The organism is Xanthomonas sp. WHRI 6106 (assembly GCF_040202405.1).
GTDB lineage: Bacteria > Pseudomonadota > Gammaproteobacteria > Xanthomonadales > Xanthomonadaceae > Xanthomonas > Xanthomonas cannabis.
Genome location: NZ_JBEGFC010000009.1, coordinates 80,299 through 137,969 on the forward strand (window position 1 = coordinate 80,299; position 57,671 = coordinate 137,969).

A 57,671-nucleotide genomic window follows, 5' to 3' on the forward strand; every position below is an offset into this window, starting at 1 on the left:
CATGGGGTTGACCTACGGCCCATGCGGCACCTTGCTGGCGGAGTTGTACCCCACCGAGGTGCGCTACACCGGCGCATCGTTGTCGTTCAATCTGGCCAGCATCCTGGGCGCGGCGCCGGCACCGTATGTCGCCACGCAGCTGGCCGCACGCTACGGCGTGCAGGCGGTAGGTCATTATCTGGGCGCCGCCGCGGTGCTGAGCCTGCTGGCGTTGATGGTCGCGCGGCGATCGCGTCGCGGGACGATGCAGCGCACGCCGTTCGCATAGGGCGTGCTGGTGCGCGCTGGAGTCCAGCGAGACCGTCTCGTCGCGCGCAGGCGCGCGCCGACGGAAGGATCGCTAGCGGAAGATCCGCTTCAGGGTACGTCCCAGCCAGCTGCCGTGCTGGTGGGTGCGCGCGAACTGGTTCAGATGGGCGATGACCTGCGGCGCGTACGCCTGGTCGTCGCCGCGGATGTGGTTGAACAACCAGCGCGAGAGCATGTTGCGGAGGTCTTCGCTGACGTCCTCGCCGGATTGAAAGCGCAGCCGATAGTCGCCGACGCGTTTGCCGAAGACCTGGTGCACGCGCGCGTGCGCCAGACTGAAGGGGTAGCCGGCCTCCTGCATCAATTCTTCTTCGAACGCGAAATGCGACAGGGTGTAGTCGATCAGCTCGTCGATGACCTCGGCCACGGCCAGGCGCTGCAGGCTGGTGTGCGCCATGTGCAACTGATTGATCATGTCCACGATGCGCCGGTGTTGGTGATCGATGACCTCGATCCCGGTGTTGAGGTCGTCCTGCCAGACCAGCAGTGCCATCGAAGTACCTTGCCCAATGCGATGGGCACAGGCTAGGCCGCGCGCGCCGACAGCGCGTTGATCTGGATCAAGGCGCTGGTGAAGCGCGTCATCTGCAGGCGCCGCCCGGGCCTGTGGTCAAGGCGGGATCAGCTCGCCAGGCGCACCTGGTTGCGGCCGCCGGCCTTGGCCAGATACAGATGCTTGTCGGCTTCGTTCAACAGGTGATGCAGTGACTGCTCGCCTTCGGTCGCAATGCATACGCCGATGCTCACCGTCATGCTCAGGGTGTCCTCGCCGATCCGCACGCGCAGCGCGCTGATGCGTTCGCGCAGGGTTTCGAAGTAGCTGGTGGCATTGGCCGCATCCAGCCCTGGCACCAGCAGGCAGAATTCTTCGCCGCCGAAGCGCGCCACCAGGTCCTGCGGGCGCGCATGTCCGGACACCGAGGCCGCCACCGCACGCAGCGCCTGGTCACCGGCTTCGTGGCCCCAGGTGTCGTTGATGTGCTTGAAGTGATCGATGTCGAGCATCGCCGCGGTCACCGACTGGTCCTGCGACAGCAGCTTGGGAATCACCCGCTGGCTCTGCTCCAGGAAGTAGCGCCGGTTCGGCAGGCCGGTGAGGAAGTCGCGCGTGGCCAGATCCTGCAGCGTGCCGATCAGTTCCAGCTGGTCCACGTTCTGCGAGACCCGGCAGAAGAATTCCTCGCGCGAAAAGGGCTTGCGCAAGAAGTCGTTGGCGCCGTTCTTCAGAAAGCGCGGGATCAGCGACGAGTCGCTGTTGCCGGAGATGCCGATCACCGCCACCTTGTCGCGCGAGCGGATCGCACGCAGCCGGCGGGTGAATTCCACGCCTTCCATGCCGGGCATTTCCTGGTCGACGATGGTCAGGCGGATGCCGGGATCGCGTTCGATCGCTTCCAGCCCGGCCGCGCCGTCGGCCGCCAGCACCACCCGGTAGCCGTACATCGACAGCAGCGCGGCGGCGTAGGTGCGTGCGGACAACGAATCGTCCACCACCAACGCACCGATGCGGCGATTGCGCTCCAGTCGCTGCACCAGCCAGGCCAGGTATTCGATGCTGCCGGGCGCGTTCTTGAGCACGTAATCGATGATCTGCTGCTGCAGCACGCGCTGGCGCAGGTCTTCGTCGTAGACGCCGCTGACCACCACGGTCGGCAGGTTGCGCGAGAGAAAGAATTCCACGACCTTGTCGCGGTCGCCGTCGACCAGCACCAGGCCGGTCAGGACCAGAAACCAGCCATCCTCTTCGTCGAGCACGCGCGCGGCTTCGGCCAGGGTCGAAACGACCGTGACCGGCAGTTCCACGCGTTGCTCGATGGCTTCGCGCAGCATGCTGGTGAACGTGCGCGAGTTCTCCACCAGCAACACGCGCTGCGGCAGGACTGCACTTTCACTGTTGCGATGGAGGGTACCTGGGGACATCGGCTGGCCGTATGGATCGAACCGTCAGATCAGCTAACGGCTCTGCTCGCCAAAACTTGAGCACTGTGTCGCTGCCCGTGCGGCGGCGTTGCAGGAACACTCACCACAGCGCGTCGCGCAGCCGGTACCAGCTCATCGCCGCGACCAGCAGCGGTGTGCGCAGCCGCTGCCCGCCGGGGAAGCGGCGATGCGGGATGCGCGCAAAGACATCCAGCCGCTGGCTGTGGCCGGCGATCGCCTCGGCGATGACCTGGCCGGCCAGGCCGGTGGCGGCCACCCCGTGGCCGGAGAAGCCTTGCGCAAAGTACAGATTGGGCGCGAGCCGGCCCCAGTGCGGCGCCCGGTTGCGCGAGATGTCCACATAGCCGCCCCATACCGTCTCCAGCGGCACGTCGCGCAGCTGCGGGAACACGGTGTGCATGCGCTGCGTCATCAGGTGCTGCAGGCCGCGCGGCGGGCGCGCGGAGTAGCTGGCACGCCCCCCGAACAGCAGGCGGTGGTCGGCGCTGAGCCGGTAGTAGTCCAGCGCCCAATTGGTGTCGGCCACCGCCATGTCGTTGGCGATCAGGCTGCGCGCGCGTGCCTGGCCCAACGGCGGCGTGGCCCCGACGTAGGTACCCACCGGCATGATGCGCTGCTCCAGGGCCGGCGCCAGGCCCTGCAGCAAGGCATTGCCGGCAATCACGCCGAATGCGGCGCTCACGCTGCCTTCGGCGCTGTGCAGGGTGACGCGGGCGCCCTGGTCCAGGCGGGTCACCGCCGAGTCTTCGTAGATCCGCACCCCGGCGGCGAGCGCTGCACGCGCCAGCCCGAACGCATAGGCCAGCGGGTGCAGGTGGCCGCTGGCGGGGTCGAACATCGCGCCCAGGTACAGCGGGCTGTCCAGTACCGCGCGCGTGCGTGCGCGGTCCCACCACTGCAGCGGGTAGTCGTAGCGCTCGGCCATGCGCACGATGCCGTGCTGCAAGGCGCGCGCCTGACGCGGCTTGAGCGGGACGTGGGCATGGCCGTCGCGCCAGTCGCAGGCGATGGCGTGGCGCTGGATGCGCTGGCGCAACAGGCGCATGCCCTCGCGCGAGAAATCGAACAGCAGGCGCGCATCGGCGTCGCCGACCAGCGCTTCCAGGGTGTCCTGCTCGCAGCCGTAACCGACGATGGCCTGGCCGCCGTTACGTCCGGAGGCGCCCCAGCCGATGCGCCGGGCCTCCAGCACGCTCACCTGGTAACCGGCCTCGGCCAGCGCCAGCGCCGCGGTCAGGCCGGTATAACCGGCGCCCAGGATGCACACGTCCGCGCGTTGGGCGCCACGCAGGCGCGGTTGCGCGGGCAGCGCCGGCGCGCTGCGCGCATACCAGCTGTCCGGATACCCGTCCGGCGTCCTGGTCTGCGGCACGGCGGCGTCCGGCCTGGCCATCACACGACGCGCAGGTACCGGGCGTAATCGATGTCCGGCACCAGCGCCTGGTAGTCGAGCAGCTCACGTTGCTTCTGCTGGCCGTACACGTGCTGGAACTGGCTGCCCAACTGCGCCTGGATGAACTCGCTGCCCAGGAACGCATCGACTGCGCCCTGCCAGGTGCGCGGCTGGAACACGCCCTGCGCATAGGCGTTGCCGATGACCGGGGGGGTAGGTTCGGCCGGTCGCTGCACGCCGTCCAGGATGCCGGCCAGCACCGCCGCTGCGGCCAGATACGGGTTGGCATCGGCGCCGGCGATGCGATGTTCGATGCGGGTGTTGGGCGCGTCGCTGTGCGGGATGCGCAGCGCCACGGTGCGGTTGTTGAAGCCCCAGCTGGCATCCAGCGGCACGAACGCATTGCTGACGAAGCGCCGGTAACTGTTGGCATGTGGGGCGAACAGCAGCAACGACGCCTGCGCATGCCGTTGCAACCCGGCGATGGCATGGCGCAGCGGCCCGGCAGGCATGTCGGCGGGGCCGGCGAGCAGGTTGTTGCCGTCCGCATCGAGCAGGCTCACATGCAGGTGCAGGCCGCTGCCGGCCTGGCCGGGGAAGGGCTTGGCCATGAAGCTGGCGAGCTTGCCCTGCTGCTGCGCGATGGCCTTGATGGTGCGCTTGAGCAACACGGCCTCGTCGCAGGCCGCCACCACATCGGCACGGTGCTGCAGGTTGATCTCGAACTGGCCCGGCGCATATTCGGCCACCGCGGTGTCGGCCGGGATGCCTTGCTGCCGGCAGGCGGCCGTCACCGCATCGGTGAAGCCGCGCTGCTCGTCCAGATCCTGCAGCGAATACACCTGGGTGCTGTCGCTGCGCGCGCCGGTGACCGGGTCGCGCGGGGTCTGCGGGCGCCCCTGGGCATCGGGCACCGTGTCGAACAGATAGAACTCCAGCTCCACCGCCACCACCGGCGTAAGGCCACGTGCGGCGAAGCCGGCCAGTACACGCTGCAGCACCGCGCGCGGAGCTACCTCGAACAGGCCGCCATCGGGGGTGTGCATGGCCAGCAGCAATTGCGCCATCGGCTGCGGCGCCCAGGGCACCGGACGCAGCGTTCCGGTAATCGGCCGGCAGATGCGGTCCGCATCGCCGATCGCGTAGCCAAGCCCGGTCTCTTCCACGGTGTTGCCGGTGATGTCGGTGGCGATCAGCGACATCGGCAGGCACACGCCATCGCGATAGACCTTGCCCAGTGCATCGGCGGTGACGCGCTTGCCACGCAGCACGCCGTTGGTGTCGGGCAACAACAGATCCACCGAGGTACAGCCGGTGATGCGCGCCAGGGTGGCGGCGTCGGCAGCGGGCAGGGACGCGACGGAGTTCTCGGAAGCCATGGGCACTACCTGCGAGGTCGCTGGCCAGCCTAGCAAAGCAGGCGTGAGCGGTCGCCGGCCGGCGAAGCAGCGGCCCTGGCAATGGCGGCGGTGGCGCGGTAAGTTCGAGCGCATCTGCCGTTCAACACACCGCATCGGGATGTCTGCATGGCTGTCGTTCCCCTGGTCGGGCTGCCGACCGACCGCGTCCTGCATGGGCCGCATCCGTTCCTGGCCGCTGGCGAAAAATACATCCGCGCCGTGGTGGACGCCGCCGGTGCCATGCCGGTGTTGCTGCCCAGCCTGCGGCCGAGCCTGGACGCCAGCGCCTGGCTGGACCGGCTGGATGGCCTGCTGCTCACCGGGGCGGTCAGCAACGTCGAGCCGCACCACTACAGCGATGAGGCCAGCTGGGAGGGCAATCCGCACGACCCGGCGCGCGATGCCACCAGCCTGGCGCTGATTTCGCAGGCGCTGGCACGCGGCCTGCCGCTGCTGGCGATCTGCCGCGGCCTGCAGGAAGTCAACGTCGCGCTCGGCGGGCGCCTGCATCAACGCGTGCATGCCGTGCCGGGGCTGGCCGATCACCGCGAAGACCGCAGCGCCGCGCTGGAGGCGCAATACGGCCCGGCCCATCCGGTGCAGTTGCAGCCGGGCGGTTGGCTGGCCGGCATGCATTCCGGGTCGGAGGTGCTGGTCAATTCGCTGCACGGGCAGGGCATTGCCACGCTCGCCGACGGACTGGTGGTCGAAGCGACCGCGCCGGATGGCCTGGTCGAAGCCTTTCGCGGTGCCGGGCCGGGGTTCCTGCTGGCCGTGCAGTGGCACCCGGAATGGCGTGTCACACAGCATCCGTTCTACCGTGCCATCTTTCAGGCCTTCGGCGAGGCCTGTCGCCGTTACGCCGCTCAACGCGGTCAGTGAGGTCGCATGTCCATCCGCACCCGTTCGCGCACCGCCACGCCCAAGCAGCCGGAGAGCGCGCTGCGGCGCTGGCTCAAGGAACGCCACATCACCGAGGTGGAATGCCTGGTGCCGGACATCACCGGCAATGCGCGCGGCAAGATCATTCCCGCCGACAAGTTCTCGCACGACTACGGCACGCGGCTGCCGGAGGGGATCTTCGCCACCACCGTCACCGGCGATTTTCCGGAGGATTACTACGCGCTGACCTCGCCGTCGGATTCGGACATGCACCTGCGCCCGGATGCCTCCACCGTGCGCATGGTGCCGTGGGCCGCCGACCCCACCGCGCAGGTGATCCACGACTGCTACACCAAGGACGGGCAGCCGCACGAACTGGCCCCGCGCAACGTGCTGCGCCGCGTGCTCGATGCCTATGCCCAGCGCAAGCTGCAACCGGTGGTGGCGCCGGAGCTGGAATTCTTCCTGGTGCAGAAGAACACCGACCCGGACTTCCCGCTGCTGCCGCCGGCCGGGCGCTCCGGCCGCCCCGAAACCGCGCGGCAGTCGTATTCGATCGACGCGGTCAACGAGTTCGACCCGATCCTGGACCTGATGTACGACTACTGCGATGCGATGGAGCTGGACGTGGACACCTTGATTCACGAGTCCGGGGCCGCGCAGCTGGAAGTCAATTTCACCCATGCCGATGCCCTGTCGCGCGCCGATCAGGTGTTCCTGTTCAAGCGCACCATGCGCGAAGCGGCGCTACGGCATGGCGTGTATGCGACGTTCCTGGCCAAGCCCATGGAGACCGAGCCGGGCAGCGCGATGCATATCCACCAGAGCCTGCTGCACGCCGGCACCGGCAAGAACGTGTTCAGCGGCAAGCGCGAGGGCGGCTTCAGCGACACCTTTGCGCATTATCTGGGTGGCTTGCAGAAATACATCCCGATGGCGATGGGGCTGCTGGCGCCCAACGTCAATTCGTACCGTCGGCTGATGTTCGGCGAGGTGTCGCCGAGCAATGTGCTGTGGGGCTTCGACAACCGCACCTGCGGGCTGCGCGTGCCGATCGATGCACCGCAGAACATGCGGGTGGAAAGCCGCTTCGCCGGTTCCGATGCCAACCCGTATCTGGCGATGGCGGCGACCCTGGCGTGCGGGTTGTTGGGGATTGCCGAGCAGCTCGAACCGACCGCGCCGATCAGCAGCAACGGCAAGGAGCAGGGCTACGATCTGCCGCGCTCGCTGGGTGAGGCGCTGGATGAGCTGGAAGGCTGCGATGCGTTGCAGGAGATATTGGGGCGACGCTTCGTGCGCGCCTATATCTCGGTGAAGCGCAAGGAATACGAAACGTTCTTTCGGGTGATCAGCTCGTGGGAGCGAGAGTTCCTGTTGTTGAATGTGTAAGGCGCTTCGCCTGCGCTGTTCCCTTCTCGCGCCGGGACATTGTTCCCCTATATGGGTGAGACCGTGCCCGAAGGGCGGATGAGGGTACGGCGTATGACGATGCCTGACGCCTCGCGCATTTGACATTGCGCGCGCCCGTCTGCGTGTTTCCTCGCCTGGAGTTTGGCGCGTGCAACGAAAGCACCTTTGGGTCCGGCCGATCGGCCATAGACTGCATGGACCCCGCAGCCGGAGTGGCCATGGATCCGCAGGCACTGAAGACCTTGCAACAGCTCGATGCCGCCCATCATCTGCATCCGTTCAACGACAACGCGGCATTGGCGCAGAAGGGCACGCGCATCCTGACGCGCGGTGAGGGCGTGTACGTGTGGGATGCCGATGGCAACCGACTGCTGGATGCATTCGGCGGCTTGTGGTGCGTCAATGTCGGCTATGGACGCACCGAACTGGCACAGGCGGCGGCGCGGCAGATGGAGCAGCTGGCGTACTACAACAGCTTCTTTCAGTGCACCACCGAACCCACCATCCAGTTGGCGTCCAAGCTGGCGGAGCTGGCACCCGGTGATCTGAATCACGCGTTCTTCGCCAACTCCGGGTCGGAGGCCAACGACACCATCCTGCGCCTGGTCCGGCATTTCTGGGCGGTGCAGGGGCAGCCGCAAAAACGCATCTTCATCGGCCGCCATGATGGCTATCACGGCACCACCATGGCCGGGGCCAGCCTGGGCGGCATGCAAGGCATGCACAAGCAGGGCGGCTTGCCGATTCCGGATATCCACCACATTACGCCGCCGTATCACTTCGGCGATGGCGGGGAGATGGACCCGGAAGACTACGGCTTAGTCGCTGCGCGTCGTCTGGAAGACACGATCCTGCAGCTCGGGCCGGATAACGTCGCCGCCTTTATCGGCGAGCCGATCATGGGCGCGATCGGCGTGTATATCCCGCCGCGCAGTTACTGGCCGGACATCGAGCGGATCTGCCGGCGCTACGACGTGCTGCTGGTGGCCGATGAAGTGATCTGCGGGTTCGGGCGCACCGGCGCCTGGTTCGGTGCGGACTATTTCGGATTTCAGCCCGATGTGATGACGCTGGCCAAAGGCATCACCTCCGGCTACATCCCGCTGGCGGCAGCCATGTTCAACGATCGCGTGGCCGGCGTGCTCAAGACGCAAGGCGGCGAGCTGGCGCACGGTGGCACGTATGCCGGGCATCCGGTGTGCGCGGCCGTGGCGCTGGAGAACCTGCGCCTGCTGCAGGACGACGGCATCGTGGACACCGCGCGCACGCAGATTGCGCCGTATCTTGCGCAGCGCTGGGCCGAGCTCGGCGAGCACCGTCTGGTGGGCGAGGCGCGCATCGCCGGGTTGATCGGGGCGCTGGAGCTGGTGCCGGACAAGCGGCAGCGTGGGGTGTATTTCGAAGGGCGTGGGCGCGTCGGTGCGCTCTGCCGTGACTTTGCGTTGCGCCGCGGCCTGATCCTGCGCGCCACCTACGACGCCATGCTGCTGTCGCCGCCGCTGATCATCACCTGCGAGCAGGTGGACGAGCTGTTCCACAAGGCCTGGGCGGCGCTGGATGACACCGCGCATGCGTTGGGCAGGTAAGCGATGGCGACCTGCCACCAACGCATCGGTGCGCCCCGACGCGCGTTGCCACGGCAATGTGGAGACCGGCATGTCGATCCGCCGTACGGCATCGCGGCCTCGGGCTCGCCGGCGGACGGCGAGCAATGACTCCCGCTGCCCGGCGCGAATGCCCGCCGCAGCCGCTGGGCAAACTCGGGCACGGTGGGTAGTCTGGCGCCAGACCGGCCCCGCGTCGGACCGCCCCACCGTGCCGGAGACCTCCCATGACGCTGCGACTGCTCGCCCTGACGCTGTCCCTCACCCTGCTGTCCGGTTGCGGCGGCGATGGCGCCGCGGGCAAGGCTGAGGCGCAGGCCAAGGTGCTCAACGTCTACAACTACTCCGACTACATCGCCGAAGACACCATTCCCGCGTTCGAAAAGAGCACCGGCATCAAGGTCACCTACGACGTGTTCGACAGCGACGAGATGGTGGAAACCAAGTTGCTCGCCGGCGGCAGCGATTACGACGTGGTGGTGCCCACGCTCAATTTCTTTGGCCGGCAGATCCAGGCGGGTGTGTTCCTGCCGCTGGACAAAAGCAAGATCCCCAACCTGGCCAATCTCGACCCGGACATCATGCGCCGCATCGCCGCGCAGGATCCGGGCAATGCCTATGGCGTGCCGTACATGATCGGCACCACTGGCATCGGCTACAACGTCGACAAGCTCAAGGCGATCTTCGGCAGCACCGATGTCGCCAACAGCTGGGATCTGGTGTTCAAGCCGGAGAATCTGTCCAGGCTCAAGGACTGCGGGGTGACCATCCTGGACACGCCCTCGGACATGATTCCGATCGCGCTCAATTACCTCGGGCTCGATCCGCACAGCACGGTGCCGGCCGAGATCGAGAAGGCCGCCGCGCTGATCAAGACCATCCGCCCGTACGTGCAGAACTTCCACTCCAGCCAGTACGTCACCTCGCTGGCCAACGGCAATACCTGCCTGGCGGTGGGCTGGTCGGGCGACATCATCCAGGCGCGCGATCGCGCCAGGGAAGCGGGCAACAACGTCAACGTGGCCTACGCCATTCCGAAGGAAGGCGCGCCGCAGTGGTTCGACATGCTGGCCATCCCCAAGGACGCCAAGCATCCTGAAAATGCGTACGCCTTCATCAATTACCTGCTCACGCCCGAGGTGGCCGCGGCCAACAGCAACTTCATCCACTACGCCAACCCGGTGCGCAGCGCCACGCCGCTGGTGGATGCGGCGATCCGCAACGACCCCACCATCTATCCGCCGCCGGAGGTGACCGCCCGGATGTTCACCTACGCGATCAACTCGCCGGAGGTGGACCGCCTGTACACACGGCTGTGGACCGAGATCAAGACCGGCCGGTGAGGCCAGCGCGCAGGTGCTGACGCGGCGTACGCCGCCGCGTCCTCATGACGGTCCAATGGTTGCCTGCAACACTGCAGACCTGGTCACGGGCGCGCCCCTCCGCCGCAGGCCGGCATGCCTGGCCGCTGCAACCGGGCGGCGCATGCACCCCGCGGGTCCATTGCCGCGCAGGCGGTCCAGACCAAGCGCAGCCTGACCAGCTCGTCACGCAATCTGTACCGGCGGGTTCAAATAATTGTATGGTTTCGCCGCGTTCGCCGGCGCCGCTGCCGCGGCATGCCGTCGCGCGCCTCGCCCACGACACACAGGACGCCTCCTTTGAGCAACCAAGACCAACAGCCCACTGACGGCCGCGCCCAGGCGGGCGATGCGCAAGGCGCCGAGACGCAGCAGGACCAGGAGCCGGCCAAGCCGTCGCCGCTGAAGAACCCCAAGGTCAAGTGGACGCTGATCCTGGTGGGCGTGCTGGTGCTGGTCCTGCTGGTGGTGTGGCTGGCCTACTACCTGATCAAGGGCCGCTACATGCAGGACACCAACAACGCCTACCTGCAGGCCGATTCGGTGGCCGTGGCGCCGCGTGTCAGCGGCTATGTGACGAAGGTGCTGGTGGGCGACAACCAGATCGTGGACGCCGGCCAGCCGTTGCTGCAGATCGACGACCGCACCTACCAGGCCACCCTGCAGCAGGCCGAAGCGGCGATTGCCGCACGCCAGGCCGACATCGTGGCCGCCACCGCCAATGTCGCCGGCCAGGAAGCGGCGCTGCTGCAGGCGCGGACCCAGGTGACCTCGGCCGCGGCCAGTCTCAAGTTCGCCCAGGCCGAGGTGAAGCGCTTCGCACCGCTGGCCGCCTCCGGCGCCGATACCCATGAGCACCAGGAAAGCCTGCAGCACGAACTGGCGCGCGCACGTGCCCAGTACGATGCGGCCCAGGCGCAGGCCACCGGTGCGCAGAGCCAGATCCAGGCCAGCCGCGCGCAGCTGGAGCAGGCCCTGGCCGGCCTGAAGCAGGCGACCGCGGATGCCGACCAGGCCCGCGTGGCCGTGGAAGACACCCGCCTGACCAGCCGCATCCATGGCCGCGTCGGCGACAAGACCGTGCAGGAGGGCCAGTTCCTGGCCGCCGGTACCCGCACCATGACCATCGTGCCGCAGGAATCGCTGTACCTGGTCGCCAACTTCAAGGAAACCCAGGTCGGCCTGATGCGCCCGGGTCAGCCGGCCGAGATCGAGGTCGATGCCCTGTCCGGGGTGAAGCTGCATGGCAAGGTCGAAAGCCTGTCCCCGGGCACCGGCTCGCAGTTCGCCTTGCTGCCGCCGGAAAACGCCACCGGCAACTTCACCAAGGTGGTGCAGCGCGTGCCGGTGCGCATCCGCGTGCTGGCCGGCGAGGAGGCACGCAAGGTGCTGGTGCCGGGCATGTCGGTGGAGGTCACCGTCGATACGCGCTCGGCCAAGGACGCCAAGGAACGCGCTGAAAAAGAATCCGACCGCGTGCAGGAGCAGGAGCGCGCGCAGTGAGTACAGCGGCCGCCACCGGCCAGGGTGCCGGCGGCAGTGCCAGCCGCGAGAAGGCCGAGCCCGGCGCCTGGTTGGCGGTGCTGGCCGGCACCATCGGCTCGTTCATGGCCACGCTGGACATCTCCATCGTCAATGCCGCGCTACCCACCATCCAGGGCGAGGTCGGCGCCAGCGGCACCGAGGGCACCTGGATCTCCACCGCGTATCTGGTCGCCGAGATCATCATGATCCCGCTGACCGGCTGGTTCGTGCGCACGCTGGGCCTGCGCAATTTCCTGCTGATCTGCGCGTTGATGTTCACGGCGTTCTCGGTGGTCTGCGGGTTGTCGACCTCGCTGACGATGATGATCATCGGCCGCGTGGGGCAGGGGCTGGCCGGCGGCGCGCTGATTCCCACCGCGCTGACCATCGTCGCCACACGCCTGCCGCCCAGCCAGCAGACCATGGGCACCGCACTGTTCGGCATGACCGTGATCATGGGCCCGGTGATCGGCCCGCTGCTGGGAGGCTGGCTCACCGAAAACGTCAGCTGGCACTACGCGTTCTTCATCAACGTGCCGATCTGCGCGGGCCTGGTGGCGCTGTTGCTGCTTGGCCTGAAGCACGAAAAGGCCGACTGGGCCGGCCTGCTCAACGCCGATTGGCTGGGCATCTACGGCCTCACTGCCGGCCTGGGCGGGCTCACCGTGGTGCTGGAAGAAGGCCAGCGCGAGCGCTGGTTCGAATCCAGCGAGATCAACATGCTGAGCCTGATCTCGTTGAGCGGGTTCATCGCGCTGGTGATCGGCCAGTTCCGCAGGCGCGCGCCGGTGATCCGGCTGTCGCTGCTGCTGCATCGCAGTTTCGGTGCGGTGTTCATCATGATCATGGCAGTGGGCATGATCCTGTTCGGTGTGATGTACATGATTCCGCAGTTTCTGGCGGTGATCTCCGGCTACAACACCGAGCAGGCCGGCTACGTGCTGCTGCTGTCCGGCCTGCCCACCGTGCTGCTGATGCCGATGATGCCCAAGCTGCTGGAGGTGGTGGACGTACGCATCCTGGTGATTGCGGGGCTGATCTGTTTCGCTGCCGCCTGCTTCGTCAATCTGGGGCTGACCGCCGACACGGTGGGCATGCATTTCGTGGCCGGGCAGTTGCTGCAGGGCTGCGGACTGGCGCTGGCGATGATGTCGCTCAACCAGGCGGCCATCTCCTCGGTGCCGCCGGAGCTGGCCGGCGATGCGTCGGGCCTGTTCAATGCCGGCCGCAACCTGGGCGGTTCGGTCGGCCTGGCGCTGATCTCCACCTTCCAGGAGCGCCGCATGACCTTCCATACCGAAACCATCGGCAGCGCGATCACCGCCAACGCACCGCGCGCGCAGGAATTTCTGGCCGGCGTGACCGCGCAGATGCAGGGCAGCGCCGGTGGCGAAGCGGCGATTCGTTCCGTCGCCCAATTCGCACGCGTGGTGCAACAGCAGGCGTTGGTGATGACCTACAGCGACCTGTTCTGGATCTTCGGTGTGATCGTGGTCTGCACGATTCCGCTGGCCTTTTTGCTCAAGCCGTTACCCAAGGGGACGCACCTTGCAATGCACTGATTCCCTGCGCGCGATGCGCCTCCCACTGGCTGCGGCGCTGAGTGCCGTGCTGCTCGGCGGCTGCATGCTCGGCCCCAACTACACCAAGGCACCGGCCGTGGCCGATGCGGCCATGCAGGCGCCCGCGCTGCATCGCGCCAGTGGCGCGCAGGTGGTTGCCGCCGCGCCGCTGAACCACTGGTGGGAGCAATTGAACGACCCGAAGCTGACCCAGTTGGTGACCCAGGCGCTGGCCGACAGCCCCAACCTGCGCGCGGCGCAGGCCAGGTTGCGCGCCAACCGCGCGCTAGCGCGCCAGCGCCGCGCCGAGCGTCTGCCCAAGCTCAACGCCAGCGCCGTGTACGCGTATGCCGAGCCGCCGCAGACCATCGTCGACACGCTGGGCGGGCTGCAGCAAGGCCAGCCCGGGCAGCCGGGACAGGGCGATCAGGCGCTGGATCTGGAAAAGACCCAGATCTACAGTGCCGGTTTCGATGCCAGCTGGGAGCTGGATCTCTTCGGCCGCCGCCGCCGCGCCGCCGAAGGCGCACTGGCCCAGGCGCAGGCCTCCGAAGCCGAGCTGGCCGATGCGCAGGTGCAATTGGCCGCCGAAGTGGGGCAGGTCTATCTCAACTACCGCGGGTTACAGGCGCGGCTGGCCATTGCCGATGCCAATCTGGACAAGATCCGGCAGTCGCTGCAGTTGGTGCAGCAGCGCCGTGACCAGGGCGCCGCCTCCGACCTGCAGGTCGAGCAGATCGCCACCCAGGTGCAGCAACAGGAGGCGCAGCGCCTGCCGCTGGAGATGCAATTGCAGGAAGCGCTGGACCAGTTGGCGCTGATGGTCGGGCGCGAACCCGGCGCACTGGATGCGCAGTTGCGCGCGCCGCAGCCGCTGCCGATGCTGCCCAGCGAAGTGCGCGTGGACGATGCGGGGGCGTTGATCCGCCGCCGCCCGGACGTACGCAAGGCCGAGCGCGAGCTGGCCGCGTCCAGCGCGCAGATCGGCGAAGCCTTGAACGGCTACTTCCCGCAGGTGACCTTGCTGGGTGGCCTGAGCTGGGTGGCCGGCTCGCCGAGCGATTTCAATTCCGACGCGTTGACCACCCTGGCGGTGCCGATGCTGCGCTGGTCCATCTTCGATTTCGGCAAGACCCGCGCACAGGTGGAGCAGGCCCGCGCGGGCAATGCCGGGCGCGAGGCGGCGTATGAAGGTGCGGTGCTGGCTGCGTTGCAGGATGCAAATTCGGCGTTGGCGCGCTTCGGTTCGGCACGCAAGCAGCTGGTGGTCGCGCGCCAGGCAGAGGCCTCGGCCACGCGCTCGGCCGGGCTGATGCAGCAACGTCGCGATGCCGGGGCCACCTCGTCGATCGATCTGCTGGACGTGCAGCGCCAGCAGCTGTCGGCGCAGGACGCCGCCGCGCAGGCGCAGGTGCAGTTGCTGGTCAACTACGTCGCGCTGCAGAAGAGCCTGGGCCTGGGCTGGAGCGAGGCACCGCCGGAAACGCGCTGACCGGCAGGGCGGTCGCCCTGCGGCCGCCGCAGCCAGGGCAGCATTGCCTGCCGCAGGTCGCAGGCAGTGCCGCCATTGCGCCTGGCCACGCTCGTCCCACGCGCGGCGGTGAATGCATGAGTCCGTGTCGGCCGCCTTCGTGGTTATGGGCTGCCCCACCGTTGATGCTGCACGCCGCGTCCCGGACCGCGCGCACGGCGGTGGACACATGCTTTTGCCATCATGGCGCGCAGGCTTCGCACACGGCGCCTGCGCGTATCCCCAGCGAGAGGAACCATGTCACTGACCGAGGCCTTGCCGCCCATTACCAGCAGCGCAGATGCCGGCTACCTGTCCATCAGCCAGGTCCGCAAGGAGTTCGATGGATTCGTGGCGGTGGACGATGTCAGCCTGCAGATCCGCAAGGGCGAAATCTTCGCGCTGCTGGGCGGGTCGGGCAGCGGCAAGTCCACCTTGCTGCGTTGCCTGGCCGGATTCGAGCGGCCGACCAAGGGGCACATCACGCTCGATGGCCAGCCCATCGATGCGCTGCCACCGTACGAGCGGCCCATCAACATGATGTTCCAGTCGTATGCGTTGTTTCCGCACATGAGCGTGGAGCAGAACATCGCTTTCGGGCTGAAGCAGGAAGGGCTGTCGAAGGCGGCCATCGCCGCCCGCGTCGGCGAGATGCTGGAGCTGGTGCAACTGGGCGCGCTGGCCAGGCGCAAGCCGCATCAGCTCTCCGGTGGTCAGCAGCAGCGGGTGGCACTGGCACGCTCGCTGGCCAAACGGCCCAAGCTGCTGTTGCTGGACGAACCGATGGGCGCGCTGGATAAAAAGCTGCGCTCGCAGATGCAGCTGGAACTGGTCAACATCATCGAAACCTCCGGCGTCACCTGCGTCATGGTGACGCACGACCAGGAGGAAGCGATGACCATGGCCACGCGCATCGCGTTGATGGACCAGGGCTGGATCCAGCAGGTCGGCACGCCCGATGAAATCTACGAACAACCAGCCAATCGCTTTGCCGCCGAGTTCATCGGTTCGGTCAATCTGCTCGACGCAGTCATCGTCGAAGACCAGCCGCAGTACGTCAGCTTGCAGACGCCGGCCTTTCCCGCCTGCATCCGCATCGGCCACGGCATCACCGGTTTCGAAGGCCAAGCGGTGGCCTTTGCGCTGCGCCCGGAAAAGCTGGCCATCGGCAAGGACGAGCCGGCGCAGGCCTGCAACAAGGCGCAGGGGGTGATTGAGGACATCGCCTATTTCGGCAGCCATTCGGTTTACCACGTGCGCCTGCCCAGCGGGGTCAAGCTGATGGCCAACTTCGCCAATCGCCAGCGCTGGGCCAGCGAAGCGCTGACCTGGGGGGACACCGTGTGGGTGGGCTGGGGCGAGGACGACGGCGTGGTGCTCACCGCATGAGGTCGCGCCTGTTCCGTCGCGGCTTGCCAGGCGCGCGCTGGGGCGTGATCGCCGCGCCGTATCTGTGGCTGCTGGTGTTCTTCGCGATCCCGTTCCTGATCGTGCTGAAGATTTCCTTCGCCGAGCGCGCCACCGCCATGCCGCCGTATACGCCGCTGTTCGCCTACGCGGCCGATGGGGCGGTGAGCGTCAAGCTGCATCTGGGCAACTATCTTGCATTGGTGCGCGACAGCCAGTATGTAGCGGCATACCTGAGCTCGATCAGGATCGCGGCCATTTCCACCGCGCTGGCGCTGTTGATCGGTTACCCGATGGCGTATGTGATCGCGCGCCTGCCGTTGGCTACGCGCAACGTGGCAATGATGCTGGTGGTGCTGCCATCGTGGACCTCGTTCCTGATCCGTGTCTATGCCTGGATCGGCATCCTCGATGGCAACGGCCTGCTCAATCGGGCACTGCTGGCGCTGGGCGTGATCAAGCAGCCACTGCAACTGCTGTACACGCCGCTCGCCGCCTACATCGGCATCGTGTACTGCTATCTGCCGTTCATGGTGTTGCCGCTGTATGCCAACCTGGTCAAGCACGACAACCGCCTGCTGGAAGCGGCCTACGATCTTGGCGCGCGCCCGTGGCACGCGTTTGTGCGCATCACCTTGCCGCTCTCGCGCAACGGCATCGTGGCCGGTTGCATGCTGGTGATGATTCCAGCGGTGGGCGAGTTCGTGATCCCGGAAATGCTCGGCGGGCCAAATACCTTGATGATCGGCCGCGTGCTGTGGGGCGAGTTCTTCAACAACCGTGACTGGCCGGTGGCCGCCGCCGTGGCCACCGTCATGCTGGTGTTGCTGCTGGTGCCGATCGTGATCTTCCACCGCTACCAGCAGCGCGAGCTGGAAGGACGGCTGGCGTGATGCGCGCCTCCCGCAGCGGGCTCCTGCTCGGTGGCGCCGTCCTCGCGCTGGGGTTTGGCTTCTTGTATCTGCCGATCCTGTTGCTGATGGTGTACTCGTTCAACGCCTCGCGCCTTGCCACGGTGTGGGGCGGATTTTCGACACGCTGGTATGGCGAATTGCTGCGCGACCGGCAGCTGCTGGAAGCGGCCTGGGTGAGCCTGGATGTGGCGTTCTGGACCGCCGGTGCCGCCATGGTGCTTGGCACGATGGCGGCGATGGCGATGGTGCGCATGCGCCGCTTTCCCGGCAAGACCGTGTTCGGCGCATTGATCACTGCGCCACTGGTGATGCCCGAGGTGATCATCGGTTTGTCGATCCTGCTGCTGTTGGTCTCGATGGGCGGCGTGCTCGGCATCGCACCGCGTGGCGCAGTGGCCATCTGGGTGGCGCATGTCACCTTCACCGTGTCGTTCGTGACGGTGGTGATTTCGTCGCGCCTGCTGGAGCTGGATCGGTCACTGGAAGAAGCGGCGATGGATCTCGGCGCAACGCCGCTGAAGGTGTTCTTCCTGATCACCCTGCCGCTCATCGCCCCGGCCTTGGCATCGGGCTGGCTGCTGGCCTTTACGCTGTCGCTGGATGATGTGGTGATCGCCAGTTTTCTGGCCGGGCCCAGTTCCACTACGCTGCCGATCAAGGTGTTTGCGTCAGTGCGGTTGGGCATCAGCCCGAAGATCAACGCGCTGGCCACACTGATGGTGCTGGCGGTATCGGTCGCCGCAGCGATCGGTTGGTGGCTGCTGGCACGCAGCGAAAAGCGCCGCCTGCGCGATCAGCAATTGGCGTTGCAACACGAGAGCTGACGGCCCCGTACAGGTATGCGCCATCGCAGTGCGGCCCGTGGTCGCAGGCGGGCGAACACAGCGTTGCGCTATTTTCAGGCCGTTGTGACGCGGTCCGAACCCATCGGCCACTAGCATTGGACGTCTTGCTACTGGAGACCGTCATGTCCTACGACACCGTGAACCCGGCCACCGGCCAGGTCGAGCATACCCAGCAGACCCTGGACGCCGCCGGCATTGAGGCGCGCCTGGCCGCTTCCGCCAAGGCGTTTCCGGCGTGGGCCGCGCTGCCGCTGGCCGAGCGGGGTGCCTTGCTGCGCCGCGTCGGCGAAGAGCTGACTAGGCGACGCGAGGACCTGCAACGCATCATGACCGCCGAAATGGGCAAGCTGCGCGTCGAGGCGCTGGCCGAGATCGACAAGTGCGCGCAGGGCTGCGCCTATTACGCCGAACACGCAGCCGAGTATCTGGCGCCACGCAACATTCCTACCGAAGCGCAATCGAGCTATGTGCGCTACGAACCGTTGGGCTGCGTCTTTGCGGTGATGCCGTGGAATTTCCCGCTGTGGCAGGCGTTTCGGTTTCTGGCGCCGGGCCTGATGGCCGGCAACGTGGCACTGCTCAAGCACGCGAGCAATGTGCCGCGCTGCGCCGACGCCATGAAGGAGGTGCTGGACGCCGCGGGCATCCCGCCGGGCGTGTTCGATGTGCTGCATATCGACAACGACCAGGCCGCCGACGTGCTGCGCGACGACCGCATCGCCGCAGTGACGCTCACCGGTAGCGAACGCGCCGGGCGTTCCCTGGCCGCGAATGCGGGCGACCAGCTGAAGAAATGCGTGATGGAGCTGGGCGGCAGCGATGCCTTCGTGGTGCTGGAAGACGCCGAGTTGGAGCACACCGTGCAATCGGCAGTGCAGTCGCGCTTCGACAACAGCGGGCAAACCTGCATCGCCGCCAAGCGCTTCATCGTGGTGGACGCGATTGCCGATCGATTCATCGAGCGCTTCGTCGCTGCGGCGTCCAAGCGCGTGGTTGGCGACCCGCAACAGGAAAGCACCACATTGGCGCCGATGGCACGTGCCGATCTGCGCGACGAACTGCACAAGCAGGTGCAGGCCAGCGTCGCCAAGGGCGCCACCGTCTTGCTGGGCGGCGAACCGGTGGCCGACTCGCACGCGGGCTACCCGGCAACCATCCTCGACAATGTCGCGCCCGGCATGCCCGCCTATGACGAAGAATTCTTCGGCCCGGTGGCGTCGATCATTCGCGTGGCCGACGAGGCAGAAGCGGTGCGCGTGGCCAACGACACCACCTTCGGGCTGGGCGGCAGCGTGTGGACGGCAGACGCCAAGCGCGGCGAACGCGTCGCCCAGCAGCTGCAGTGCGGCGCGGCATTCGTCAACTCGGTGGTCAAGAGCGACGTGCGCCTGCCGTTCGGCGGCATCAAGCGCTCAGGCTTCGGCCGCGAACTCGCCGATCACGGCATCCATGAGTTCATGAACATCAAGACGATTTATGTAGCTTGAAAGCCGGGATTCGGGAATCGGGATTCGAGATTCGCAAAGGCCAGGGTGCTTCCTTCTCCCGCCGGGAGAAGGTGCCCGAAGGGCGGATGAGGGGCACCGGCAGAGCTTGAGCAGTCTGGGTGAAACGATCAGCGCAACAGCTATTGAAACACAACCATCGCTCAAGCTGGATCAGCAAGCAGCAAACCCGCTCTAGCGAATCCCCAATCCCGACTCCCCAATCCCAAGCCGCTACGCGGCTCTAAAGCCACCGAGCGCGCTTGAACAGGCGATACAACACCAGGCACGAAGCAACCACGCCGCCCACCAGCAGCGGGTAGGCGTAGGGTTTGTCGAGCTCGGGCATGTGGGTGAAGTTCATGCCGTACCAGCTGGTGATCAGGGTGGGGGCGGCCAGCAGGGCAGCCCAGGCACCCAGGCGTTTGACGGTCTCGCCTTGCGCCAGCGTCACCATCGACAGATTGACGCTTAGCGCGGTGCCCAGCATTTCGCGCAGGGTGTCGATGGCATCGTTGATGCGCACCGCATGATCGAGCACGTCGCGGAGATAGATGCCGACCTCGTCGTGGATCAGCCCGCCGGGGTTGCGCTTGAGGTGCGAGAGCACATCCTGCAGCGGCGCCACCACCAGGCGCATCTTGTTGAGCTCGCGCTTGAGCTCATACAGGCGCACCACGGTTTCGCGCTTGTAGTTGTCGGCGAAGATGTCCTTTTCCAGGCCTTCCAGCGTGTCGCGGAACTCGTCCATGATCGGCAGGTAGTTGTCGACCACGAAATCCAGTACACCGTACAGGCAGAACGAAGCGCCCATGCGCAGCATTGCCGGTTCGCGTTCAACCCGGTGCCGCACCGGTGCATACGACAGCGACGCGCCGTGGCGCACCGTCAACAGAAAGCGCGCGCCCAGAAACGCATGCGTCTCGCCATAACGGATGCGTTCGTTGACCAGCTGCGCGGTGTTGACCACCACGAACAACGAGTTGCCGTAGCTTTCCGCCTTGGGGCGCTGATGCGCCTTGAGCGCGTCCTCGATCGCCAGATCGTGCAGGCCAAACTCGTCCTGCAACTTGTGCAGCACCGATTCCTGCGGCTCGTACAGCCCGACCCACACACAGCCGTCGGGGCGCTGCAGCACATCGCTGATCTGCTCCAGGCTGATGTCGTGGCGTGTGCCGTCACCATCGTAATAGGCGCAGGTGATGACGCAGGACGGATTGTCTGGATGACGGCCGCGGGTGTTCAAGGGCGCATCCTGGATCAGCGCGTGTGGACAGGCACATCACGCCGGCGCAGGGCGACCGCGAGCGCAGCGTGGATGGGCAACAGGAGCATCACCCACTGCAGGTTGTCCTGGGCCTGGAAGGAGAGCCAGTGGATCACCAATGCCAGCAGCGCGCCGGCGGCCACCAGCCATGCAAGCACGTTGAACCAGCGGCCCGGCCGATGGCCCAGCTGCAGCCGGATGCCGCCGAACCACAGCAACACGCACAGCGGATTGACCAGCAGCAGGTTGCGGTTGGCCCACGCGGACTGATGCGCGGTGAAGCCCCACAGATACACCAGCAGGCCGCCGCCGATGGCGCACAGCAACCAGAACGGCAGTGCCAGCCCGGCCAGCAGACGTTGCCGGCGGCGCAGCGCCAGCACGCCGGCGGCCACCAGCACGCCGGCCAGCAGCCACGGCCACCAATGCCGCTGCTGTTCGGCAGGCTCGGGCGCCACGCGGTGCGGCAGCAGCACCTGGGTGGATTGCACCAGCGGCCGGCCGGCGCTGTTGTGCACCTGGGTCAGGCTGTCGGCCAGACGCATCGGCACGAACGCTTCTTCCCAGCGCGACAGCGGACGATCGGCGTACGGACCCAGGCCCAGGTCGAAGCCCAGCCACATCCACGGCGCCGGGGAGGCCAGGCGTACCGCTTCGCTGCGGTAGGTATTGCCGCGCGAGCGGCCGGCCAGTTGCGACTTGAGCGTGCCGCCCATGGCGCGATCCAGCGCATCGCGCACCATGGTGGCGCAATTGGCTTCGAAGTAGTCGTAGTGATACCGCGCGTTTTCCGGCCGGCTGCGGACAGCCAGGCCATCGGCAAGCGCGCGTGCCTGCTCGGGCGGCAAATCCAGCCACTGGATGCTGACGCCACGGCCGACGCTGCGGTACTGCGACAGGTCTTCTTCCAGCGGCAGCGCCACCAGGTAGTACATCATTTCGCCACGCGCAAAGCGCGGTACGAAGTCCGGCTCGCTGGGGTCGAAGAAGCCGAAGTTGTAGGAGGTCGCCTGCTGGGTGAGCGGGTCCACCACCACGATGGCGTCGTGCCCGAACCGTTCGAAGAACACTTCGCCGGGCTGCATGGTGACCACGCCCACCCGCGGCGCCGGCGGCTGTGCGTTCTGGGCGAATGCAAACGGCGCCAGCAGCGACATCAACAGCAGCAGCCCGCAGGCAGCCAGCCATTGCCGGGCGCCACGGCGCGGCGGCGCGGTGGCGGTGCTGCAGGTGGTCGGGTTCAAGCGTCGTCCTGCGGGTCGGGCGGGAGAATGGTGACGTGGAAGGCATGCACGCGGCGCGCGTCGGCCTTGGCCACACGGAACGCAAACCGCCCTAGCGTCAGCTCTTCGCCGGTCTCGGGCAGATGGCCGATCGCATCGGTGACCAGCCCGCCGACGGTGTCGTATTCGTCGTCGGGGAACTCGGCGCCGAAGCGTTCGTTGAAGTCCTCGATCGGCGTCAACGCATCGACCACGTAGCGGCCATCGGCCTGGATCGCGATCAGCGAATTCTCTTCCTCGGCGTCGTCGTGCTCGTCGTCGATCTGGCCGACGATCTGTTCCAGCACGTCTTCGATGGTGACCAGGCCGGCAACGCCGCCGTACTCGTCCACCACGATCGCCATGTGGTTGCGCGAGAGGCGAAATTCCTTGAGCAACACGTTGAGCTTCTTGGACTCGGGGATCAGCACCGCCGGGCGCAGCAGTTCGCGCACGTTGCCGGGCCCGTTGTCGGCGACCACGCCGCGCAACAGGTCCTTTGCCAGCAGGATGCCGAGTACTTCGTCTTTGTTCTCGCCGTGGACCGGGAAGCGCGAATGGCCGGATTCGACCACCTGCTTCATCAGGTCGATGAAGCGCGCTTCTACCGGCAGCGAAACCATCTGCGAGCGCGAGATCATCACATCGCCCACGGTGAGCTCGGACACGGAGATCGCGCCTTCCATCATGCGCAAGGTGTCTGCGGCGATGAGACCGTCCTGCTCGGCGGTGCGCAGCAGCGCGACCAGTTCGTCGCGGGTGTGGGGCTCACCGGAGAAGGCCGCGCTCAGGCGTTCGAGCCAGCTGCGGCGTTTTTCGGAGGGTTCTGAGGTGTGGCTACTGTCGTCTTCGGACATCGTGACGGGGAAGGGCACCCGGCAAACCAGGCATTAGCCATCAGTCTAGCAGGAAGCCGCTAACACGCTGTGGATGCGCGGGCAGGGACCAGGTTTCAGGGCAGGTCCAGGCTGTATCCGCAGCCGACCACGGTCTTGCCGGGGTGCGATTTGACGTTGGTCACGCTCAGCACCACCGATTCGATCATCGCCTCGCCGGTCTTGGGGTTGGTGGTGTCCTCGCTGACCAGCTCGCGGCCGTACATGACCTTCTCGGCGTTATCCACGCCCAGTTCCAGCTGCAGCTGCCTGGCCAGCGGGCGCGGATCGGGCAGGTCCAGGATCGCCATGATGCTGGCGCCGGAAAAGGCGATGTGGTTCGTGCTGTGGCCGAACACGCGGATCAGCGTGTTGAGGGTGTATTCGGTCATGAACAGGTTGGACTGATCCAGCGGCGTCCAGCCCAGCGCCACCGCCTTGAGCGGGTCGGCCAGCACCGGCGCCAACGCGTTGAAATCGCCGATGCGCTGGCGGCACTCGATCAATGCCGGCAGGTCGGGACGCACCGGGGTGGCCTGCGCCCAGCCCGTCGCCGGACTCAGCAACAGCCCCGCGATGGCGATGGCCGCGCGCATCAACGCTCCCCCGCGTAGGGGTCGTCGATGCCCAGATCGGCCAGGATTTCGCGCTCCAGCTGTTCCATCGCATCGGCCTCCTTTTCGTCTTCGTGATCCCAGCCCAGCAGGTGCAGGGTGCCGTGCACGGTCAGGTGCGCATAGTGTGCAGCCAGCGACTTGCCCTGTTCGGCGGCCTCGCGCGCCACCACCGGCGCGCAGATCACCAGATCGCCCAACAGGGGCATCTTGATGCCCTTGGGCAGGCCCTCGGGCAGCTCGGCCGGAAAGCTCAGTACATTGGTGGCGTAGTCCTTGCCGCGGTAGTGATGATTGAGCGAGCAGCCTTCCTTCTCGTCGACCACGCGCACCGCCAGATCGGCCTCGCGGATGCGGCCCTTCAGCGCAGCAGCCACCCACTTGCGAAAACTCACCGCCGAGGGCAGGCCGGCGCGTGGCAACGCATAACTGACGGCGACGTCGAGGCGGACGGGTCCACGGGTCATGGCGAGCGCTTCCTGGGCAAAGAGATCAACGAGTGCAGGTGATCAGCAGGAGCACCGTGGGCCCATTGGGCACGCGGTAGCTCGAGCTGCCAAGCGGGCCGTGCCCGCAACCGTGATTGTAATCGCGCACCCGCACGCTTGAAACGAACCCGGGCTGATCGTGCAACCAGACCGCCGCAATGCCGTCTTCCAGCAACTTGCCGATCAGCAACTGGCTGGCGCGGTGCGCATGCGCGACCGGTGAACTTTCGCAACCGCGTGCATCGGTGACGGTTCCCGGCAGATCGAGCAACCAGCGTGCCGAGGGATACCCGGGCACCATCGCCTGCAGCGTTGCGGTGGGAACACTGATGCTGACAGCTTCGGTAGCCAGGGAAATACAAGGAGGCGTCACCTGGACGGCCGGAATGACATCGCGGTCGACGATCTCTGGCGGTAGCGGCGTCTGGCTGGCGTTGACTGATGCCGGCGTCGCCATTGCAATTGCAATTGCCAGCATCAGGCCGGCAATTGTCCTGCTCACTCGGGATTGCCCTTGGCAGCGCTTTCCTGCTGATCGCGCTTGTCGTAGGCAGTGACGATGCGTTGCACCAACGGGTGACGCACCACGTCGCGCGCTTCGAAGAAGGTGAAGCTGGCGCCTTCCACGTCGCGCAGCACCTCGATGGCGTCACGCAGGCCCGACTTGACGTGCTTGGGCAGGTCGATCTGGGTCAGGTCGCCGGTGACCACGGCAGTAGAACCAAAACCCAGGCGGGTCAGGAACATCTTCATCTGCTCGATGGTGGTGTTCTGTGCCTCGTCCAGGATCACGTAGGCATCGTTGAGCGTGCGGCCGCGCATGTAGGCCAGCGGCGCGATCTCGATGACGTTCTTCTCCAGCAGCTTGACCACTTTTTCCACGCCAAGCATTTCGTAGAGCGCGTCGTACAGCGGCCGCAGGTACGGGTCCACCTTCTGGCTGAGGTCGCCGGGCAGGAAGCCCAGCTTCTCGCCGGCTTCCACCGCCGGGCGCACCAGAATCAGGCGCTGCACGCGCGACTCGTTCAAGGCTTCCACCGCGCTGGCCACGGCAAGAAAGGTCTTGCCGGTACCGGCCGGGCCGATACCGAAGTTGATGTCGTGGGTGGCGATCGCGTGCAGGTATTTGGCCTGGTTGGCGCCGCGGCCACGCACGGTGCCGCGCTTGACCTTGATGGCCACATCCTGCGGCTGGTACGCGCGTTCGGCCACCTGATCGACATTGGCATCGTTCAAGCGCAGGTGGATGGCGTGGTTGTCGAAGGTGACTGAGGCCGCTTCGTCATACAGCGCGGTCAGCAGCGACTGCGCGGCGGCGATTGCCGGCTCCGGGCCGGTGATGCGGAAGATATTGCCGCGGTTGGCGATCTCCACGCCCAGCTTGAGTTCGATCTGGCGCAGGTGCGCGTCGAAGGGGCCGGCAAGATTGGCCAGGCGCTCGGTATCGTCGGGTTCCAGGGTGAAATCGCGGTAGGCAGGTGAGTTCATGGTCGGATCGGACAGCGCGCGCAGGCGGCGTCGGTAGGGCGGCAGACGAGGGTAGCGCGCGGCATGTGATCCCACCAACAAACCGGACGGCGCAGCGTGGCGGCCTGCGGGCGGGGATGTTCTCCACAACCGCTGTGGAGTCACGCATCACTAACCTGTGGATAGAGTGCGGCAGCCCTACTGGCACAAGGCCTGGTAGGTGAGTGGCGAAAAAATCGCCAGTGCGCGGACGGTTGTCCACAAACGATGTGGATCGAATTCGGCAAAGCCTGTGGGTAAGTGCGGCGGCACCTTGTGCAGCAAGGCGCCTCGGATGTGTGGTGAAATTTTGACCAGCGGCCGAAGGCTGCAGCCACGGCACGCGGAGCAGCCAGCCACGCGCGCACGGCGCCGGGCACGCAGATGGCGTGCACGCAATGCGTGATCCCGCTGAGAACGCTGAGAACGCTGTGCCAGGGCACGCGCAGTCCGGCAGACGCCGGACTGTGCACGCGCATGCAAACGTAGTGCGCCGCTGCCGATCGCCAGGCTCGCGATCGATGGCGGATGCAGGTTTCTGCGCGCGCCGAAATGCGCGTCAGCTCGCTCGTCGGACGCACTGCTGCAGGCGATGCTGCGACCGGCAACGCGGACTGCGCTGCCGGAATCGGATCAAGCCTCGTCGTCTTTCAGATGAAGGCGACCGCGCAACGAATTGCTCATCGCCTCGGTGATCAGGACATCGACAAACTGCCCGATCAGCCGCGGATGGCCGGGGAAATTCACCGGGCGCATGTTTTCGCTCTTGCCGGTTAGTTCGTTCGGGTCGCGACGCGACGGGCCTTCCACCAGCACGCGCTGCACGCTGCCGACCATGGACTGCGAAATGCTCGCCGCATGCGTGTTGATGTGCGCCTGCAAGCGGGCCAGGCGCGCCTGCTTGACCGCTTCGGGCGTATCGTCCTGCAGGTCCGAGGCCGGCGTGCCCGGCCGACGCGAATACACGAACGAAAAGCTTTGATCGAAGCCCACGTCTTCGATCAACTTCATGGTCTTTTCGAAATCCGCTTCGGTCTCGCCGGGGAAGCCGACGATGAAGTCCGAGCTGATCGAGATATCCGGACGCACCGCGCGCAGCTTGCGGATCTTGGATTTGAATTCCAGCGCGGTGTAACCGCGCTTCATCGCCGACAGGATGCGGTCGCTGCCTGCCTGCACCGGCAGATGCAGGTAGTTGGCCAGCTGCGGCACATCGCGATAGGCATCCACCAGCGAATCGGAAAATTCCAGCGGGTGCGAGGTGGTGAAGCGGATCCGGCCAATGCCCTCGATCTGCGCAATGGTGCGAATCAACAGGCCCAGGTCGGCGTACTGCGCCGCGTCGCCGGCGTCGGCACCGTAGGCGCCGCGGTAGGCATTGACGTTCTGGCCAAGCAGGTTGATCTCGCGCACGCCTTGCGCCGCCAGCTGCGCCACTTCCACCAGCACGTCCTCGAACGGCCGGCTGACTTCTTCGCCACGTGTGTAAGGCACCACGCAGAACGAGCAATACTTGGAGCAGCCCTCCATGATCGACACGAACGCCGACGGGCCCTCGGCGCGTGGTTCGGGCAGGCGGTCGAACTTTTCGATCTCCGGGAAGCTGATATCCACCTGCGACTTGCCGGACGCGCGCCGTGCACGGATCAGCTCCGGCAGCCGGTGCAGCGTCTGCGGCCCGAACACCAGGTCCACGTATGGCGCACGCTTGACGATGCCATCGCCTTCCTGCGACGCCACGCACCCACCCACGCCGATGATCACCGGCGTACCGCCGGCCTTGGCGCGGCTTTCCTTGAGCAGCCGCCAGCGCCCCAACTGGCTGAACACCTTCTCCTGCGCCTTCTCGCGGATGGAACAGGTGTTGACCAGCACCACGTCGGCTTCTTCGGGGTTGTCGGTCAACTCCAGGCCTTCGGCGGCGGCGAGCACGTCGGCCATCTTGGCCGAGTCGTACTCGTTCATCTGGCAACCGTGGGTCTTGATGTACAGCTTGCCGCGCACCACGGCAGGCGCCGCCGGGCGGGCAACCGGCAACGGCAGCAGGGCAGGGGCCTCCGCGGCGGTGGCCGCAGGCAGATCGGAAACGGATGTCCCGGGCATGGCGCTTAATCCAGGCGGGTTGAAGTGAGCCGCGCAGTTTACCCGCTTGGGCAGGCAGCGTCCGCACCGGGCCGGCCGTCGACCGCTGCAGCACGCACCACCGCCGGCCGTGCGGCCATCCGGGCGATGTAGGCACGGGTCGGTGCCGGCGGATCGATCAGGCCGAATTCCACCATCCAGCCCAGTGCGCCACCCCACAGCACATCGGCCGCGCTGCAGCGCGCACCCAGCAGGTAATCGCCTTGCGCCAGCTGCGCATGGACCACCGCCAGCACGGTATCGGCGTCGGCATAGGGCGAGAGCGAGCGCGGTGGCGCCTCGCGCTTGAGCGCAAGATCCATGATCGCCGGCTCGAAGGCCGAGCCGTAGAACGCCAGCCAGCGCAGGTAGGCACCACGGTCGGCGTCACCTGGCGCCGGCGACAGCCCGGCCTCCGGATACATCTCTGCCAGGTACTGGTAGATGGCGCCCTGTTCGGTGACCACGCTGCCCCCATGGACAATGGTCGGGATCTTGCCCATCGGGTTGATCGCCAGGAACTCCGGCGAGCGCTGCTGCGCGAGTTCCAGATCGACCAAGCGAACATCGTAGCTGGCGCCCAGCTCTTCCAGCAGCACGAGCACACCGCGTGAGCGCGAACGGGGATTGTGGAACAGGGTGATATGGCGGGCGTCGGACATTGCGGGCTCCTGGAATGTGGCTGGGCGGTGATGGCTGGTATGCCGATCTTAGGGGGCTATTGCGGACAGTTTCCGTCCGCAATACGGTTACGTCATGGCCTCGACCGCTGCCCGTCTGTTGCGACTGCTCTCCCTGCTGCAAGGTGGCCGGCACTGGCCCGGCACGGCCCTGGCCGAACGGCTGGAAGTCCACCCGCGCAGCCTGCGCCGCGACATCGAGCGGTTGCGCGAACTGGGTTACCCGGTGCATGCCACTTCCGGCAGCGGCGGCGGCTATTCGTTGGGGCAGGGAGCGGCCGCCTTGCCGCTCCTGTTCGAGGAAGAAGAAGCGTTGACCGTGGCGATCGCACTGCGCGCGGCAGCGCCGGCCATCGCCGGGATGGACACCGCCGCCGCGCGAGTACTGGCCAAACTGGACCCGTTGCTGCCGCGGCGCAGCGGCCAGCGTGCCAGTGCCGCGCATGCGGCCATGGCCAGCATGCCGCTGGCCGAGGCCGGCACCCTGGTGGACGCGGCGATGCTGGCGCTCCTGGCCGGCGCGTGCCGCGACCGCGCCACGCTGCGGCTGCACTATCGGCGCCACTCCGGTGCGGCCATCGTGCGCTGCGTCGAGCCGGCGCTGCTGGTCAACTACGGCCGGCGCTGGTACCTGCTGGCCTGGGACTGCGAGCGCCAGGACTGGCGCACCCTGCGCGCCGACCGGATCGACCAGGCCATCGCCACCGGCGCCCGGTTCGCCGCGCGTGCGCTGCCGGAGGAGCCGCTGCAGCTGCTGCGCAAGGCCATCGGCGAGGCGCCGTTCCCGTGCCGCGTCCGAGTCCGCCTGGCCGGATCGTTGGAAACGCTGGCCGCGCAGGTCCCGCCATGGCTGGGCGCGCTGGAAGCCGACGGGGCGGGCCATTGCTGGCTCGGCCTGGGAGCGCCGAGCCTGCCTGCGTTGGCAGCCAACCTGCTGCTGCTCGACTTGCCGTTCGAGGCGATCGCGCCGGCCGAGGTGGGCGCATCGTTGCGCATTGCCCTTGAGGCATTGCAGACGCGACTGGACCAGTTATCGGCCTGAACGCTGACGCCCTTGGCAAGCCCGGGGCAAGCTGGGACACTCCGCCGCATGAAGGGGATGTCAAGAACGTTGGGGCTGTTGCTTGTCACGTTGTCGGCCGCGCCGGTCAGCGCCGGCACGCTGTACAAGTGCGTCAGCGGCGACGGCATCACCAGCTACCTGAGCAAGCGCCAGAGCGGGGCGACGTGCAGCGTCATCAGCAGCTACACGCCGGATCGTTCGGCGCGGCGCGTGCCGCCAGTGTCATCGCTGGCGGCACCGGGAGTGTCCGCCGGGTCCGCGCGGCCAATTGCCAGCATCAACAGCATCGACAGCGGCGCGCCTGCCACGATCATCAGCCCCCCGCCGCCACGGCGCACTGCCGAGACCGCGGCGGTTGCGGTGCCGCGTCCGCCGGCAGAGCGCGCGACATCGCTCATGCCGGTCCCCGCGCCGGCTGCAGCGGTCAATCCGCGCCGGGTGGTCAGCGGGCAGGTCTATTCCTATATGAAAGACGGCGTGCGCCACTACACCAGCGCACGCCCACGCCAGGTGGCCAGCATCGAAGGGCTGCGCACCATCCACTACAGCTTCATCGAGACCTGCTACGCCTGTGGCGCCAAGCCGGGCGTCAACTTCGGCGCGATCCGGCTCAACACGGCCGCCTACCAGCAGGAGATCGCCTCGGCAGCGCGCGAATTCGGGGTCGAAGAAGCGATCGTGCGCGCCATCATCCATGCCGAGTCGGCCTACAACCCGCTGGCACTCAGTCGCGCCGGAGCGCAGGGGCTGATGCAGCTGATGCCCGGCACCGCACGTCGCTTCGGTGTCAGCGATGCCTATGATGCATCGCAAAATATTCGCGGCGGTGTGCAATACCTGTCGTGGTTGCTCAAGCGCTTCAACGGCGATCTGACCCTGGCGGCGGCCGGCTACAACGCTGGCGAAGGCGCGGTGGATCGCTACGGCGGTGTGCCGCCCTATAGCGAGACCCAGCGTTACGTCCAACGCGTCGGCCTGCTGGCCGGCCGTTATCGCGGGCAGAACGCAAGCGCCAACTGAGCGCGCACCTCGCACGCTCACCCTGCGATGCAGCATGGCACGCTGTCGCGTGCCTACCGATGCTGCGACGCAGTTCGCAGTGTGGTCGGCGCCGCACCCGTGTCGTGATGCAGTGACAGTGCGGCGCGCTGGCTTCGCGGTGGGCCACTTGCACGTGTGACAGCGCTGCGATGCACCGTGGTCCTGCAAGGAGGGCACAGGGCGCACCGCGTTCGTCTGCAGCGGCCATTGCATCGCGCAGCTCCGACTGCGTACATTGCATTGTCTGTGCATTAAGCGTTCCGCTACACTGCGGTCGATTCATCACGGCTGGACCCCCCGCCAGCCGTTGGCAGCCTCACGCTACCTAATCAAGATCGGAGAGCCGGATGGCCAACGATGGGGTTAACGCACCTGCCGATACCGGGCGTCGTCGGTTTTTGACCGCGACAACAGCCGTGGTCGGTGCGGTCGGAGCAGGATTTGTCGCAGTTCCGTTCGTGAAGTCGTGGAACCCCAGTGCACGCGCCAAGTTGGCCGGCGCACCGGTGACCGCCGACATCAGCGCCTTGCAGGAAGGGCAACGGCTGGTCCTGGAATGGCGCGGTCAGCCCATCTGGATCGTCAAACGCTCCAAGGCGATGCTCGACGCATTGCCGTCGCTGGACGGCCGGCTCAAGGACCCCAAGTCCGAGAACAAGGACCAGCAGCCGGAGTACGTGCTGAAAAACCCGGAATACCGCTCGATCAAATCCGACATCTCGGTGCTGGTGGGGCTGTGCACGCACCTGGGTTGTTCGCCGGAAATGGTTGCCGAGATCCGCCCCGAGCCCTACGACCCGCAGTGGAAGGGCGGTTACTTCTGCCCCTGCCACAAGTCGCGCTTCGACATGTCCGGCCGCGTCTTCGACGGCGTGCCCGCCCCGATCAATCTGCTGGTGCCCCCACACCATTACGTGGACGACAACACCCTGGTGATCGGCGTCGATCCGGACGGTGCCGGTTCGTCGGCGAAAAGCACGGGGGCTGCCTGATGAGCAATATCCTGGTCCGTACTGCCAACGGCGTGTTCGATTGGGTCAACGAACGCGCGCCCGGGCTCATGCCCATGTACCGCAAGCACATCAGCGAGTACTACGCGCCGAAGAACTTCAACCTCTGGTACTACTTCGGCTCGCTGGCCATCGTGGTGCTGGTCAACCAGATCGTCACCGGCATCTTCCTGACGATGCACTACAAGACCAGCGCCGCCGATGCATTCGCCTCGATCGAATACATCATGCGCGACGTGGAGTGGGGCTGGCTGATCCGTTACATGCACAGCACCGGCGCCTCGCTGTTCTTCATCGTGGTGTATCTGCACATGTTCCGCGGGCTGATGTACGGCAGCTACCAGAAGCCGCGCGAGCTGGTGTGGATTCTCGGCATGCTGATCTACCTGGTGCTGATGGCCGAAGCCTTCATGGGCTACGTGTTGCCATGGGGGCAGATGTCGTTCTGGGGCGCCAAGGTCATCATCTCGCTGTTCGGTGCCATTCCAGTCATCGGCAATGGGCTGACCGAATGGATCATGGGCGACTACCTGCCCGGCGATGCCACGCTCAACCGCTTCTTCGCGCTGCACGTGATCGCGCTGCCGCTGGTGCTGTTGCTGCTGATCGTGCTGCATATCGGCGCGCTGCATGAAGTGGGTTCCAACAACCCCGACGGCGTGGACATCAAGAAAGGACCGAAGGGCAATCGCTGGGATGCGCACAAGCCCGCCGATGGCATCCCGTTCCATCCGTACTACACGGTCAAGGATCTGGTTGGGGTCGGGTTCCTGCTGCTCATCGCCGCCTTCATCATCTTCTTCGCGCCGGCCTTCGGCGGCCTGTTTCTGGAGCACGACAACTTCACCGAGGCCAACCGGCTGGTGACGCCGGAGCACATCAAACCGGTGTGGTACTACACGCCGTACTACGCGATGTTGCGCGTGGTGCCCAACAAACTGGGCGGTGTGCTGGTGATGTTCTCGGCGATCGCCATCCTGTTCCTGGTGCCGTGGCTGGACCGCGCGAAGGTGCGCTCGGTGCGCTATCGCGGCTGGATTTCCAAGCTGGCGTTGGGCGTGCTGGTGGTGTGCTTCGTGTGGCTGGGCGTGATCGGCTCCGGCCCCGGCACCGACGCGCACGAGACCTATGTCGGGCGGGTGCTGACCTTCCTGTATTTCGCCTTCTTCATCACCATGCCGGTGTGGACGCGGCTGGACAAGACCAAGCCGGTACCGGAGCGGGTGACCACCCATGACTAATTCCAACGTGAGGTCATGGAGGTCGCGCGTGTTCGCCTTGCTTTGCGGCCTGGTGGTTGCTGGCGGTGCGGTGGCGGCCGAAGGTGGGGCGGTGCAGCAAGCTGGTAATGATTTGAGCGATCGCGCATCGCTGCAACGCGGTGCGCAGCTATTCATGAATTACTGCTCCGGCTGCCACTCGTTGAAGTACCTACGTTATTCGCGCATGGCCAGCGATCTGGGCTTGAGCGAAGCGGAGGTCATGACCAACCTCAACTTCACCGGTGCCAAGATCGGCGAGCACATCGAAGGCACCATGCCGCACGATGCGGCCACCAAGTGGTTCGGCAAGGCGCCGCCGGACCTGACCTTGATTGCACGCGTGCGCGGTACCGACTGGGTCTACACCTATCTCAAGTCGTTCTATCTGGATCAGACCCGCCCGCTGGGCTGGAACAACCAGTTGTTCCCCAACGCCTCGATGCCCAATCCGTTGTGGGAGCTGCAAGGTCTGCAACAGGCGCAGTTCGGCCCGGCCGACAAGGCCACCGGCGACAAACCGGTCGAAGCGCTCAAGCTCGGGCAGCCTGGCCGTCAGACGCCAGTGGAATTCGACCAAACCGTGCGCGATATCGCCAATTTCCTCGAATACGCGGGCGAACCTGCCGCGTTGAAGCGGCAGAGCATGGGCGTGTGGGTGATCCTGTTCCTGGCCCTGCTGACCTTCATCGCCTACCTGCTGAAGAAGGAATACTGGAAGGACGTGCATTGAACGGACCGCACGCGCACTGATCCGGTAGTAAGCAGGCAGCAAGACCAGGCAGCAAGACCAGGCAGCAAAGCCAGGCGGCAAAGCCAGGCGGCAAAGCCAGGCGGCAAAGCCAGGCAGCAAGGCCACGCAGCCCCTCTCCCGGCGGGAGAGGGGTTGGGGTGAGGGTACGGCGCGCAAGTGGAGCCTGGCGCTCGCAAGCAAGCGCACTCAGCCTATCGGTCACCAGCATCCTTCGAGATGCTGCGCGGCACACGCCGTTGAACACAGCACACGATTGCGCAGGCCTAACGCGCCAAGTCGCGCTTGATAGCGCGCGCAGCCCCTTCATCAGACCTGGGTCCGCGCTCCTCGTGCGTGCACATTTTGCTGTTGCTGCAGTAATTGCAGCCCGAGCCGTCGACCGGCCATCGCAGCAGCCGACCCGGCCCCGCATCAACACGCTAGCTGCCACATCGAACGTCCTGATCGCGTCATGTACCGGTCAAACAGCATCGATGCACGGCACGCCGACGTCGATGCCCATCCAGCTGCCAGCCTCCGTGGACACTGGGCGGCGCGCACGTCTCCGACGTTGGGTCGATCCGTCAGGCCACGCTCTCCATCCCTGACTGACCCGCAACATCACCTGCTGCCCAGGTGTCAATGCGCCCTAGCACTCTTGGCTTTTGCGTGACGTGATTGCACACTCGATAGACCGTGGTGACGGTCGGCGTTGGGCCGGCCGCGCCGATGCGGCCGGCGGATTCCGGTCGTCGGAGAGCCTTGAATGGCGACGAGTGTGCGTATGCGGAATACCTTGACTTTGTTTTCGTCCAACGACGACGTGTTGTGCCACCGGGTCCGTCTGGTCCTGGCGGCGAAAGGGGTGACCTACGACCTGGTGCCGGTCGACCCGCAAAATCCTCCCGAAGATCTGATCGATCTCAATCCCTATCATTCGGTGCCAACCCTGGTCGAGCGCGATCTGGTGCTGTACGCGGCCTCGGTGGTCAGCGAGTACCTGGATGAGCGTTATCCGCATCCGCCACTGATGCCGGTCGATCCGTTGTCGCGCGCGCGCCTGCGCCTGGCGATGCTGCGCATCGAACACGATTGGGTGCCACAGGTGCAGGCAATCCAGCTCGGCAACAAGACCCAGGCCGAAGCGGGCCGCAAGCGTCTGAAGGAGTTGCTGACCGCGTCGGTGCCGCTGTTCAAGGCCAGCAAGTTCTTCCTCAATCCGGAAATGAGTCTGGCCGATTGCGCGATGGCGCCGATCATCTGGCGACTGGATGCGTTGGAGATCGGCCTGCCCAAGGATGGCAAGGCCATCGAGGACTATGGCAACCGGATCTTCCGCAATCCCGGTTTCATTCGCAGCCTCACCGAGCAGGAAAAGAAGCTGCGCGACCTGCCGGGCTGATGCGACGGCTGTATGCCAACAGACCGACTTGCGATCCGCTCGCCGCCGTTGCGGGTCGTGTCCGGGTAAAATGACGCCATGAGCGAAGATTTCCCCCGCATGACCAGCCATCGCCCGTACCTGTTGCGGGCCTTGGTCGAATGGATCAACGACAACGGCATGACGCCGCACGTTCTGGTGGACGCAGGACTGCCTGGCGTGCAGGTGCCGGCAAGTGCCGTCAAGGACGGCCGGGTCGTGTTGAACATCGCCGAGCGTGCCGTCGTCGGCCTGCAGGTCGACAACGACAGCGTGAGTTTCACTGCGCGCTTTGGCGGCGTCAGCTATCCCGTCATGGTGCCGATGGCCGCGGTATTGGCAGTGTATGCACGCGAAACCGGGCAGGGCATGGCGTTGCCGGACGACATCCCCGGCACCAGCAGCGAGCCGCCGGATCCCGGCACACCGCCGCCGAGCGCACCGGCGCCGGACGAGCCACCCAGCGGTGGCAAGCGCCCGCATCTGCGCGTGGTCAAGTAGGCTTGCCGACGGTCACGTTCCAGTCCCGGCGGAGCGCGTCCGTCACATCGCGCACGATGCAGCGGATGCCTCCGGCACGTGCGTTTGCCCCGACCAATATGTCATCTAGCGCGTCATTGAAGGCGCGGGGTGTCTGGTTGCGCGCAGCGACACCGACACGCCCGCTGCCGCGTGCCTCTTCGGCATCGAGAACGACGCCATATCTCGCCTGCTGACGCGTGCCGGGCGTGCGATCGGCTGTGCGCATGCGCTCGGACGCATTGACCGCATCTGCGCGGGGAGACGAGGTAGAGCTGCCCTGATTGAGGGGGGGGAGACGGATACCAGCCATTGCCGGTGAGCTCGCAGCCAATTGGTCGAGCCGTTCCGTACGCCGTGCTGGCTGGCGCAATGCGACCGACCGGCACTTGCAGCGCAGCGGGTTCCCGACGCGTCGTCGCGGTGTCAGGTGTCGCTACGTGGAAGGATGCGCGCAGCGGTCACGGCGCATCATTCCAGCCGCTCCTGCTCCGGATGCAGCGCCCGCACGGTGGCGACCTGCGGACCGGTAAAGGCGATCAGCTGGTCGCCGCGCAGCACCAGCTTGCCGCTGTGGCGGTCCGCTCCGTCGTAGGAATATTCGAAGCGGAAGGTGCGCTCGAAGCCGAGCCATCCATTGGGCATTCTGCAGATACGGATGTTGGTGGAGTGCACGCTCTGATCCAGCCACTGCACATCGGCGGCGCGGCAGGCATTGCGGCCGAGAATGTCGGCACGTTCGGCAGCGGCGCGCGAGGAGTTCCAGAACGCGAACAGCGCTGCGCCGGCAATCATGAAGAGAATGAGACTGGGCATGGCAGCCAATGTGCCATGGCGGGCGGCTGGACGACAATCCAGCGGTGCTGCCGCGTTGCAGGTACGAGGACGCGACGACTTGGGCGGCGCGCTTGTCCGCGTGTTCGGCACGAGGCCCTGAAACCCTTGCGCAAGCGATCGACTGTCGGTGCAGGACACAACCGCACTAAACCGTTCACGCCCTTGCGTGGGTCAGGCTTGCATGCACGGCATCGCACCCCCATCCAGTGCAGTCCCGCCGAGTTGAATCCGATCGCCGCGCGGCCGGTTGCCGTGGTGGCGTCGGGCACTGCCCATGCATCCTGTTCTGCAGCAATTCCATCCCGTTGTCGCTGCGTGGTTTGCGCAGACCTTTGCTGCGCCCACGCCTGCGCAGATCGCCGCATGGCCGGCAATCCAGGCCGGGCAGCATACGCTGGTGGCCGCGCCGACCGGCTCGGGCAAGACGCTCACTGCCTTCTTCGCAGCCATCGATGCATTGATCCGCGACGGACTCGAGCATGGCGGGATGCTGCCCGATGAGACCCGCGTGGTCTATGTGTCGCCGCTGAAGGCGTTGTCCAACGATATCCATCTCAACCTGGAGGCGCCGTTGCAGGGCATCCGCGCGGCGCTGGCTGCCAGTGGCCTGCCGGATGTGCCGGTGCGCACGGCGGTGCGCACCGGTGATACCCCGCAACGCGAGCGGGCGCAGGCGCGGCGTGTGCCGCCGCATATCCTGGTGACCACGCCGGAGTCGCTGTACGTGCTGCTGGGGTCGGCTTCCGGCCGCAACGCGCTGCGGCATGTGCGGACCGTCATCGTCGATGAAATTCATGCGGTTGCCGCGGACAAGCGCGGCAGTCACCTGAGCGTGACACTGGAGCGGCTGCAGCGGTTGGCCGAGCGGCCGATCACGCGGGTTGGGCTGTCGGCCACCCAGAAGCCGATCGAGACGGTGGCCCAGTTCCTGGTTGGCGTTGGTGAAGACGGCGCGCCGCCGCCCTGCGAGATCGTGGACATCGGCTACACGCGCGCGCGCGATCTGGCGCTGGGGTTGCCGCCGACCCCGCTGAGCGTGGTGATGTCCAACGACCAATGGCTGCAGGTCTATGCCGAAGTGGCTGCGCTGGCGCAGCACCATCGCACCACGCTGGTGTTCGTCAACACGCGGCGCATGGCCGAGCGTGCGGCGCGGCACCTGGGCGATCTGCTGGACAAGCAGCGGGTCGCCGCGCATCACGGCAGTCTGTCGCGCGAGACGCGCCTGCTGGCCGAGCAGCGCCTCAAGGCCGGCGATCTCACCGTGCTGGTGGCGACCGCCTCGCTGGAGCTGGGGCTGGATATCGGCGATGTCGATCTGGTGTGTCAGCTCGGTTCGCCACGCTCGATCGCCACGTTCCTGCAGCGTGCGGGCCGCTCCGGGCACAAGGTCGGCGGCACCCCGAAGGCACGTCTGTTTCCGCAGACCCGCGACGAGCTGGTCGAATGCGCTGCCTTGCTGGACAGTGTGCGCCGCGGCGAACTGGATGCCTTGCGCATTCCGCTGGCGCCGGTCGATGTGCTTGCGCAGCAGATCGTGGCCGAAGCGGCATGCGAGGACTGGGACGAGGATGCGCTGTTTGCGCTGATGCGCCGCGCCTGGCCGTTCGCTCGGCTGAGCCGCGCCACCTTCGACAGCGTGGTGCGGATGCTGTGCGAGGGTTTCAGCACCCGGCTGGGCCCGCGCGCCGGCTATCTGCATCGCGACGCGGTGCATCGTCGGCTGCACGCGCGTCGCGGCGCGCGCATGACGGCGCTGACCTCCGGCGGCACCATTCCGGAAACCGGCGATTACAGCGTGGTGCTGGAGCCGCAGGCCGAGAAGATTGGCACGGTGAACGAAGATTTCGCAGTGGAAAGCCTCACCGGCGATGTGTTCCAGCTCGGCAATGCCAGCTACCGCATCCTGCGTGTGGATGCAGGCCGCGTGCGGGTGGAGGATGCCCGCGGGGCGCCACCCAATATTCCGTTCTGGTTGGGCGAGGCGCCTGGCCGCAGCGATGAGTTGTCGGCGGCGGTGTCGCGCCTGCGTGGCGAAATCGCGGCGCGGCTGGACAGTGCCCCGCATCAGCGCGCGCGTGACTGGCTGTGCAAGACCTTGGCGCTGTCTGCCGAGGCAGCGCAGCAACTGGTGGACTACCTTGCCCAGGCGTGCACCGCGCTGGGCGCCATGCCCACCCAGCAGTGCCTGGTGATGGAGCGCTTCTTCGATGCCAGCGGCGGCACCCAGTTGGTGATCCATTCGCCGTACGGCAGCCGCATCAACCGCGCCTGGGGCCTGGCACTGCGCAAGCGCTTTTGCCGCACCTTCAACTTCGAGCTGCAGGCCGCAGCGACCGAAGACGCCATCGTGCTGTCGCTGTCCACCAGTCATAGTTTTGCCCTGGAAGAGGTGGCGCGTTACCTGCATTCGTCGTCGGCCGAGCATGTCTTGATCCAGGCATTGCTGGACGCGCCGTTGTTCGGCGTGCGCTGGCGCTGGAACGCCACCAATGCGATGGCGCTGCCGCGGTTCACCGGCGGCAACAAGGTGGCCCCGCAGTTGCAACGCATGAAGTCCGAAGATCTGCTGGCTACCGTATTTCCGGATCAGGTCGCCTGCGCGGAAAACCTGGCAGGCGAGCGCGAGGTGCCGGACCACCCGTTGGTGACCCAGACGCTGGAGGACTGCCTGCATCAGGCGATGGATAGCGAGGGGTGGTTGCAGGTACTGCGCGGGCTGGAATCGGGAGCCATCCGCCTGGTGGCGCGCGATCTGGCCGCACCGTCGCCATTGGCGGCCGAAGCCTTGAACGCGCGTCCGTACGCGTTTCTGGACGATGCGCCGCTGGAAGAGCGGCGTACCCAGGCGGTACAGGGCCGGCGCTACACGCCGCAGAGCAGCGACGATCTGGGGCGCCTGGACCCGCAGGCCATCGCATTGGTCCGCGAAGAAGCATGGCCGCAACCGCGCGATGCCGAAGAGATGCACGAGGCGCTGGTCGGGCTGGGCGTGCTGCCGGTGGACGAGGCGACCGATGCGCAATGGCAGGCCTGGTTGACCGCGTTGGCCGCCGCCGGCCGCGCCAGCTGCCTGACCATCGCCGCTGCGCCCGCGCTGTGGATCAGCGCCGAGCGCATCGAGTGGTTCATGCCGCTGTATGCCGGCGCCGTGGCGCAACCGCCATTGCAGGTGCCCGCCGATTGCCGGGTGCCCGACTGGGAACGCGACCGTGCAGTACGCGAGCTGTTGCGCGGGCGGCTGTCGGCTGTGGGCCCTGCGCAGGTGGGCGGGCTCGCCGGCGCCCTGCGCCTGCCCGAGGAGGAAATCGCCCTGGCGCTGCTGGCCTTGCAGCGCGAAGGCTATGTCATGGCCGGGCAGTTCAGTGCGCAGGCAGCATCGCAGGAGTGGTGCGAGCGCCACCTGCTGGCGCGCATCCACCGCTACACGCTGGGGCGGTTGCGGCGCGAGATCGAGCCGGTCTCGCAGCGCGATTACGCACGCTTCCTGTTCGAATGGCAGCATCTGGACAGCGCCAGCCGGGTCGCGGGCCCGGATGCGCTGGCGGGCGTGGTGGGGCAGCTGGAAGGGTTCGAAGCGCCGGCCGTGCTGTGGGAGGGCGAATTGCTGCCGGCGCGCGTGCGCGACTACCAGCCGGCCTGGCTGGACGAACTATGCACCGCCGGGCGCACGGTGTGGGCGCGCCTGCGGCCCGGCGGCGGGCGCAGCGGCGCCGCGCTGCGGGCCACGCCCATCGTGCTGCTGCCGCGGCGTGAGGCACAACGCTGGAGCGGGTTGGCACGTGCGGCCGACGACGAGCCGCTGGGTTCGCGCGCGCAGCGGGTGGTGGAGGTCCTGCAGCAGCAGGGCGCGCTGTTCTTCGACGAAATTGCCGATGCCGCGCATCTGATGAGCACCGAGCTGGAAGATGCCTTGAGCGAACTGGTGATGCGCGGCCGCGTGCATTGCGACAGTTATGCCGGGCTGCGCGCGCTCCTGGTGCCGGCCTCCAAGCGGCCGTCGGCACTGTCGCGCCAGCGGCGTCGCGCCAGTGCGCTGGGCATCCGCGATGCCGGCCGTTGGGCGCCCGTCCGCGCGCTTGCGGAGTTGCCGCTGGCCGAGGCCGGCGAGCGGCATCAGGAGATGCTCGAACATGTGGCGCGCACGCTGCTGCGCCGCTACGGCGTGGTCTGCTGGCGGCTGCTCGAGCGCGAGGCGGCGTGGTTGCCGCCGTGGCGCGAATTGCTACGCATGTACCAGCGCCTGGAAGCGCGTGGCGAGATCCGTGGTGGCCGCTTCATTGCCGGCCTGTCCGGCGAACAGTTCGCGTTGCCGGAGGCGATTGCCGCACTGCGCCGCGTGCGGGCGCAGGCTCCGCAGCAGCAGTGGGTCTGCGTGAGCGCCAGCGACCCGGCCAATCTGCTGGGCAGCCTGCTGCCCGGCGAACGCGTCGCGCGGGTACCCGGCAACCGCGTGGCCTCGCTCGATGGCCTGCCGGTGGCGGTGTGGGCGGCAGACCGTTTCCAGCCACTGCAGGAACTCACGCCGGAACAGTCCGGGCAGGCCTTGCGCCTGCTGCAACGCGGGCCTGGTGCTGCCGAGCCGACGCCGATGGAGCAGTGGCTGGCTCAGTCGCCCGCCACCGGTGCACGGGTGCCGGTGACGCGTGGCAGCGGGCGCGACAGATAGGCACTGTCCGGGACCACCCAGCGCCAGGGCAGGTCGACCGCCTTGCGGATGCCGATGCGCGGCGTCGCCAACGGCACCGACGGGGGCGGCATGCCGTCATCCTCCACCCACAGGCGTGCCGTGGCAGCGGTCAGGTCCAGCCCGTTGTCCGCCGCGGTTACGCCGAAGGCCTGCGCCAGGCGGCCGGGGCCGGTGGTCAACAGCCTGGCCGCTGCGGTGCCACCACGCGCGGCGTGCATGGCCTCCAGCCCGGCCAGCGGTTGCAGTGCGCGGATCAGCACCGCATGCCCGGGGGCACCGCCGCACACGGCGTTGATCGCCCAATGCATGCCGTAGATGAAATACACATACAGGTGCCCAGGGGCGCCGAACATCACCTGCGTGCGCGGGGTCATGCCGCGGAACGAGTGCGCGGCCGGGTCTTCGCTGCCGCAATACGCCTCGACCTCGGTGATGCGGCCGCGCCGGCCGTCGGCACTGACCAGTACCTTGTTGAGCAGGCAAGGCGCGACCTGGCGCGCATCGTGGGCGTAGAACGTGCGGGGTAATGGCGTGGACGACATGCGGCAAGCCTAGCGGCCGCGCCGTGATGTCCCTGCGGACCGTCCCGGACAGTTGGGCGAGCGGGGGTAGGGGTTTTCCGAATGGAGACGCGCAGGAGCGTCTGACCTGTCACAAAAGCGCATATCCAATCGGCTGAATAGGCGTGTTGGCGGCGCTCGCATCTCAAGCGGGTTTTGCCATCGCCGATAGCTATCAACGATTGGTTAGACGCGTCCGCATCCCTGTGATCGGCACGCCCAGCACGGTCGATTGCCATGCACTGCATGTCGCCCACGCATCACTTACGAGAACTCCAATGTTAGGCAACTTCAAAATCGGAACCCGGCTGATCGTGGCGTTTCTGATCGTCTCGGCGATCGGCGCATGCATCGGGTGGGTGGGCTATTCCAATTCCGGACGCATCAGCGACCTGTCGACCTCGCTGTACGAACGCGAGTTGCTTGGCTTGTCCAACGTCAAGGAAGCCAACATCAACCTGATCTATGCCGGCCGCGCACGCGCCAACCTGCTGCTGGCCAGCAGTGCGGAAGAGCGCCAGTCGCACGTGCAGAACATCGACAAGTACACCGCCAAGGTGGTCGATTACATGACCCGTGCACGCGGTAGCTTCCAGACCGAAGATGGCAAGACCAAGCTGGCGCAGTTCGACCGCGCGTGGCAGACCTATCTGGATGAGCGCGGCCGCTTTATCGAAGCCGCCAATCGCGAAGCATTGCGCGAGGCCAACCCGGAACTTGCCGCACTGTCGCGTGCGGTACGCGCCAGCTCGGACGAAGTGGATGCCTTGATGACCGACCTGAGCGGTCTGCGCGAACGCAGCGCGGCCTCGGCCAATGCGGAGACCGGCGCCATCCATGCACGCAGTTCCAAGCTGTTGATCGCCATCATCTGCAGCGGCGTATTGCTGGGCGCCGTCCTGGGCGTGGTGATCAGCCGCAGCGTCACCGGCCCGATCCGGCGCGCGGTCACCGTGGCTAACGGCCTGTCCGAAGGCGATCTGACCATGCAGATCGATGTGCACGGCCGCGACGAAACCGCGCAATTGCTCGAAGCGATGCGCACCATGGTGCAGAAGTTGTCGCAGGTGGTGGGCGAGGTGAATACCAGCGCCGAAACCCTGGCCAGCGCCTCCGAAGAAGTCAGCGCCACCGCGCAATCGTTGTCGCAGGCTGCCAGCGAACAGGCCGCCGGCGTCGAGGAAACCAGTGCGTCGCTGGAGCAGATGACCGCCTCGATCAGCCAGAACACCGAGAACGCCCGCATCACTGACGGCATGGCCACCCAGGCCGCCAAGGAAACCATCGAAGGTGGCGAGGCGGTGGTTGCCACCACCCAGGCGATGAAGCAGATCGCGCAGAAGATCGGCATCATCGACGACATCGCCTACCAGACCAATCTGCTCGCGCTCAATGCCGCGATCGAAGCCGCACGTGCCGGCGAGCATGGCAAGGGCTTTGCGGTGGTCGCCGCCGAAGTGCGCAAGCTGGCCGAACGCAGCCAGGTGGCTGCGCAGGAGATCGGCGAGGTGGCCGGCTCCAGCGTGGAACTGGCCGACCGTGCCGGGCGCCTGCTCGATACCATCGTGCCCAGCATCAAGCGCACCTCCGACCTGGTGCAGGAGATCTCCGCCGCTTCCGAAGAACAATCCTCCGGCGTCAGCCAGATCAACTCGGCCGTGGTGCAGTTGAGCCAGACCACCCAGCAAAACGCCAGCGCGTCCGAAGAACTGGCCGCCACGGCCGAAGAGATGAGCGCGCAGGCCGAACAGCTGCAACAGAGCATGGCGTTCTTCCGGTTGGGCGGGCAGGGCAACGCAAGCACGCCGCCCAAGCGCGGCAAGCCGGTGGCCGCACGCCCGGTCCGTGCGGCCGGTACCCGTGGCTGGCGCAGCAGCGCCGCGCCAGCCTATGCGATGTCCGAGGGCCCGGACGAAGGCCAGTTCGCCCGCTTCTGAGAGACCGATCGATGACCGCACAGACTTGCGATGGCATGCCGGGCGACGCCGACGCGGCCGCCCAGTACCTTACCTTTCAGCTGGACGGCGAAACCTTCGCCACCAGCATTCTCGGCATCCGCGAAATCATCCAGTACCGCGCGCCCACGCCGGTGCCATCGATGCCGTCCTGCGTGCGCGGGGTGATCAATCTGCGTGGCGCGGTGGTGCCGGTGGTCGATCTGCAGGCGCGGCTGGGGCGTGCCGGCGGTGCCATCAACAAACGCAGTTGCATCGTGATCCTGTCCACCGGGCAGGCGCAGGGCACGCAGGCGATCGGGGTGCTGGTGGATGCGGTGAATGCCGTGATCGAGCTGGCCGACCAGGACATCGAAGCGGCGCCGGCGTTCGGCACGCATATCCGCCGCGATCTGCTGCGCGGCATGGGCAAGGTGGGCGAGCGCTTCGTGGTGCTGCTGGACATGGAGCAGGTGCTGCAGGTGGACGAGATCGCCGGCACTGCCGACACGCTGGCTGCCTGAGCGGCGCAGATCACCGATACAGGAGCGGGCGCGACGCTCAGTCGTGCAACTGCCATCCGCTGAATCGGTGCACGCGGTTGCGTCCGTCGCGGATCGCACGCTGCAAGGCATGCCGGGCGCGTGCCAGCAGGATGCTGCTGTCCAGGGCCTCGCCCGCCGCCCCATCGACCAGCCCGACGCTGATGGTCAATACACCGATGGGCCAGGTCGCCGCTTCGATGGCCTGCCGGATGTCGTCGGCGGCCTGTGAGGCGGCCGATGGCGAGGGACTGGCAAGTGCCACGCAGAAGCGGTCGCCGTCCAGCCGTGCAACGAGCGCGGAGGGCGGCAACCGAGTCTCGATCAGCTGCGCGGCCTGGGCCAGGGTCGCATCGGCCCAGGCTGCACCTGCCTGCAGCTTCTGGCGCTTGAAGCCGTCCAGATCGATCAGCAAAAACCCCAGCGCGTGCTGACCGGTCTCGTCTGCGCGCCTGGTCGCAAGGTCCTGCAAGCCGCGCTCCAGCCCGGCGCGGTTCCAGAGCCCGGTGCGTTCGTCGCGCAATGCGTCCAGCTCAACCAGCCTGGCCGCACGGCGCAGTTCGATGGTGTCCACCACCTGCCGGGCCAGTGCGCGCAGCGCGTCACGCTCGGCACCGGACAGACGCCGCGGCGTCCGGTCGAGCACGCACAGGGTGCCCAACGCAATGCCGTCGGACGTCAGCAGCGGAGCGCCGGCATAGAAGCGGATCTGCGGCTCGCCAGTGACCAGCGCGTTGTCGACGAAGCGCGCATCCAGACGGGTGTCGGACACTTCCATCAGCTGATCGGGTTCGAGAATGGCGTGCGCACAGAACGACAGCGTGCGCGGCGTTTCGGCATGCTGCATGCCGATCCGTGACTTGAACCATTGCCGCTGCGTATCGACCAACGAAATCAGCGCCATCGGCGTGCGGCACACGGCTGCTGCGTCGGCGGTGAGCGCGTCATAGGGCTGCTCGGCAGGGGTATCCAACAGCTGATAGGCGTGCAGCGCCGCCACACGCTCGTCCTCGTTGGCCGGTGCGCGCGCACCCAGCACCGCGCCGACCTCGCCCGGCAACAAGGTCGCGTGGATCAGATGCAACGCGGGCGCGTCTGGAAGCTGCATGCAAGGCCTTTGCAACAAGACGCCATCTAGGCGTGGAAATGTCGGCGGCAATGATCGCTGCCGTGGTGCGGGCCGGCCATCCGGCGGTCGCCGCCCCCTTGGCGGTCAACGTTGTCCGGATCTTGCCACATCCCGGGGCCGCGGCAGGCGGCCTGGATCCCAGTCCGGCCGTGCTGCGGGCGATGAGGCTGGGTGGATCATTCGCCCTGGCCGGCGTTGCCCTTGGGGCGACGGCTGTGCTCGTCATGCACCTTGAGGTCCTCCTGGCCTGGGCGTTGCTTGGCCGCTTCGTCCTGCTTGCGCGACTCCTGGCTCTCGGAGACGCCACTGGCGTCGTCGGCGTCGGTGTCAGGTGGGCGCTGTTGGTTGCTCATGGCGTCGGCTCCGGTGTGTTGGTGCGGCGCACGTTAGCGCAGCGGGTGTGATCCCGGTGCCATGGCGGCGGCTGCCCGGCACGCACGCGGGGTGCCCCCCTACGCAAGAGCCCCGGACGCGGACGTCCGAGGCTCTTGGTTTGATGCCGTGGTGGAGCGGAAGGGGATCGAACCCTCGACCTTCGCGATGCGAACGCGACGCTCTCCCAGCTGAGCTACCGCCCCACGTGTCTCGATTCTAACCACATGCCACCAGGTTCGCCAAGACAACCGCCAATTGACCGCGCCACAAGGGCGCGATCCTGCAACGCTTACTCGCGTACCAGCGGGAACTTGAGGTCCGGGTTCTTGGCCTTCCACTCCTTGTACGACACCGAGCCTTCCCACGCGGCAAAGGCCTTCGGGGTACGGCCACGGCCGGACCAGGTCTCTCCGGTGTGCGGCAGTTCGTACTTCGGCTTCACTTCGCTGCGGCCGCTCTTGACCACTTCCTTGCGCGCAGCGGTGGTGCCCAGGTAAGCGGCGATGTCGTTGCGTTGCTTGGTGCTGAAGTGACCGGCGAACTGCTCGAGCAGCGAGACGATGGTGGCGTGCGCAGAGGATGCCTCGCTCGCGCGCTCGGTTTTCTCCTGTTCTTCCAACTTCTGCAGCTCGTCCAGCAACTTGGCTTTGGCTTGCGCGATGGAATCCAGTTTCGAAGAGGTATTGCTCACAGAGGTATGGCCTCGGAATAAAGAGTGGAGACGCCGCCGGGGGCGCGCGCCATTATGGCATGCGGCCCGGGGGCCGCCGCTGCGGGTGCGGTTGCTTGCACATGGCGTGAACAGGCCGTTCACGAGATCTGTTCGGCCGCTTTCGCATCGTCGTTGCAGGCGTTGTCCAGCTTACACGCACGCCAGCAAACCCGACCACGACGATACAGGAGCCAGCTGATGAGCGACGACAAACACAACACCGGCTCGCCTGACCGCGACCGCATCAATGTCAACGAAGCCTATGAGCTGCAGTACTGGACCAAGGCGCTGGGGGTCAGTGCCGACGAACTGCGTGCTGCCGTAAAACAGGTCGGCCCGGTCGCTGCCAGCGTGCGTGAGCATCTGCGGAAGTAGGCCCGGCAGCCCCGATGAGCCTGAGCGAATACCGCCGCAAGCGCCGCTTCGACAAGACCCGCGAGCCGGAGCCCGGCAAGACCGTGCCCGCCGGGCGGCGGGCGATCTTCGTGGTGCAGCTGCACCACGCCAGCCGGCGTCATTACGACTTCCGCCTGCAGGTGGGCGATGCGCTCAAGAGCTGGGCGGTGCCGAAAGGGCCGAGCTATGACCCCAAGGTCAAGCGCATGGCCGTGGAGGTGGAGGATCACCCGGTCGACTACGCAGAGTTCGAAGGAGAGATTCCCAAGGGCGAGTATGGCGGCGGCCACGTGGCCCAGTTCGACCACGGGGTATGGGCTACTGCTGGCGACCCGGAGGCGCAATTGGCCAAGGGGCATCTGCGGTTTGAGTTGTTCGGCAGCAAGTTGAAGGGCGGCTGGCACCTGGTACGGTCCGGCAAGCCGGCGCGGCAGCCGCAGTGGTTGCTGTTCAAGGAAGACGACGCCTACGCCGGCACGCTGGAGGCCGACGACCTGCTGGCCGATGTCGCTGCCGCGCCCGCCGCCGATGTGCGTCGTGCCGGTGCCGGCAAGGCCGGGCGCAAGGCACTTACGCACGTGCCTGCGCCGGTCGCCGGCAAGCGCCGGGACTGGGCGAAACAGGCGCTCGCCCTCAGCAACGCGCGCCGCGCCGAGCTGGCCGATGCGCCGTTCGAGCCGCAGCTTGCCAAGCTGGGCCAGGCGCCCCCCGATGGCGCGCAGTGGGTACACGAAATCAAGTGGGACGGTTACCGGATCCTTGCGACCGTGAGCGACGGGCAGGTGCGGTTGTGGTCGCGCAATGCGCTGGAGTGGACCGACAAGACGCCCGAGATCCGCGATGCGATCCAGTCGCTGGGTCTACGCTCGGCGCAACTGGACGGCGAGCTGATTGCCGGGCGCGGCACCAAGCAGGACTTCAATCTGCTGCAGGCGACCTTGTCCGGTGAGCGCCAGATGCCGCTCGCGCTGGCAGTCTTCGATCTGCTGCACGTGGACGGCGTGGACATCAGTCAGTCGCCCCTGATCCAGCGCAAGCAACTGTTGCAGGAGGTGATGGCCGCCGCGCCGACGGCGCACCTGGCGTATAGCTCGCATGTGGAAGGCGACGGACAGCAGGCGTTCCGCGTCGCGGGCGAGCAGCATTTTGAAGGCATCATCTCCAAGCGTGCGGACCGGCCGTATCACGGTGGGCGCAGTGACGACTGGCGCAAGACCAAGCAATTGGCCAGCCAGGAATACGCGGTGGTGGGCTATACCGCGCCCAAGGGCAGCCGCACGGGGTTCGGTTCGCTGCTGCTGGCTACACCTGACCCGGTGCACGGCTGGCTGTACGTCGGCCGGGTGGGATCGGGCTTTTCCGATGCGCTGATGCGCGAGGTGACGCCGCAGCTGGAGGGCGGCACGCGGACACCCACCGCCCATGTGCCGACCGACGATACCGATCTGCGCGGCGCAACCTGGTTTGCGCCGCGGTTCGTGGTGGAGGTGTTCTACCGCGGCATCGGTGGTCAGCAGCTATTGCGGCAGGCCTCGTTCAAGGCGCTGCGCCCGGACAAGCACATTGCCGACCTGGCCGACAGCGATGCGGCCGGCGGTGCGGCGGCCGGTCTGCGCAAGACGCCATCGCGCCGGTCCAAGGGAGCGCCTACGTCGTCGCCTGCATCGTCTTCGCCGCCCAGCGCGCAGAGCGCCACGTCCGCGTCGGCGGTGCCGGCGCTGTCCAGCCCGAGCAAGCTCATCTACCCGGATATCCGCGCGACCAAGGGCGACGTCTGGGACTACTACCAGGCCGTGATGGACCATCTGCTGCCGGAAATCGTCGGCCGCCCGCTCTCGATCATCCGCTGTCCGAACGGGGCGGAAAAGCCGTGCTTCTTCCAGAAACACCACACCGCCGGGCTGGAGCGCGTCAGTTCGGTCAGGTTGAAGGAAGACACCGGCAACAATGCCTATTACCTGGTCGTGGACGATGCGCCCGGGCTGCTGGAGCTGGTGCAGTTCAACGCGTTGGAGTTTCATCCCTGGGGCTCGCATGCTGCCCGCCCCGATGTGGCCGACCGGGTGGTGTTCGACCTGGACCCGGGCCCGGACGTACCGTTTGCCGAGGTCAAGCGCGCGGCGACCGATATCCGCAAGCTGCTGGCGCAGCTGGAACTGGAATCGTTCCTGCGCGTGTCCGGCGGCAAGGGGGTGCATGTGGTGGTGCCCCTGAACCCGGGCTGCGACTGGGACCTGACCAAACGCTTTGCCAAGGGCTTTGCCGATGCACTGGCGCAGTCGGAACCGGAGCGCTTTGTCGCCACCGCGACCAAGCGGTTTCGCAACAAGCGCATCTTTGTCGATTATCTGCGCAACGGGCGCGGCGCCACGGCGGTGGCGTCGTATTCGCTGCGGGGCCGGCCGGGCGCACCGGTGGCCTTGCCGCTGCCGTGGTCGGATCTGCCCAAGCTGCACCGTGCCGACGCATTCACGCTACGCGATGTACCGGAGAAACTGCGCCGCCGGCGCAAGGACCCATGGGCAGACATGGACCATATCCAGCAGAACCTGGCACGCTGGGCGGCGCAGGATTGACGCCTGCCAGATTGCAGGTGGGCCGATGCACGCAATGAAAAGCCCGCATGGCGGCGGGCTCTTTGCGTGAAGCCGATCTTACTGCGCGGCAGGATCGGCCAGCAGCGGCAGCAGCTGTGCTTCCAGCAGCTGCCGGCGCCATTGGCCCAGGGCCGCGGGCCAAGCGTGTTGCTCGATCAGCGTTTCAAGATGTCGCCGCGAAGCAAGCAGGCCGTCCGGTAGGCCCAGTTCCCGACTGCGCTGCGCCACGGCGTCCTGCAGGCGCTTGAGCACCGCTTTGTTTCCATCGGTGGCCGCTTGCGCCAGCGGGGCGCTGTCTTCGTCCGGCAGCGGCGTGTTGAGTGCCTCCCAGACCGCAGCGGCGAGCTTGCGCGGGGCCTTGGGGAACTTGTCGAACTGGCGCAGCAGCGCGTCCAAGTCCGCAGGCGGAAACCGCGCCAGCTGGCTGGCCAATTCGTTGTCCAGGATCCAGCTGCGCGGACGGTCGCTCTGGCGCGCCTGCAGATCGCGCCAGCGCAGCAGCCGCAGCAGCCGACGTTGCGCGGCCGGCTCCAGAAACTGCGCGGTGCGCAGGCTCACATGCGGCCAACGCTCGCCATCGTCGTGCTCGACGATGGCCAGCAGCCGCTCTGCATCTTCGGCCAGCCAGCCCAGGCGGTGCTGCTCGGTCAGGCGACGGGTCAGCTCATCGTGCAGCGCAAACAGATAACGCACGTCGTCGGCGGCATATTCCAGCTGCGACGGAGAGAGCGGACGGCGCATCCAGTCCGAGCGCGTCTCGCCCTTGGTCAGCAAGGTGCCGGTCACTTCCTGCACCAGTTTCTGATAGCCCATGCCGCCGCCGACACCGGCCAGGGCGGCAGCGATCTGGGTGTCGAACAGCGGCCGCGGCAGCACCCCGCACGCGCACTTGAAGGTGACCAGGTCTTCGCTGGCGCTATGCATCACCTTGACGATGTCGGTGGCCGTCAACCACTCCTTGAGCGCCGCGTTCATACCCGGGATCAGCGGGTCGATCAGCAGGATCTCCTCGCCGATGGCCATCTGCACCAGCGCCAGCTGCGGCCAGTAGGTGCGTTCGCGAATGAATTCGGTATCCAGGCCGATGCGCGATGGGCGCGCTGCCTGCAGGCGCTCGGTCAGCTCGGAGGGGTGGGTGATCCAATGTGGCACGTGATTTCCGTCGACAGCAAGGGTTTGCGCAGAACGCGCAGAATAGCCTAACGTCGCGATCGCCTGTCGTGCGGCAGAGCACTGGAAGGAGCAGGTGGTGGGCAAGTGCGGTAACCGGATGGCAACGTGGGCACTGGTGGCGCTCAGCATGTGTGCCTGTTCGCGTGCCCCGGCACCGACTCCGGCGCCGGCTGCACAAGCGCCGGCGGCGACGCGGCAGCCAGGCACACCCAATGTCTCCATCGGCGGCGAAGAATCCGCCGAGACCGTTGCACAGTGGCAACCGCCGGCCGTGGATCTGGGCGATGAGCCCCTGGCGCAGGCGCGCAAGCGCGCCGACGCGGCCTTGCAGGACGATCGCCTGTACCGCGACGCCGACGATGCGATCCCGTTGTACCTGGCCATCCAGCAACGCGCCGGCGGCAAGGACGCGGCCAGCCGGCGCGGGCTGGAGCAGGCCCGCGCGCGCTTGCTCGAGCGCGGGCAGGCCTTGATTGCCCAGACCGAGCGACAGGACGATGCGCTGGAACAGGCGCGCGAGCTGGCCATCGTGGCGCTGGCGCTCGCACCGCAGGACCCGAAGGTGCGTGCGCTGCAACGCGAAGTGGAAACCGCCCAGCGCGTGCTCGGGTTCAACCGGGCCGGTGAAGACGATCTGCGCGGTGGCCGGTTGGGCGAAGACGGCAACGGCGCGCTGGTGAACTTTCGCGATGCCGCGCAACTGGACCCGGACAACCCACGCACGCGCCAGGGCCTGGCCGCAGTGGAAAGCGGATTGCTCGAACGCGCCGAACAGGCCGCCGACGCCGGCGATTTCGTCGGTGCGCGGTACTGGCTGCAGATGGCCGGGCAGGTGCGCGACCGCGCGCCCACCATTGCCGATGCGCGCGCGCGCATCGAGCGCACGCGGCGCGCGCAGATCGCGGCGCTGCACGATGCCGGCCTGCACGACCTGACGTCGCCGCGCGGTCTCAAGGCCGCCGGTGAGAAACTGGCCGAGGTGCTGCGCATCGCCGACCCCGGCGACCCGATGGCGGGCGATCTGCGCCGTCGGCTGGAATTGGCCACCCATTACGGCAGCTTCCGGCCCGGGCAGGTCTTCACCGACGGGCTCAAGCTCGGCGGGCGCGGACCGCAGATGATCGTGGTGCCGCATGGTGCCTTCCAGATGGGTGCCGGCGATGCCGAACCGGGGGCCTCCGACAACGAGCGCCCGGCGCATTACGTGCGCTTCGCACGCGGCTTTGCGTTGTCGATCACCGAGGTGACGGTGGCCGAGTTCCGCCAGTTCGTCGAGGCCACCGGTGCGCGGCCGCGGGCCACCCGGCGCGGGCATTCGGTGGTGTACGACGAGCGCAGCGGCAACTTCATCCGCCGCAGCGGCGTGGACTGGCAGTCCGACTACAACGGTGCACGGGCCGCGCCCAACAGCCCGGTGATGCATGTCAGCATCCGCGACGCCGAGGCGTATGCGTCCTGGCTGTCGGAGCAGACCGGCCGCCATTACCACGTGCCCAGCGAGGCCGAGTTCGAGTACGCGGTGCGCGCCGGCACCACCGGGCGCTATCCGTGGGGGAATGCCGGCTCGCCACCGCGCGACACGGGCAATTTCACCGGCGGCAACGACGTATCGCGCAGCGGCCGGCACTGGAACAACGGCTTCGTCGGCTACGGCGACGGCTTCTGGGGCCCGGCACCGGTAGGCAGTTTCCGCGCCAACGCCTGGGGCTTGCACGACATGGGCGGCAACCTGAGCGAATGGGTGGCCGACTGCTGGCACGCCAGCTATCGCCGGGCACCGGCCGATGGCGCGGCATGGTTCAACCCGGGCTGCCGGCAGCGCATGATCCGCGGCGGCAGCTGGGCCAACTCGCCGCAGCAGACACGCGCAGCGTGGCGGCAGTCGCAGGACTCCGATACCACCAGTGCGCGGATCGGTTTCAGGCTGGCGCGCGGGATCTAGAGTTGAGGAGATGGATGCTTCGGGATGGCAGTTCGATTCCGCCCACCTCCACCAATCCGCTCACCTCCACCAAACAGCGTTTCCTGAGACGAGCGACTGCAGACTGGAATTCTCGATGCAGAGATTTTTCGGCCTTTTGATGTCTGGATCCGTTGGCTTAACCGCAGCGAACACTGCCCGCGCGCGGATGGAACCGGTGATGCGTGCGGCGGTCGAAGCGCCAGCGCTTCTGAAGGACTGCCGCGATGAGCATGGGGATCACGATGTTTCGTTGGGTCATGGCGACCTTGCTGATCGGCGGCAGCGGCTATGCCGTGGCGCGGCACATGCAGGAGGGCAACACCGCCGGGCACTACCACGCAGTGGAGATCGTTCGCCCGGAAGGCACGCCCAAGGCCATGGTGGTGTTGCTGCCCGACAGCGCCCATCCGCAGGACGGCCAGCGCCTGGCCGACATGCTGAGCGATGACGGTGCGCTGGTTGCGGTGGTCGATACCGCCAGCTACCGCGAGCGCTTGCGCTCGCACCACGCGGCCTGCAGCTCGCTGGCCGACGACGCCGAGCGGCTCGGCAAGAAATTGTTGCGCGCCGAACATGTGGATGCCTTCCTGCCGCCGGTGCTGGTGGGGCAGGGCGATGGCGCCGTGCTGGCACGCCAGGCGCTGGCGTCGTCGGCGCCGGACGTGCTGGGCGGTGCGGTGGTTGCCGATGCCGGCACTACCGACACCGGCCTGGCATGTTCGCGCGACGTGCCCGATGCCAATCAGGGCTTTCTCGACGATCTGGTCGACGGCGCCAGCCCGATGCAGATCGCTGCGGCCACGCGCGGCCACTTCCAGGCGGCCCAGACGCAAGGCCTGGGTGACCTGCCGCTGGTCGAGCTGCACGCACCCGGCAGCGACCGCCTGGTGGTGATGCTCTCCGGCGATGGCGGCTGGCGCGAGCTGGACAAGGGCATCGCCGCGCAGCTGCAGCAGCAGGGCGTGTCGGTGGTGGGCTGGAACAGCCTGCGATACTTCTGGGCCAGCCGTACCCCGCAGCAGGTGGGCGCGGACCTGGATCGGGTGATCGCGGCCTATCGCCAGCGCTGGCATATCCAGCACGTCGCGTTGGTGGGGTATTCGTTCGGTGCCGACATCCTGCCGTTCGCCTACCCGGAACTGTCGCCGCAGCAGCGCGCCTCCGTGCAGTTCGTCAGCCTGCTCGGGCTTGGCCACCAGGCCGACTTCAAGGTGCGTGTCGGCGGCTGGCTGGGATGGCACAACGATGCCGAGCGCGATGTGGAGCCCGCCATCCAGTCGCTGGACGCGCATCGGCTGCAGTGCATCTATGGCAGCGAGGAAAAGGACACGCTGTGCCCGGAGCTGCGCGCGCGCGGCGTCGAGGTGGCGGTGCGGCCAGGTGGCCACCATTTCGATCACGACCCGGTGGTCTTGACCACGCTGCTGATGCAGGGCTGGCAGCACGCCGCGCAGATGCCTGGCCGCTCCTGACGCCGCTCAGCGTTGAAGAAGCACTAGACGACGTTTTTCCGGAGCGTGTGATCGACAACCGACGCTCGCAGTCGAGCACGTTCTGCCAGGCACCGGTGCCTGATCCCTGGCGGCGGTGGCCGCAGTGCCTGAGCGCAATGCCGGGTCTGCCCGTCACCCGACGGCTTATTCAAGGTTTGCTGTCAGCGCGCCGACCGATGGCGGCGCGACCTGGCGCGGCGCTCTTCGACTGGTTCAAGCAGGCGAAGAGCGGCAGCAGTGCTGCAGACACCGCGTCGTCGTGGGCTGCTTGTTTTCAGCCTTCGCCAGATTCCACCCGCACAGCGATGCTGCCATCGGCCAGTTGCGCACGCAGGTGCTCGCCGGCCACCACGTCGGCGGCGCTGCGCACTACGCTGCCATCGGCAGGGCGGGTCACGATGGCATAGCCACGTGACACGGTGGCAAGCGGGCTCACCGCTTCCAGCGAGCGCGCCAGGCCGCGCAGCCGCAACTGATCGTGCTGCAAGTGCCGTTGCATGGCCGCTTGCGGATGCAGGGCGCGCAGCCGCTGTTGCAAGCTGGCGAGATTGCGCTGCGGGTTATGCACCTGCAGGTGCGCCTGCCCGCGTTGCACGCGCGTCTGCAGGCGTTCCAGCACCTGGGCCATGCGCGCGCGCAGCTGACGGCCGGCCTCTTCCTGGCGCCGGTGCAGCAGCTGCAGCCGTGCCTGCGGGCTGTGCGCACGCAGGCGCAGCGCAAGCCGGTCGGCGCGTTGCATCGCGTTCCGCAGGGCATGCTGTTGCAGCTGCGCCATGCGTGCCTGCGCGCGCCTCACCCGCGCCACCAGTTCACGCTGATCGGGCACCAGCAGCTCGGCCGCCACCGACGGCGTGGGCGCACGCACGTCGGCCACGAAATCGCTCAGGCTGAAGTCGGTCTCGTGACCGACCGCCGAGACCACCGGGGTCTGCGCAGCGGCGATCGCGCGCGCCAGACGTTCGTCGTTGAAGGCCCACAGGTCTTCCAGCGAGCCGCCACCGCGGGTGATCAGGATGACGTCGTAACGCCCGGAGGCATCGGCGCGCTGCAGCAGGGATGTCACTTGCGCTGCAGCGCTGTCGCCTTGCACCAGCGACGGCAACAGGTCCACCTCCAGCAGCGGGAAGCGTCGCGCCAGCACACTGAGCACATCGCGCACCGCCGCCCCGCTGGGCGAGGTGATCACCGCCAGGCGGCGTACATGCGCCGGCAGCGGTTGCTTGCGCTCGGCATCGAACAGGCCTTCGGCTGCCAGGCGCGTACGCAGTTCGTCGAAGGCACGTCGCAGCGCGCCTTCACCGGCTTCTTCCATATGGTCGAGCACCAGCTGGTAGTCGCCGCGCGCTTCGTACAAGGTGAGGCGGCCGCGTGCGAGCACGCGCAAGCCCTCGCGCGGCTGGAACTTCAGCCAGGTGCTCTTGGGCTTGAACATCGCGCAACGGATCTGCGCGCGCGCGTCCTTGAGCGTGAAGTACAGATGGCCCGAGGACGGGCGGGTGACGCTGCTCAGCTCGGCTTCCACCCACACCAGCGGGAAGCTGCCTTCCAGCAGGTCGCGCGCCAGTGTATTGAGCTGGCTGGGAGTGAGGATCTGTTGGTTGCGGTCGGCCATCGCCGCATTATCCCGTAGCGGGGAAGCGTGTGGGTGATCGCCTTCCGAACGCCCGGGCGTCCGGTGTCAGAGTGTGGCCGTCGCCTGCTGGGCGCATGCCGCCGATGCCATAGGCTGCATCGGTGCACGCAGCGAATGCCGGCGGCTCAGATGCCGTGCTGCGCCAGCGCCCAGCCGGCGTGTTCGCGTACCAGTTCGGAGTCGTGATGGCGACGCGTCTCCAGGGCGGCCAAGACTTCCGGCGTGCTCGGTGCATTGCCCAGGCCCACCGCGATATTGCGCAGCCAGCGTTCGTGGCCGCTGCGGCGGATCGGGCTACCTTCGGTGCGGCGCAGGAATTCGTCCTCGTCCCAGGCAAACAGCTGCGGCAGCGTTGCCACATCCAGCGCATTGCGGGCGCGGAAGTCGGGCTCATCGGTGCGCTTGGCGAACTTGTTCCAGGGGCAGATCAGCTGGCAATCGTCGCAGCCGAAGATGCGGTTGCCGATCGGCTTGCGCATCTCTTCCGGAATTGGACCGTCGTGTTCGATGGTGAGGTAGGCAATGCAGCGGCGCGCATCCAGCCGGTACGGCGCGATGATGGCCTGGGTCGGGCAGATGTCGATGCAGCGCGTGCAGGTGCCGCAATGCGCGGTGGCCGGCGTGTCGATGGGCAGCGGCAGATCCAGATAGATCTCGCCCAGGAAGAACCACGAGCCGCCGTTGCGATCGATCAGGCAGGTGTGTTTGCCGATCCAGCCCAGTCCCGCGTTGCGCGCCAGTGCGCGCTCCAGCACCGGCGCGGAATCCACAAACACGCGGTAACCGAAGGCGCCGATCTCGCCCTGGATGCGCTCGGCCAGCTTCTGCAGCCGGTTGCGCATCAGCTTGTGGTAGTCGCGCCCCAGCGCATAGCGCGCCACGTACGCACGGTTGCCGTCGTGCAAGGTATTCCAGGCCTCGGTGTCGTCCTTGCAGCCGTAATCCATGCCCACCGACAACACCCGCAAGGTGCCCGGCACCAGCTCCTGCGGGCGCGAGCGTTTGTCGCCGTGCTGGGCCATCCAGTGCATCGTGCCGTACAGGCCTTCTTCCAGCCAGCTGCGCAGATGCACTTCGTCTTCGCCGAGTTCGATGCCGGCGATACCGCAGCGTTGAAAGCCCGCTTCGCGTGCAAGCGCACGGATGCGCGCGGCGGCATCGGTGGGGTCGGGGCGGGCGAGGACGGCAGACATGACGACAAGTATAGAATTCCCGGCATGTACGCACCGCTCGCTCTTTACGACACCGCCGCCGCGCGCACGCTCGATGCGCAGGCCACCGCGCTGCTCGGTGGCGATGGCTACCTCCTGATGCAACGTGCCGGGCAAGCCGCCTGGCAATGGTTGCTGGAGCGCTGGCCGCAGGCGCGCCGCATCGTGGTGGTCTGCGGGACCGGCAACAACGGCGGCGATGGCTATGTGCTGGCGCGGTTGGCGCAGCGCGCCGGGCGCCAGGTGCGGGTGGTGCATCTGCCCGAGCGGGGCCCGGCATCGGAGCTGGCCCAGCGCGCCTGCACCGACTACCTGGCGGTGGGCGGCGCGATCGAGCTGTTCCCGTATCCGCTGGCGCAGGCCGATGTGATCGTGGATGCGCTGTTCGGCATCGGCCTGAACCGCGCGCCCGATGCGCCAACCGCAGCGCTGATCGAGGCGGTCAACGGTTGCGGCGTTCCGGTGCTGGCGCTGGACGTGCCCAGCGGCATCGACGCCGACCATGGCGTGGCGTTCGAGACGGCCGTGCGTGCGCAGGCGACCTTGCAATTCATCGTGCCGCATGTCGGTCTGTACACCGGCGACGCACTGGAATACGCAGGCGACCGCAGCATCGCAACGCTGGACGTGCCGGGCTCTGCATTCGACGGGCTCACGCCTGCCGCACATCGCTGGGACATCGACGCGCTGGCGGCGCAGTTGCGGCCCCGGCGGCGCAACACGCACAAGGGTGAAGCGGGCCGGGTGCTGTGCGTGGGCGGCAATCTGGGCAGCGGCGGGGCAATCATGCTGACCGCCGAAGCCGCGCTGCGCAGCGGCGCCGGGCTGGTGCAGGTTGCCACCCGTGCCGAGCACGTGGTCCCGTTGCTGGCGCGTTGCCCCGAAGCGATGGTGCGCGCGGTGCAGGCGGGCGACGACATCGCCGCCCTGGCCGATGCCGCCGATGTGGTCGCGCTCGGGCCCGGGCTGGGCCAGGACCCGTGGGCCCAGGCGTTGTGGCATGCGGTCCTGGGCTCGGG

49 protein-coding genes and 1 tRNA gene (2 of these 50 only partly in view) are annotated in these 57,671 nt (G+C 67.0%); 27 read left to right on the top strand and 23 right to left on the bottom strand.

Going from position 1 to position 57,671, the window contains the following annotated elements; all coding sequences use genetic code 11:
- Positions 1-268: the 3' portion of an MFS transporter gene (locus tag ABQZ09_RS13835; protein WP_039407873.1), read on the top strand. The gene continues 1,040 nt to the left of window position 1, outside the view; only the last 268 of its 1,308 coding nucleotides appear in the window; its start codon lies off the left edge, out of view; the stop codon is at positions 266-268.
- A gap of 72 nt (positions 269-340) precedes the next feature.
- On the opposite strand, the gene ABQZ09_RS13840 is transcribed toward ABQZ09_RS13835, so the two are convergent.
- The 4 genes from ABQZ09_RS13840 to ABQZ09_RS13855 all read right to left on the bottom strand — a co-directional run bounded on the left by ABQZ09_RS13840 (position 341) and on the right by ABQZ09_RS13855 (position 5,022).
- Entirely contained in the window at positions 341-802 is a 462-nt protein-coding gene (locus ABQZ09_RS13840; RefSeq protein ID WP_349777152.1) for a bacteriohemerythrin, read from the bottom strand.
- A gap of 128 nt (positions 803-930) precedes the next feature.
- Positions 931-2,229, bottom strand: a complete 1,299-nt coding sequence (locus ABQZ09_RS13845; RefSeq protein ID WP_039407869.1) for a diguanylate cyclase — start codon at positions 2,227-2,229, stop codon at positions 931-933.
- A gap of 100 nt (positions 2,230-2,329) precedes the next feature.
- Positions 2,330-3,646 (bottom strand): NAD(P)/FAD-dependent oxidoreductase, encoded by a 1,317-nt coding sequence (locus ABQZ09_RS13850; RefSeq protein ID WP_349777153.1) that lies wholly within the window; start codon positions 3,644-3,646, stop codon positions 2,330-2,332.
- Positions 3,643-5,022 carry a glutamine synthetase family protein gene (locus ABQZ09_RS13855; protein ID WP_228314598.1) on the bottom strand — a complete coding sequence of 460 codons (1,380 nt, stop codon included), beginning with the start codon at positions 5,020-5,022 and terminating at the stop codon, positions 3,643-3,645. The genes ABQZ09_RS13850 and ABQZ09_RS13855 overlap by 4 nt, the downstream gene beginning before the upstream one ends.
- 147 nt (positions 5,023-5,169) lie before the next feature.
- Here ABQZ09_RS13855 and ABQZ09_RS13860 point away from each other — a divergent pair, with 147 nt between their 5' ends.
- The 11 genes from ABQZ09_RS13860 to ABQZ09_RS13910 all read left to right on the top strand — a co-directional run bounded on the left by ABQZ09_RS13860 (position 5,170) and on the right by ABQZ09_RS13910 (position 19,552).
- Complete coding sequence (locus ABQZ09_RS13860) at positions 5,170-5,925, top strand: gamma-glutamyl-gamma-aminobutyrate hydrolase family protein (protein WP_228314599.1); 756 nt, start codon at positions 5,170-5,172, stop codon at positions 5,923-5,925.
- A gap of 6 nt (positions 5,926-5,931) precedes the next feature.
- Positions 5,932-7,317 carry a glutamine synthetase family protein gene (locus tag ABQZ09_RS13865; protein WP_047693463.1) on the top strand — a complete coding sequence of 462 codons (1,386 nt, stop codon included), beginning with the start codon at positions 5,932-5,934 and terminating at the stop codon, positions 7,315-7,317.
- 239 nt (positions 7,318-7,556) lie between these two features.
- Positions 7,557-8,924: an aspartate aminotransferase family protein gene (locus ABQZ09_RS13870; protein WP_349777154.1), complete on the top strand. Its 1,368-nt coding sequence runs from the start codon at positions 7,557-7,559 to the stop codon at positions 8,922-8,924.
- A gap of 245 nt (positions 8,925-9,169) precedes the next feature.
- Complete coding sequence (locus ABQZ09_RS13875; protein WP_349777155.1) at positions 9,170-10,285, top strand: polyamine ABC transporter substrate-binding protein; 1,116 nt, start codon at positions 9,170-9,172, stop codon at positions 10,283-10,285.
- Positions 10,286-10,603: 318 nt separating this feature from the next.
- Complete coding sequence (locus ABQZ09_RS13880) at positions 10,604-11,806, top strand: HlyD family secretion protein (RefSeq protein ID WP_349777156.1); 1,203 nt, start codon at positions 10,604-10,606, stop codon at positions 11,804-11,806.
- Complete coding sequence (locus ABQZ09_RS13885; RefSeq protein ID WP_349777157.1) at positions 11,803-13,389, top strand: MDR family MFS transporter; 1,587 nt, start codon at positions 11,803-11,805, stop codon at positions 13,387-13,389. Before ABQZ09_RS13880 ends, ABQZ09_RS13885 begins: the two co-directional genes overlap by 4 nt.
- Positions 13,390-13,393: 4 nt before the next feature.
- Entirely contained in the window at positions 13,394-14,881 is a 1,488-nt protein-coding gene (locus ABQZ09_RS13890; protein ID WP_349777217.1) for an efflux transporter outer membrane subunit, read from the top strand.
- Between the two features lie 276 nt (positions 14,882-15,157).
- Positions 15,158-16,288 carry an ABC transporter ATP-binding protein gene (locus tag ABQZ09_RS13895; protein ID WP_349777158.1) on the top strand — a complete coding sequence of 377 codons (1,131 nt, stop codon included), beginning with the start codon at positions 15,158-15,160 and terminating at the stop codon, positions 16,286-16,288.
- Positions 16,285-17,199, top strand: coding sequence for an ABC transporter permease subunit (locus ABQZ09_RS13900; protein WP_349777159.1), 915 nt, complete (start codon positions 16,285-16,287; stop codon positions 17,197-17,199). Before ABQZ09_RS13895 ends, ABQZ09_RS13900 begins: the two co-directional genes overlap by 4 nt.
- Complete coding sequence (locus tag ABQZ09_RS13905) at positions 17,196-18,044, top strand: ABC transporter permease subunit (RefSeq protein WP_349777160.1); 849 nt, start codon at positions 17,196-17,198, stop codon at positions 18,042-18,044. Before ABQZ09_RS13900 ends, ABQZ09_RS13905 begins: the two co-directional genes overlap by 4 nt.
- 143 nt (positions 18,045-18,187) lie before the next feature.
- The gene (locus ABQZ09_RS13910; protein WP_349777161.1) at positions 18,188-19,552 is read left to right on the top strand and encodes an NAD-dependent succinate-semialdehyde dehydrogenase; all 1,365 of its coding nucleotides are present in this window, start codon (positions 18,188-18,190) and stop codon (positions 19,550-19,552) included.
- A gap of 241 nt (positions 19,553-19,793) precedes the next feature.
- On the opposite strand, the gene ABQZ09_RS13915 is transcribed toward ABQZ09_RS13910, so the two are convergent.
- The 9 genes from ABQZ09_RS13915 to ABQZ09_RS13955 form a co-directional block, all read right to left on the bottom strand.
- A complete protein-coding gene (locus tag ABQZ09_RS13915) occupies positions 19,794-20,795 on the bottom strand; it encodes a magnesium and cobalt transport protein CorA (protein WP_349777162.1) in 1,002 nt (333 codons plus the stop codon).
- Positions 20,796-20,809: 14 nt separating this feature from the next.
- On the bottom strand, positions 20,810-22,060 hold the full coding sequence (locus ABQZ09_RS13920; protein ID WP_349777163.1) for a lipoprotein N-acyltransferase Lnb domain-containing protein: 1,251 nt from the start codon (positions 22,058-22,060) through the stop codon (positions 20,810-20,812).
- Positions 22,057-22,935, bottom strand: a complete 879-nt coding sequence (locus ABQZ09_RS13925; RefSeq protein WP_005989773.1) for a CorC family transporter — start codon at positions 22,933-22,935, stop codon at positions 22,057-22,059. Before ABQZ09_RS13925 ends, ABQZ09_RS13920 begins: the two co-directional genes overlap by 4 nt.
- Before the next feature lie 95 nt (positions 22,936-23,030).
- A complete protein-coding gene (locus ABQZ09_RS13930; protein ID WP_349777164.1) occupies positions 23,031-23,549 on the bottom strand; it encodes a hypothetical protein in 519 nt (172 codons plus the stop codon).
- On the bottom strand, positions 23,549-24,034 hold the full coding sequence (gene ybeY / locus ABQZ09_RS13935; protein ID WP_047697745.1) for an rRNA maturation RNase YbeY: 486 nt from the start codon (positions 24,032-24,034) through the stop codon (positions 23,549-23,551). Before ybeY ends, ABQZ09_RS13930 begins: the two co-directional genes overlap by 1 nt.
- A gap of 25 nt (positions 24,035-24,059) precedes the next feature.
- Positions 24,060-24,557, bottom strand: coding sequence for a hypothetical protein (locus ABQZ09_RS13940; RefSeq protein ID WP_349777165.1), 498 nt, complete (start codon positions 24,555-24,557; stop codon positions 24,060-24,062).
- The gene (locus ABQZ09_RS13945) at positions 24,554-25,543 is read right to left on the bottom strand and encodes a PhoH family protein (RefSeq protein WP_047697847.1); all 990 of its coding nucleotides are present in this window, start codon (positions 25,541-25,543) and stop codon (positions 24,554-24,556) included. The genes ABQZ09_RS13940 and ABQZ09_RS13945 overlap by 4 nt, the downstream gene beginning before the upstream one ends.
- Before the next feature lie 651 nt (positions 25,544-26,194).
- On the bottom strand, positions 26,195-27,664 hold the full coding sequence (gene miaB / locus ABQZ09_RS13950; protein WP_228314609.1) for a tRNA (N6-isopentenyl adenosine(37)-C2)-methylthiotransferase MiaB: 1,470 nt from the start codon (positions 27,662-27,664) through the stop codon (positions 26,195-26,197).
- A gap of 38 nt (positions 27,665-27,702) precedes the next feature.
- Positions 27,703-28,344 carry a glutathione S-transferase family protein gene (locus tag ABQZ09_RS13955; protein ID WP_228314610.1) on the bottom strand — a complete coding sequence of 214 codons (642 nt, stop codon included), beginning with the start codon at positions 28,342-28,344 and terminating at the stop codon, positions 27,703-27,705.
- Positions 28,345-28,438: 94 nt separating this feature from the next.
- On the opposite strand from ABQZ09_RS13955, the gene ABQZ09_RS13960 reads away from it, so the two are divergent.
- The 7 genes from ABQZ09_RS13960 to ABQZ09_RS13990 all read left to right on the top strand — a co-directional run bounded on the left by ABQZ09_RS13960 (position 28,439) and on the right by ABQZ09_RS13990 (position 35,389).
- Positions 28,439-29,404 carry a helix-turn-helix transcriptional regulator gene (locus ABQZ09_RS13960; RefSeq protein WP_228314611.1) on the top strand — a complete coding sequence of 322 codons (966 nt, stop codon included), beginning with the start codon at positions 28,439-28,441 and terminating at the stop codon, positions 29,402-29,404.
- A gap of 48 nt (positions 29,405-29,452) precedes the next feature.
- Positions 29,453-30,445 (top strand): lytic transglycosylase domain-containing protein, encoded by a 993-nt coding sequence (locus tag ABQZ09_RS13965; RefSeq protein WP_228314612.1) that lies wholly within the window; start codon positions 29,453-29,455, stop codon positions 30,443-30,445.
- Between the two features lie 368 nt (positions 30,446-30,813).
- Entirely contained in the window at positions 30,814-31,458 is a 645-nt protein-coding gene (gene petA / locus ABQZ09_RS13970) for a ubiquinol-cytochrome c reductase iron-sulfur subunit (RefSeq protein WP_039407822.1), read from the top strand.
- Positions 31,458-32,717: a cytochrome b gene (locus tag ABQZ09_RS13975; RefSeq protein WP_039407820.1), complete on the top strand. Its 1,260-nt coding sequence runs from the start codon at positions 31,458-31,460 to the stop codon at positions 32,715-32,717. Before petA ends, ABQZ09_RS13975 begins: the two co-directional genes overlap by 1 nt.
- Positions 32,710-33,468: a cytochrome c1 gene (locus tag ABQZ09_RS13980; protein ID WP_039407818.1), complete on the top strand. Its 759-nt coding sequence runs from the start codon at positions 32,710-32,712 to the stop codon at positions 33,466-33,468. Before ABQZ09_RS13975 ends, ABQZ09_RS13980 begins: the two co-directional genes overlap by 8 nt.
- Before the next feature lie 766 nt (positions 33,469-34,234).
- Positions 34,235-34,870 carry a glutathione S-transferase N-terminal domain-containing protein gene (locus tag ABQZ09_RS13985; RefSeq protein WP_039407816.1) on the top strand — a complete coding sequence of 212 codons (636 nt, stop codon included), beginning with the start codon at positions 34,235-34,237 and terminating at the stop codon, positions 34,868-34,870.
- Positions 34,871-34,948: 78 nt separating this feature from the next.
- The gene (locus ABQZ09_RS13990) at positions 34,949-35,389 is read left to right on the top strand and encodes a ClpXP protease specificity-enhancing factor (protein ID WP_039407814.1); all 441 of its coding nucleotides are present in this window, start codon (positions 34,949-34,951) and stop codon (positions 35,387-35,389) included.
- Here the strand turns inward: ABQZ09_RS13990 and ABQZ09_RS13995 are convergent.
- Together ABQZ09_RS13995 and ABQZ09_RS14000 are read right to left on the bottom strand one after the other, a co-directional pair.
- Positions 35,382-35,636, bottom strand: coding sequence for a hypothetical protein (locus ABQZ09_RS13995; RefSeq protein ID WP_349777166.1), 255 nt, complete (start codon positions 35,634-35,636; stop codon positions 35,382-35,384). The genes ABQZ09_RS13990 and ABQZ09_RS13995 overlap by 8 nt on opposite strands.
- A 242-nt stretch (positions 35,637-35,878) precedes the next feature.
- Positions 35,879-36,223, bottom strand: a complete 345-nt coding sequence (locus ABQZ09_RS14000) for a DUF3301 domain-containing protein (RefSeq protein WP_010382418.1) — start codon at positions 36,221-36,223, stop codon at positions 35,879-35,881.
- Positions 36,224-36,518: 295 nt separating this feature from the next.
- On the opposite strand from ABQZ09_RS14000, the gene ABQZ09_RS14005 reads away from it, so the two are divergent.
- The gene (locus tag ABQZ09_RS14005; protein WP_349777167.1) at positions 36,519-40,913 is read left to right on the top strand and encodes a DEAD/DEAH box helicase; all 4,395 of its coding nucleotides are present in this window, start codon (positions 36,519-36,521) and stop codon (positions 40,911-40,913) included.
- Here the strand turns inward: ABQZ09_RS14005 and ABQZ09_RS14010 are convergent.
- A complete protein-coding gene (locus tag ABQZ09_RS14010; RefSeq protein WP_349777168.1) occupies positions 40,853-41,476 on the bottom strand; it encodes a DNA-3-methyladenine glycosylase in 624 nt (207 codons plus the stop codon). The genes ABQZ09_RS14005 and ABQZ09_RS14010 overlap by 61 nt on opposite strands.
- A 296-nt stretch (positions 41,477-41,772) precedes the next feature.
- On the opposite strand from ABQZ09_RS14010, the gene ABQZ09_RS14015 reads away from it, so the two are divergent.
- Entirely contained in the window at positions 41,773-43,431 is a 1,659-nt protein-coding gene (locus tag ABQZ09_RS14015; protein WP_349777169.1) for a methyl-accepting chemotaxis protein, read from the top strand.
- Between the two features lie 11 nt (positions 43,432-43,442).
- Positions 43,443-43,952, top strand: a complete 510-nt coding sequence (locus tag ABQZ09_RS14020; RefSeq protein ID WP_184554716.1) for a chemotaxis protein CheW — start codon at positions 43,443-43,445, stop codon at positions 43,950-43,952.
- A gap of 37 nt (positions 43,953-43,989) precedes the next feature.
- Here ABQZ09_RS14020 and ABQZ09_RS14025 read toward each other — a convergent pair whose 3' ends face one another.
- The 4 genes from ABQZ09_RS14025 to ABQZ09_RS14040 form a co-directional block, all read right to left on the bottom strand.
- On the bottom strand, positions 43,990-45,078 hold the full coding sequence (locus ABQZ09_RS14025) for a GGDEF domain-containing protein (protein WP_349777170.1): 1,089 nt from the start codon (positions 45,076-45,078) through the stop codon (positions 43,990-43,992).
- 197 nt (positions 45,079-45,275) lie between these two features.
- Positions 45,276-45,452 carry a hypothetical protein gene (locus ABQZ09_RS14030; RefSeq protein WP_184387412.1) on the bottom strand — a complete coding sequence of 59 codons (177 nt, stop codon included), beginning with the start codon at positions 45,450-45,452 and terminating at the stop codon, positions 45,276-45,278.
- A gap of 149 nt (positions 45,453-45,601) precedes the next feature.
- Positions 45,602-45,677 (bottom strand) — tRNA-Ala (locus ABQZ09_RS14035).
- Positions 45,678-45,763: 86 nt separating this feature from the next.
- Positions 45,764-46,165 carry an H-NS histone family protein gene (locus tag ABQZ09_RS14040; protein ID WP_039407796.1) on the bottom strand — a complete coding sequence of 134 codons (402 nt, stop codon included), beginning with the start codon at positions 46,163-46,165 and terminating at the stop codon, positions 45,764-45,766.
- Positions 46,166-46,384: 219 nt separating this feature from the next.
- On the opposite strand from ABQZ09_RS14040, the gene ABQZ09_RS14045 reads away from it, so the two are divergent.
- Positions 46,385-46,561: a DUF3606 domain-containing protein gene (locus tag ABQZ09_RS14045; protein ID WP_068835655.1), complete on the top strand. Its 177-nt coding sequence runs from the start codon at positions 46,385-46,387 to the stop codon at positions 46,559-46,561.
- 14 nt (positions 46,562-46,575) lie between these two features.
- Positions 46,576-49,158 carry a DNA ligase D gene (gene ligD / locus ABQZ09_RS14050; protein ID WP_349777171.1) on the top strand — a complete coding sequence of 861 codons (2,583 nt, stop codon included), beginning with the start codon at positions 46,576-46,578 and terminating at the stop codon, positions 49,156-49,158.
- A 78-nt stretch (positions 49,159-49,236) separates the two neighbouring features.
- Here the strand turns inward: ligD and rnd are convergent, their stop codons facing one another.
- Complete coding sequence (rnd, locus tag ABQZ09_RS14055; protein WP_349777172.1) at positions 49,237-50,331, bottom strand: ribonuclease D; 1,095 nt, start codon at positions 50,329-50,331, stop codon at positions 49,237-49,239.
- A 118-nt stretch (positions 50,332-50,449) separates the two neighbouring features.
- On the opposite strand from rnd, the gene ABQZ09_RS14060 reads away from it, so the two are divergent.
- Positions 50,450-52,294 (top strand): formylglycine-generating enzyme family protein, encoded by a 1,845-nt coding sequence (locus ABQZ09_RS14060; RefSeq protein ID WP_039563987.1) that lies wholly within the window; start codon positions 50,450-50,452, stop codon positions 52,292-52,294.
- Between the two features lie 245 nt (positions 52,295-52,539).
- On the top strand, positions 52,540-53,787 hold the full coding sequence (locus ABQZ09_RS14065; protein WP_228314619.1) for a virulence factor family protein: 1,248 nt from the start codon (positions 52,540-52,542) through the stop codon (positions 53,785-53,787).
- A 295-nt stretch (positions 53,788-54,082) separates the two neighbouring features.
- Here the strand turns inward: ABQZ09_RS14065 and xseA are convergent, their stop codons facing one another.
- Positions 54,083-55,420 (bottom strand): exodeoxyribonuclease VII large subunit, encoded by a 1,338-nt coding sequence (xseA, locus tag ABQZ09_RS14070; protein WP_349777173.1) that lies wholly within the window; start codon positions 55,418-55,420, stop codon positions 54,083-54,085.
- 146 nt (positions 55,421-55,566) lie between these two features.
- Positions 55,567-56,634, bottom strand: a complete 1,068-nt coding sequence (queG, locus tag ABQZ09_RS14075; RefSeq protein ID WP_349777174.1) for a tRNA epoxyqueuosine(34) reductase QueG — start codon at positions 56,632-56,634, stop codon at positions 55,567-55,569.
- 24 nt (positions 56,635-56,658) lie between these two features.
- Between queG and ABQZ09_RS14080 the strand changes: the two genes are divergently transcribed.
- Positions 56,659-57,671, top strand: the 5' portion of a protein-coding gene (locus tag ABQZ09_RS14080; protein ID WP_349777175.1) for an NAD(P)H-hydrate dehydratase. Its footprint extends 475 nt past the window's final position; 1,013 of the gene's 1,488 nt are visible here — the first part of the coding sequence; it begins with the start codon at positions 56,659-56,661; its stop codon lies beyond the right edge, outside the window.

Bases quoted from the DNA above. Each gene is read 5' to 3' on its own strand.
- ABQZ09_RS13955 (WP_228314610.1), bottom strand. From the start codon at position 28,344: ATGTCCGACGCCCGCCATATCACCCTGTTCCACAATCCCCGTTCGCGC.
- ABQZ09_RS13990 (WP_039407814.1), top strand. From the start codon at position 34,949: ATGAGCGAAGATTTCCCCCGCATGACCAGCCATCGCCCGTACCTGTTG.
- ABQZ09_RS14020 (WP_184554716.1), top strand. From the start codon at position 43,443: ATGACCGCACAGACTTGCGATGGCATGCCGGGCGACGCCGACGCGGCC.
- ABQZ09_RS14065 (WP_228314619.1), top strand. From the start codon at position 52,540: ATGAGCATGGGGATCACGATGTTTCGTTGGGTCATGGCGACCTTGCTG.
- petA (WP_039407822.1), top strand. From the start codon at position 30,814: ATGGCCAACGATGGGGTTAACGCACCTGCCGATACCGGGCGTCGTCGG.
- ybeY (WP_047697745.1), bottom strand. From the start codon at position 24,034: ATGACCCGTGGACCCGTCCGCCTCGACGTCGCCGTCAGTTATGCGTTG.
- ABQZ09_RS13965 (WP_228314612.1), top strand. From the start codon at position 29,453: ATGAAGGGGATGTCAAGAACGTTGGGGCTGTTGCTTGTCACGTTGTCG.
- ABQZ09_RS13855 (WP_228314598.1), bottom strand. From the start codon at position 5,022: ATGGCTTCCGAGAACTCCGTCGCGTCCCTGCCCGCTGCCGACGCCGCC.
- ABQZ09_RS14025 (WP_349777170.1), bottom strand. From the start codon at position 45,078: ATGCAGCTTCCAGACGCGCCCGCGTTGCATCTGATCCACGCGACCTTG.
- ABQZ09_RS13895 (WP_349777158.1), top strand. From the start codon at position 15,158: ATGTCACTGACCGAGGCCTTGCCGCCCATTACCAGCAGCGCAGATGCC.
- ABQZ09_RS13910 (WP_349777161.1), top strand. From the start codon at position 18,188: ATGTCCTACGACACCGTGAACCCGGCCACCGGCCAGGTCGAGCATACC.
- ABQZ09_RS13870 (WP_349777154.1), top strand. From the start codon at position 7,557: ATGGATCCGCAGGCACTGAAGACCTTGCAACAGCTCGATGCCGCCCAT.
- ABQZ09_RS13945 (WP_047697847.1), bottom strand. From the start codon at position 25,543: ATGAACTCACCTGCCTACCGCGATTTCACCCTGGAACCCGACGATACC.
- ABQZ09_RS13865 (WP_047693463.1), top strand. From the start codon at position 5,932: ATGTCCATCCGCACCCGTTCGCGCACCGCCACGCCCAAGCAGCCGGAG.
- ligD (WP_349777171.1), top strand. From the start codon at position 46,576: ATGAGCCTGAGCGAATACCGCCGCAAGCGCCGCTTCGACAAGACCCGC.
- miaB (WP_228314609.1), bottom strand. From the start codon at position 27,664: ATGCCCGGGACATCCGTTTCCGATCTGCCTGCGGCCACCGCCGCGGAG.
- queG (WP_349777174.1), bottom strand. From the start codon at position 56,634: ATGTCTGCCGTCCTCGCCCGCCCCGACCCCACCGATGCCGCCGCGCGC.
- ABQZ09_RS13875 (WP_349777155.1), top strand. From the start codon at position 9,170: ATGACGCTGCGACTGCTCGCCCTGACGCTGTCCCTCACCCTGCTGTCC.
- ABQZ09_RS14060 (WP_039563987.1), top strand. From the start codon at position 50,450: ATGGCAACGTGGGCACTGGTGGCGCTCAGCATGTGTGCCTGTTCGCGT.
- ABQZ09_RS13845 (WP_039407869.1), bottom strand. From the start codon at position 2,229: ATGTCCCCAGGTACCCTCCATCGCAACAGTGAAAGTGCAGTCCTGCCG.
- ABQZ09_RS14010 (WP_349777168.1), bottom strand. From the start codon at position 41,476: ATGTCGTCCACGCCATTACCCCGCACGTTCTACGCCCACGATGCGCGC.
- ABQZ09_RS14030 (WP_184387412.1), bottom strand. From the start codon at position 45,452: ATGAGCAACCAACAGCGCCCACCTGACACCGACGCCGACGACGCCAGT.
- ABQZ09_RS13985 (WP_039407816.1), top strand. From the start codon at position 34,235: ATGGCGACGAGTGTGCGTATGCGGAATACCTTGACTTTGTTTTCGTCC.
- ABQZ09_RS13930 (WP_349777164.1), bottom strand. From the start codon at position 23,549: ATGCGCGCGGCCATCGCCATCGCGGGGCTGTTGCTGAGTCCGGCGACG.
- ABQZ09_RS14015 (WP_349777169.1), top strand. From the start codon at position 41,773: ATGTTAGGCAACTTCAAAATCGGAACCCGGCTGATCGTGGCGTTTCTG.
- ABQZ09_RS14005 (WP_349777167.1), top strand. From the start codon at position 36,519: ATGCATCCTGTTCTGCAGCAATTCCATCCCGTTGTCGCTGCGTGGTTT.
- ABQZ09_RS13995 (WP_349777166.1), bottom strand. From the start codon at position 35,636: ATGCGCACAGCCGATCGCACGCCCGGCACGCGTCAGCAGGCGAGATAT.
- xseA (WP_349777173.1), bottom strand. From the start codon at position 55,420: ATGGCCGACCGCAACCAACAGATCCTCACTCCCAGCCAGCTCAATACA.
- ABQZ09_RS14000 (WP_010382418.1), bottom strand. From the start codon at position 36,223: ATGCCCAGTCTCATTCTCTTCATGATTGCCGGCGCAGCGCTGTTCGCG.
- ABQZ09_RS13840 (WP_349777152.1), bottom strand. From the start codon at position 802: ATGGCACTGCTGGTCTGGCAGGACGACCTCAACACCGGGATCGAGGTC.
- ABQZ09_RS13860 (WP_228314599.1), top strand. From the start codon at position 5,170: ATGGCTGTCGTTCCCCTGGTCGGGCTGCCGACCGACCGCGTCCTGCAT.
- ABQZ09_RS13960 (WP_228314611.1), top strand. From the start codon at position 28,439: ATGGCCTCGACCGCTGCCCGTCTGTTGCGACTGCTCTCCCTGCTGCAA.
- ABQZ09_RS13975 (WP_039407820.1), top strand. From the start codon at position 31,458: ATGAGCAATATCCTGGTCCGTACTGCCAACGGCGTGTTCGATTGGGTC.
- ABQZ09_RS13925 (WP_005989773.1), bottom strand. From the start codon at position 22,935: ATGTCCGAAGACGACAGTAGCCACACCTCAGAACCCTCCGAAAAACGC.
- ABQZ09_RS13980 (WP_039407818.1), top strand. From the start codon at position 32,710: ATGACTAATTCCAACGTGAGGTCATGGAGGTCGCGCGTGTTCGCCTTG.
- ABQZ09_RS14045 (WP_068835655.1), top strand. From the start codon at position 46,385: ATGAGCGACGACAAACACAACACCGGCTCGCCTGACCGCGACCGCATC.
- ABQZ09_RS13900 (WP_349777159.1), top strand. From the start codon at position 16,285: ATGAGGTCGCGCCTGTTCCGTCGCGGCTTGCCAGGCGCGCGCTGGGGC.